At 73.3% G+C, this 56427-nt stretch carries 50 protein-coding genes and 1 riboswitch (1 of these 51 only partly in view); of the genes, 24 read left to right on the top strand and 26 right to left on the bottom strand.

Going from position 1 to position 56427, the window contains the following annotated elements; all coding sequences use genetic code 11:
* From AB0K03_RS32575 to AB0K03_RS32555, 5 genes are all read right to left on the bottom strand, one after another.
* Nucleotides 1-584, bottom strand: the 5' portion of a protein-coding gene (locus tag AB0K03_RS32575) for a DUF72 domain-containing protein (protein ID WP_364692927.1). It extends 292 nt beyond the left edge of the window; the window shows 584 of its 876 coding nt (coding positions 1-584); its start codon is at nucleotides 582-584; its stop codon lies off the left edge, out of view.
* Nucleotides 585-658: 74 nt separating this feature from the next.
* A complete protein-coding gene (locus AB0K03_RS32570; RefSeq protein WP_364692924.1) occupies nucleotides 659-1081 on the bottom strand; it encodes a TraR/DksA C4-type zinc finger protein in 423 nt (140 codons plus the stop codon).
* A gap of 217 nt (nucleotides 1082-1298) precedes the next feature.
* Nucleotides 1299-1931, bottom strand: coding sequence for a uridine kinase (locus tag AB0K03_RS32565; RefSeq protein ID WP_364692921.1), 633 nt, complete (start codon nucleotides 1929-1931; stop codon nucleotides 1299-1301).
* Nucleotides 1932-1991: 60 nt separating this feature from the next.
* Nucleotides 1992-2459, bottom strand: coding sequence for a winged helix-turn-helix domain-containing protein (locus AB0K03_RS32560; RefSeq protein ID WP_364693103.1), 468 nt, complete (start codon nucleotides 2457-2459; stop codon nucleotides 1992-1994).
* Nucleotides 2460-2822: 363 nt separating this feature from the next.
* The gene (locus tag AB0K03_RS32555) at nucleotides 2823-3194 is read right to left on the bottom strand and encodes a signal peptidase I (RefSeq protein ID WP_364692918.1); all 372 of its coding nucleotides are present in this window, start codon (nucleotides 3192-3194) and stop codon (nucleotides 2823-2825) included.
* A 52-nt stretch (nucleotides 3195-3246) separates the two neighbouring features.
* Between AB0K03_RS32555 and AB0K03_RS32550 the strand changes: the two genes are divergently transcribed.
* Together AB0K03_RS32550 and AB0K03_RS32545 are read left to right on the top strand one after the other, a co-directional pair.
* Nucleotides 3247-3639, top strand: coding sequence for an ankyrin repeat domain-containing protein (locus AB0K03_RS32550; protein WP_364692915.1), 393 nt, complete (start codon nucleotides 3247-3249; stop codon nucleotides 3637-3639).
* Nucleotides 3640-3658: 19 nt separating this feature from the next.
* Nucleotides 3659-4555 (top strand): DUF3500 domain-containing protein, encoded by an 897-nt coding sequence (locus AB0K03_RS32545; protein WP_364693100.1) that lies wholly within the window; start codon nucleotides 3659-3661, stop codon nucleotides 4553-4555.
* 74 nt (nucleotides 4556-4629) lie between these two features.
* On the opposite strand, the gene secA2 is transcribed toward AB0K03_RS32545, so the two are convergent.
* Both secA2 and AB0K03_RS32535 read right to left on the bottom strand, forming a co-directional pair.
* The gene (secA2, locus tag AB0K03_RS32540) at nucleotides 4630-6921 is read right to left on the bottom strand and encodes an accessory Sec system translocase SecA2 (protein ID WP_364692912.1); all 2292 of its coding nucleotides are present in this window, start codon (nucleotides 6919-6921) and stop codon (nucleotides 4630-4632) included.
* Between the two features lie 53 nt (nucleotides 6922-6974).
* Entirely contained in the window at nucleotides 6975-8714 is a 1740-nt protein-coding gene (locus AB0K03_RS32535; protein WP_364692909.1) for an ABC transporter ATP-binding protein, read from the bottom strand.
* A 137-nt stretch (nucleotides 8715-8851) separates the two neighbouring features.
* On the opposite strand from AB0K03_RS32535, the gene AB0K03_RS32530 reads away from it, so the two are divergent.
* From AB0K03_RS32530 to AB0K03_RS32515, 4 genes are read left to right on the top strand one after another with little or no spacing between them, the layout of a single operon-like run.
* Entirely contained in the window at nucleotides 8852-9589 is a 738-nt protein-coding gene (locus tag AB0K03_RS32530) for an ATP-binding protein (protein WP_364692906.1), read from the top strand.
* Nucleotides 9586-10605 (top strand): chemotaxis protein CheB, encoded by a 1020-nt coding sequence (locus tag AB0K03_RS32525; protein ID WP_364692903.1) that lies wholly within the window; start codon nucleotides 9586-9588, stop codon nucleotides 10603-10605. The genes AB0K03_RS32530 and AB0K03_RS32525 overlap by 4 nt, the downstream gene beginning before the upstream one ends.
* A 31-nt stretch (nucleotides 10606-10636) precedes the next feature.
* Nucleotides 10637-12478 (top strand): CheR family methyltransferase, encoded by a 1842-nt coding sequence (locus tag AB0K03_RS32520; RefSeq protein ID WP_364692900.1) that lies wholly within the window; start codon nucleotides 10637-10639, stop codon nucleotides 12476-12478.
* A 58-nt stretch (nucleotides 12479-12536) separates the two neighbouring features.
* Nucleotides 12537-13265, top strand: a complete 729-nt coding sequence (locus AB0K03_RS32515) for an ATP-binding protein (protein WP_364692897.1) — start codon at nucleotides 12537-12539, stop codon at nucleotides 13263-13265.
* A gap of 100 nt (nucleotides 13266-13365) precedes the next feature.
* Here the strand turns inward: AB0K03_RS32515 and AB0K03_RS32510 are convergent, their stop codons facing one another.
* The gene (locus AB0K03_RS32510; RefSeq protein ID WP_364692894.1) at nucleotides 13366-14502 is read right to left on the bottom strand and encodes a SigB/SigF/SigG family RNA polymerase sigma factor; all 1137 of its coding nucleotides are present in this window, start codon (nucleotides 14500-14502) and stop codon (nucleotides 13366-13368) included.
* Between the two features lie 207 nt (nucleotides 14503-14709).
* On the bottom strand, nucleotides 14710-17070 hold the full coding sequence (locus AB0K03_RS32505) for a hypothetical protein (protein WP_364692891.1): 2361 nt from the start codon (nucleotides 17068-17070) through the stop codon (nucleotides 14710-14712).
* Between the two features lie 147 nt (nucleotides 17071-17217).
* On the opposite strand from AB0K03_RS32505, the gene AB0K03_RS32500 reads away from it, so the two are divergent.
* A complete protein-coding gene (locus AB0K03_RS32500; RefSeq protein WP_364692888.1) occupies nucleotides 17218-17460 on the top strand; it encodes a CDGSH iron-sulfur domain-containing protein in 243 nt (80 codons plus the stop codon).
* An 80-nt stretch (nucleotides 17461-17540) separates the two neighbouring features.
* On the opposite strand, the gene AB0K03_RS32495 is transcribed toward AB0K03_RS32500, so the two are convergent.
* Nucleotides 17541-18494: an iron-containing redox enzyme family protein gene (locus AB0K03_RS32495; RefSeq protein WP_364692886.1), complete on the bottom strand. Its 954-nt coding sequence runs from the start codon at nucleotides 18492-18494 to the stop codon at nucleotides 17541-17543.
* 163 nt (nucleotides 18495-18657) lie between these two features.
* Between AB0K03_RS32495 and AB0K03_RS32490 the strand changes: the two genes are divergently transcribed.
* On the top strand, nucleotides 18658-19200 hold the full coding sequence (locus AB0K03_RS32490) for a hypothetical protein (RefSeq protein WP_364692883.1): 543 nt from the start codon (nucleotides 18658-18660) through the stop codon (nucleotides 19198-19200).
* A gap of 5 nt (nucleotides 19201-19205) precedes the next feature.
* On the opposite strand, the gene AB0K03_RS32485 is transcribed toward AB0K03_RS32490, so the two are convergent.
* The gene (locus AB0K03_RS32485) at nucleotides 19206-20468 is read right to left on the bottom strand and encodes an SGNH/GDSL hydrolase family protein (protein WP_364692880.1); all 1263 of its coding nucleotides are present in this window, start codon (nucleotides 20466-20468) and stop codon (nucleotides 19206-19208) included.
* Nucleotides 20469-20553: 85 nt separating this feature from the next.
* Here AB0K03_RS32485 and AB0K03_RS32480 point away from each other — a divergent pair, with 85 nt between their 5' ends.
* The 3 genes from AB0K03_RS32480 to AB0K03_RS32470 all read left to right on the top strand — a co-directional run bounded on the left by AB0K03_RS32480 (nucleotide 20554) and on the right by AB0K03_RS32470 (nucleotide 25410).
* Entirely contained in the window at nucleotides 20554-21402 is an 849-nt protein-coding gene (locus AB0K03_RS32480; RefSeq protein ID WP_364692877.1) for an alpha/beta hydrolase, read from the top strand.
* Between the two features lie 104 nt (nucleotides 21403-21506).
* A complete protein-coding gene (locus tag AB0K03_RS32475; RefSeq protein WP_364692874.1) occupies nucleotides 21507-22982 on the top strand; it encodes a glutamate--cysteine ligase in 1476 nt (491 codons plus the stop codon).
* A gap of 70 nt (nucleotides 22983-23052) precedes the next feature.
* Nucleotides 23053-25410, top strand: coding sequence for an excinuclease ABC subunit UvrA (locus AB0K03_RS32470; protein ID WP_364692872.1), 2358 nt, complete (start codon nucleotides 23053-23055; stop codon nucleotides 25408-25410).
* Here the strand turns inward: AB0K03_RS32470 and AB0K03_RS32465 are convergent.
* The 7 genes from AB0K03_RS32465 to AB0K03_RS32435 form a co-directional block, all read right to left on the bottom strand.
* Nucleotides 25376-25849, bottom strand: coding sequence for a cobalamin biosynthesis protein (locus tag AB0K03_RS32465; protein ID WP_364692869.1), 474 nt, complete (start codon nucleotides 25847-25849; stop codon nucleotides 25376-25378). The genes AB0K03_RS32470 and AB0K03_RS32465 overlap by 35 nt on opposite strands.
* Nucleotides 25846-27201, bottom strand: coding sequence for a cobyrinate a,c-diamide synthase (locus tag AB0K03_RS32460; protein ID WP_364692866.1), 1356 nt, complete (start codon nucleotides 27199-27201; stop codon nucleotides 25846-25848). Before AB0K03_RS32460 ends, AB0K03_RS32465 begins: the two co-directional genes overlap by 4 nt.
* Nucleotides 27195-27797, bottom strand: coding sequence for a cob(I)yrinic acid a,c-diamide adenosyltransferase (cobO, locus tag AB0K03_RS32455; protein WP_364692863.1), 603 nt, complete (start codon nucleotides 27795-27797; stop codon nucleotides 27195-27197). Before cobO ends, AB0K03_RS32460 begins: the two co-directional genes overlap by 7 nt.
* On the bottom strand, nucleotides 27797-29791 hold the full coding sequence (locus AB0K03_RS32450) for a VWA domain-containing protein (protein ID WP_364692860.1): 1995 nt from the start codon (nucleotides 29789-29791) through the stop codon (nucleotides 27797-27799). Before AB0K03_RS32450 ends, cobO begins: the two co-directional genes overlap by 1 nt.
* Before the next feature lie 56 nt (nucleotides 29792-29847).
* A riboswitch (cobalamin riboswitch) is annotated at nucleotides 29848-29924 on the bottom strand.
* Between the two features lie 140 nt (nucleotides 29925-30064).
* Nucleotides 30065-31663, bottom strand: coding sequence for a gluconokinase (locus tag AB0K03_RS32445; protein ID WP_364692857.1), 1599 nt, complete (start codon nucleotides 31661-31663; stop codon nucleotides 30065-30067).
* Nucleotides 31664-31742: 79 nt separating this feature from the next.
* The gene (locus tag AB0K03_RS32440; RefSeq protein ID WP_364692854.1) at nucleotides 31743-32258 is read right to left on the bottom strand and encodes an SRPBCC family protein; all 516 of its coding nucleotides are present in this window, start codon (nucleotides 32256-32258) and stop codon (nucleotides 31743-31745) included.
* Entirely contained in the window at nucleotides 32255-32560 is a 306-nt protein-coding gene (locus AB0K03_RS32435; RefSeq protein ID WP_364692851.1) for a metalloregulator ArsR/SmtB family transcription factor, read from the bottom strand. Before AB0K03_RS32435 ends, AB0K03_RS32440 begins: the two co-directional genes overlap by 4 nt.
* A 65-nt stretch (nucleotides 32561-32625) precedes the next feature.
* Between AB0K03_RS32435 and AB0K03_RS32430 the strand changes: the two genes are divergently transcribed.
* Complete coding sequence (locus AB0K03_RS32430) at nucleotides 32626-33855, top strand: glycosyltransferase (protein ID WP_364692848.1); 1230 nt, start codon at nucleotides 32626-32628, stop codon at nucleotides 33853-33855.
* A gap of 52 nt (nucleotides 33856-33907) precedes the next feature.
* Here the strand turns inward: AB0K03_RS32430 and AB0K03_RS32425 are convergent, their stop codons facing one another.
* Nucleotides 33908-35191: a citrate synthase gene (locus AB0K03_RS32425; protein WP_364692845.1), complete on the bottom strand. Its 1284-nt coding sequence runs from the start codon at nucleotides 35189-35191 to the stop codon at nucleotides 33908-33910.
* A gap of 195 nt (nucleotides 35192-35386) precedes the next feature.
* On the opposite strand from AB0K03_RS32425, the gene AB0K03_RS32420 reads away from it, so the two are divergent.
* The 7 genes from AB0K03_RS32420 (at nucleotide 35387) to AB0K03_RS32390 (ending at nucleotide 43052) form a co-directional block, all read left to right on the top strand.
* Nucleotides 35387-36247: a universal stress protein gene (locus AB0K03_RS32420; RefSeq protein ID WP_364692842.1), complete on the top strand. Its 861-nt coding sequence runs from the start codon at nucleotides 35387-35389 to the stop codon at nucleotides 36245-36247.
* Nucleotides 36248-36270: 23 nt separating this feature from the next.
* Entirely contained in the window at nucleotides 36271-38562 is a 2292-nt protein-coding gene (locus tag AB0K03_RS32415; protein ID WP_364692839.1) for an EAL domain-containing protein, read from the top strand.
* A gap of 139 nt (nucleotides 38563-38701) precedes the next feature.
* Nucleotides 38702-38875 carry a hypothetical protein gene (locus AB0K03_RS32410; protein WP_364692836.1) on the top strand — a complete coding sequence of 58 codons (174 nt, stop codon included), beginning with the start codon at nucleotides 38702-38704 and terminating at the stop codon, nucleotides 38873-38875.
* Nucleotides 38876-38911: 36 nt separating this feature from the next.
* On the top strand, nucleotides 38912-39721 hold the full coding sequence (locus tag AB0K03_RS32405) for an exodeoxyribonuclease III (RefSeq protein ID WP_364692833.1): 810 nt from the start codon (nucleotides 38912-38914) through the stop codon (nucleotides 39719-39721).
* 53 nt (nucleotides 39722-39774) lie between these two features.
* The gene (locus tag AB0K03_RS32400; protein WP_364692830.1) at nucleotides 39775-41487 is read left to right on the top strand and encodes a SpoIIE family protein phosphatase; all 1713 of its coding nucleotides are present in this window, start codon (nucleotides 39775-39777) and stop codon (nucleotides 41485-41487) included.
* Nucleotides 41487-42530 carry a cobalamin-dependent protein gene (locus tag AB0K03_RS32395; protein ID WP_364692827.1) on the top strand — a complete coding sequence of 348 codons (1044 nt, stop codon included), beginning with the start codon at nucleotides 41487-41489 and terminating at the stop codon, nucleotides 42528-42530. Before AB0K03_RS32400 ends, AB0K03_RS32395 begins: the two co-directional genes overlap by 1 nt.
* 282 nt (nucleotides 42531-42812) lie before the next feature.
* Nucleotides 42813-43052 carry a hypothetical protein gene (locus AB0K03_RS32390; protein WP_364692824.1) on the top strand — a complete coding sequence of 80 codons (240 nt, stop codon included), beginning with the start codon at nucleotides 42813-42815 and terminating at the stop codon, nucleotides 43050-43052.
* Nucleotides 43053-43188: 136 nt separating this feature from the next.
* Here AB0K03_RS32390 and AB0K03_RS32385 read toward each other — a convergent pair whose 3' ends face one another.
* The 4 genes from AB0K03_RS32385 to AB0K03_RS32370 all read right to left on the bottom strand — a co-directional run bounded on the left by AB0K03_RS32385 (nucleotide 43189) and on the right by AB0K03_RS32370 (nucleotide 49372).
* The gene (locus AB0K03_RS32385; RefSeq protein WP_364692821.1) at nucleotides 43189-44001 is read right to left on the bottom strand and encodes a LamG-like jellyroll fold domain-containing protein; all 813 of its coding nucleotides are present in this window, start codon (nucleotides 43999-44001) and stop codon (nucleotides 43189-43191) included.
* Nucleotides 44002-44066: 65 nt separating this feature from the next.
* The gene (locus tag AB0K03_RS32380; protein ID WP_364692818.1) at nucleotides 44067-44450 is read right to left on the bottom strand and encodes a DUF6401 family natural product biosynthesis protein; all 384 of its coding nucleotides are present in this window, start codon (nucleotides 44448-44450) and stop codon (nucleotides 44067-44069) included.
* A gap of 109 nt (nucleotides 44451-44559) precedes the next feature.
* On the bottom strand, nucleotides 44560-48537 hold the full coding sequence (gene hrpA, locus AB0K03_RS32375; protein WP_364692815.1) for an ATP-dependent RNA helicase HrpA: 3978 nt from the start codon (nucleotides 48535-48537) through the stop codon (nucleotides 44560-44562).
* A gap of 55 nt (nucleotides 48538-48592) precedes the next feature.
* Nucleotides 48593-49372 carry an aldo/keto reductase gene (locus AB0K03_RS32370; RefSeq protein WP_364692812.1) on the bottom strand — a complete coding sequence of 260 codons (780 nt, stop codon included), beginning with the start codon at nucleotides 49370-49372 and terminating at the stop codon, nucleotides 48593-48595.
* A gap of 101 nt (nucleotides 49373-49473) precedes the next feature.
* Between AB0K03_RS32370 and AB0K03_RS32365 the strand changes: the two genes are divergently transcribed.
* Nucleotides 49474-49839 (top strand): response regulator, encoded by a 366-nt coding sequence (locus AB0K03_RS32365; protein ID WP_364692809.1) that lies wholly within the window; start codon nucleotides 49474-49476, stop codon nucleotides 49837-49839.
* Here AB0K03_RS32365 and AB0K03_RS32360 read toward each other — a convergent pair.
* Together AB0K03_RS32360 and gsmA are read right to left on the bottom strand one after the other, a co-directional pair.
* Entirely contained in the window at nucleotides 49772-52192 is a 2421-nt protein-coding gene (locus tag AB0K03_RS32360; RefSeq protein WP_364692806.1) for an ATP-binding protein, read from the bottom strand. The two genes, AB0K03_RS32365 and AB0K03_RS32360, sit on opposite strands and share 68 nt — an antisense overlap.
* Before the next feature lie 69 nt (nucleotides 52193-52261).
* Nucleotides 52262-53401: a sporangiospore maturation cell wall hydrolase GsmA gene (gsmA, locus tag AB0K03_RS32355; RefSeq protein ID WP_364692803.1), complete on the bottom strand. Its 1140-nt coding sequence runs from the start codon at nucleotides 53399-53401 to the stop codon at nucleotides 52262-52264.
* Nucleotides 53402-53614: 213 nt separating this feature from the next.
* Between gsmA and AB0K03_RS32350 the strand changes: the two genes are divergently transcribed.
* The 4 genes from AB0K03_RS32350 to AB0K03_RS32335 all read left to right on the top strand — a co-directional run bounded on the left by AB0K03_RS32350 (nucleotide 53615) and on the right by AB0K03_RS32335 (nucleotide 56060).
* Nucleotides 53615-54565, top strand: a complete 951-nt coding sequence (locus tag AB0K03_RS32350; protein ID WP_364692800.1) for a phosphatase PAP2 family protein — start codon at nucleotides 53615-53617, stop codon at nucleotides 54563-54565.
* 25 nt (nucleotides 54566-54590) lie between these two features.
* Nucleotides 54591-55163 carry a general stress protein gene (locus tag AB0K03_RS32345; RefSeq protein ID WP_364692797.1) on the top strand — a complete coding sequence of 191 codons (573 nt, stop codon included), beginning with the start codon at nucleotides 54591-54593 and terminating at the stop codon, nucleotides 55161-55163.
* An 88-nt stretch (nucleotides 55164-55251) separates the two neighbouring features.
* The gene (locus tag AB0K03_RS32340; RefSeq protein ID WP_364692794.1) at nucleotides 55252-55677 is read left to right on the top strand and encodes a hypothetical protein; all 426 of its coding nucleotides are present in this window, start codon (nucleotides 55252-55254) and stop codon (nucleotides 55675-55677) included.
* Nucleotides 55674-56060, top strand: a complete 387-nt coding sequence (locus AB0K03_RS32335; RefSeq protein ID WP_364692791.1) for a DUF5615 family PIN-like protein — start codon at nucleotides 55674-55676, stop codon at nucleotides 56058-56060. Before AB0K03_RS32340 ends, AB0K03_RS32335 begins: the two co-directional genes overlap by 4 nt.
* A 185-nt stretch (nucleotides 56061-56245) precedes the next feature.
* On the opposite strand, the gene AB0K03_RS32330 is transcribed toward AB0K03_RS32335, so the two are convergent.
* A partial coding sequence (locus AB0K03_RS32330) for a sigma-70 family RNA polymerase sigma factor (protein WP_364692788.1) occupies nucleotides 56246-56427 on the bottom strand: 182 nt, incomplete at its 5' end.

Here is a 56427-nt window from a genome sequence, read left to right as displayed (position 1 = left end):
ACCAGCGGCAGCTCGTGCCTGCGCAGGAACTGCAGCGTCTCCTCGGCGTTGTCGCCGTCGAACCAGGACGCGTTGCGGAACTCGAAGACCGGGCGCAGCGGCTTGCAGCGGGCCGCGACCTCGCGCAGATAGTCCTTGTTCGACCGGCGGATTCCCCACCACGGCGGGAACTGGAACAGCAGCGCCCCGAGCTTGCCGGCCTCGACCAGCGGGTCCAGCGCAGCGAGGAAGCGGGTCCAGACCTCCTCGTACGCCTGCGGCGGCAGGTCCTGCGGGTAGACGTTCTTCTTGTCCGTCTCTGGGCGCAGGTCCTTGTAGATCGCCGAGACCTTGGTGGGGTGGCCGGTCAGCATGCTGAAGGCCTTGATGTTGAAGGTGAAGCCGTCCGGGGTGCGCTGCGCCCACAGCTTCGTGGTCTGCTCGTTCGGCGGCCCGTAGTACGTCGAGTCGACCTCGACCACGGGGAACTGCTTCGCGTAGTAGGCGAGGCGCTTCTCCGCGGTGTCGGCGGACTTCGGGTACCACCCCGATTCGAGCAGCGTCTTGTCGGTCCACGAGGCCGTGCCGACCTGGATCTCACCCATGAGCTCAAGCTAGCGCCGATACGAGCGGTCCGCCGCCTTCGCGAGGAGGGCGGCGGACCGGATCGGCGTCGTGGTCAGCCCGCGCGACGCTCGCGGTTGGCCTTGCAGTGCACGCACGTGGTGGCCGACGGGAACACCTCGAGCCGCTCGACCGGGATCGGGTTGTGGCAGCTCTCGCAGTTGCCGTACGTGCCCTCGTCGAGGCGCTGCATGGCGATCTCCGCCTGCGTGCGCCGGTCGAGCAGAGTGCGCAGCAGCGACGTCGCCGCGTCGCGCTCGGCGGTCTTGGACCCGCTGTCGGCCTGGTCGTCGCCGGCCGCGTCACCGATCTCGACGAGCCGCAGCCGCTGGTTCTCGGCGACGGCTTCCTCGTACTCGGTGTTGAGATCGTCGTACCGGGCCTTCAGCAGCTCCCGGATCTGCGAGATCTCCTGCGGCGAGCGCCCCTTGGCGGTGTCGGCACCTTTACCCGTGATGACCGCGCTGTTGACGAGCATGTGCTCCCCCTGCCCTTCCCTCTGCCCCTGCCGGTGGACTCCCCCGCGCCGGCCCGTGGTGTTGCCACCGTCGGGGTCGGCTGATACCCACCGCCGAAGATCCGAAACTCGGATCCCCGCAAAAAAGTAACCGCAGCATAACTGTCAGTGGTCTCCTTCGCTACGGACTGCGCCAACATGCTGACGCGTCGCAGCTCACAAGCGGGTTGAGGCGGATTCACTCACGCTCGATGACCACCGCGGGACGCCGCGGATCATTGAGGCGGACCACGACGTCGGCGAATGCGGCCGGGTCCACCTCGGTGCCGTAGCGGGCGTACGCGGGCAGCGTCCAGAGCTCGGCGGGATCGGTCCGGCGGCGCAGGGCACCGGCCGACAGTTCGAGATGGACGGTGACGTCGAAGGGCAGGCCGGCGCCGAGCAGCAGCGGACCGTTCACGATCACCACGGCGTTCGGGGGCAGCTCCCGGTACGGCTCGCGGGCCGCCCGGTCGACGCGGGCGTCCCAGAGGCGGGTGACGATCCGCCCGTCGCCGCCCGGGCCGGCCGGGTCGAGCACCTCGCGGCGCAACCCGGCCTCGTCCAGCCAGCCGGTGTAGAACGACTCCGGGTTGGTGCGGCCGAACTCCAGCCGCACGGAGGCGGGGCGCAGGAAGTCAGCGGCGTCGATGCGCACCGCCGGGCGGCTGCGCACCCGCAACGGGTCGACGAGGGCGTCCGCGAGGGCCCCTGGGGCCGCCGCCCCGGCCCCGTCGATCGCCACCCGCAGCCGGGCACCGGGCGCCTCGGCGGCGAGGCGGTCGGCGAGCTCCTCGACCAGGACCTCGGTCGAGACGGGACGCACGCGCACCCGACGAGTGTAGGCGCGCCCGCGCCGGCACGGCCGCCGCGGGCAGCGCCCCGGCCGCCCCTACTCGTGCGGGAGGACGATGATGCGGGCCTCGTCGGACAGGCGGTAGCCGACGCCGTACACGGTCGTGATCAGCGGCAGGTGCGAGCCCATCTTCACGCGCAGCCGGCGGACGTGGACGTCCACCGTGCGCTCGCCGGTGTGCTCGTAGCCCCAGACCGCGTTGAGCAGCTGGGTGCGGCTGAAGACGCGGCGCGGGTGGTCGGCGAGGAACAGCAGCAGATCGAACTCGAGCCGGGTCAGCGGGAGCAGCTTGCCGTCGAGCATCACCTGGCGTGAGGCCGTCAGCAGGCGCACCTCGACGCCGCCCTCGGCGGGCTCGGCCACGGGCGGCAGTGCCGGCTCGGGCTCCGGCTGCTCCAGGGCCACCGAGCCCTGGCCGGCCTCGACGAGCTCGCGGACCGCCTCGATCAGGCGGTGCGCCTGCGGCGGCAGCGTGTCGCCGGTGAGGGGAATGTTCAGGGTCACGGTGAGGGCCGTGGGCGGGGCGGATGCGGCCGCCGGACGCCGGATGGCGGCCACCCGGCCCGACCCCGTCGCGTGTCGTCCCGTACGCCCCGGCAGGGCGGTGACCGGCATGAAGCCTCCCGCGTCAAAGAATGGAAACACCGCACAGTACAACGGCGATCGAATTAATGCACGCTTAAACCGCGGTCGATATTTCCGGGATGGCGGCCGACGGGTCAAGGCGGCAACCACACTGTGGGATACTTGTTCCATAACCGTTGGATGCATCGTGTTTTTCAGCACAGGGAATGCGATTACCACACCCCGCGGTTAACGGCGGGCGTCCGTTTCTTGCAGATGTGAATAAACGACGGTTCGCCGAGGTTACGGCGGGGGCAGCCGCCAGCCGGGCACCGAGGGCCAGCGTACGGTCAGCACGACGGTCTCCACGTCCCCGGCCTGCCAGGAATGGTCTTGGCCCGGCCCCCAGACCACGTAGTCCCCCGGCTCGCTCAACACCACTGTGCGATCGCGCAACTCGATGTGGAACACGCCACGGATCAGCACCAGCAACGCGGTACGGATCTCCTGGGTCGCCCACGCCGCCCGGCGCTCACCCGGCGGGTGGACCCCCCACTTCACCTCCACCGCGTCGCTGTGCAGCAGCTCGCCCTTGGGCATGAAATGGCCCAGCAGCCAGCCCTGGTTCCGCACGCCGTCCTCGCCGGCGCGACCGGCGTAGACGCCGTCGGTCACCCGCTCACCCCCTCGCAAATGCGGGCGACATTAGCACCCGTACGCTGGCGGTATGGCCGAGGAATTGGACGCCGAAACGATCGCGTTCGCGCACCGGATGTTCGACCTGGCGCGCACCGGCGGGGCGGAACAGCTCGCGGGCCAGCTCGGCCACGGCCTGCCCGCCGACCTGACCAACGACAAGGGCGACACGCTGCTGATCCTGGCGGCGTACCACAACCACCCGGACGCCGTCGCGACGCTGCTGCGGCACGGCGCCGACCCGGGTCGCGTCAACGATCGCGGGCAGACCGCGCTGGCCGCCGCGGTGTTCCGCAAGAACGCCGAGACCGTGCGGATGCTCCTGGACGCGGGCGCCGACCCCGACGGCGGTGCGCCCAGCGCGCGGGAGACCGCCGCGTTCTTCGACCTGCCGGAGATGACGGCGCTGCTGAACGGTGAGTGAGATGAGCCTCGCCGGCGACATGGCCGGAGCCGCCCGCGACCTGCTGGCCGGGCATCCGGCGGCGGGCGTCGCGTTCGGTGACCGGCACCGGCGCTGGATCGAGTACCGGCCGCAGCCGCGTCCCGGCGCCTCCCTCGGCGAGCTGACGCCCGGCCCGCGCAAGGCCGCTCACCGGCTGCTCGCCACCGGGCTGAGCCCTGCCGCGTTCGCACAGGCGATGGCGGTGATCGCGCTGGAGGAGGTGCTGGACCGCCGCGAGGGCGGGCGGCGCGGCCGGCACAGCGAGGACTACCGGGTGATCGTCTTCGGCGTGCCCGGCGACGACGCCTGGGCGTGGCGCTTCGAAGGTCACCACCTGTCCGTCAGCATGACCGTCGCCGGCGGGCGGGTCTCCCCCGCGCCGGTGTTCCTCGGCGCCGATCCGGCCCGTGTGGACGCGCTGGGGCGGCCCGTGCTGCGGCCGCTGGGCGTCGAGGAGGACCTCGGGCGCGAGCTGCTGCTCTCGCTGTCGGCGCAGGCACGCCGTGTTGCGGTTGTGGGGGACGTCGCGCCGTACGACATCCGCACGGCGACCCATCCCCGCAGCGCGCCCATCGCACCCGCGGGCGTGGCCCGCGCGGATCTGCGGCCCGGCGAGCGTGCGCTGCTCGACCAGCTGGTGGCCCTCTACCTGGGCCGGCTTCCCGACGAGCTGGCGGCGGCGCTGGACCCGGCGGGCGGGCCGGTGCACTTCGCGTGGGAGGGCGCGGCGCAGCCGGGCACGCGGCACTACTACCGGATCCAGGCCGACGACCTGGTCATCGAGTTCGACAACACGACCGACGACGGCAACCACGCGCACACGGTGCTGCGGCGGCCGCTCGGCGAGTTCGGCGGCGACATCCTGGCGGAACACCTTTCGGCGGGTCTTCATTAGGTTTTCCGCCGCGGGTGGGATCAGCGCCGTCACACCGCGGCTGAGCGGCACCGGGCCGCCCAGCCGCGGACGGTTCAGCTGCCGCCGGAGGTGAGGCGGCGGCCGACGGCCGCGATGAGCCGGTCCAGTTCGGAGCCGAACGGGTTGTCGTGCACGAGGTATGTCCACGTGGCGCTCGGGCGGACCATCTCCGCGCGGTCCGGCTGCCAGCCGTCGGAGAGGTCGACCTCCTCGAACGTCTCGATGGTGCGGCGCTCGATCTCGGTGAACACCTTCTGGAAGGCCGGCACGGCGAAGCGGTGGAACTCGTCGAGCGGGTCCAGCTTGCCCAGCGCCCGCAGGTGGACACCCTCGCGGACCTCGGAGAGCTCGGCCAGGTGCTCGGCCCAGAGCCGGTCGAGGTGATACAGCGCGATCGAACGGGCCGCGTCGGAGAGCACGTCCTCGTCGATCGACTTGGCCTTCTCCGGCGACCTCTCCAGCAGCATGATCGCGGCGACCTCGCTGGTCAGCAGCCGCTCGCGCCGCTCGGCGAGGGCCAGGCGCTGCTGCTCGATGACCACGCTGTAGCGCCAGGTGTTGCGGTGGATCTCGTGGTTGACGCCCTCGGCGACGCGCTGGGCGTGCTCGACGGCGTACTCGACCTGGTCGTCGTGCACGACGCCGTCCATGTCCATCCGCGGCGACGACGGCAGGATGTCGCCGGCGTGCCGGGTGACCAGGTCGTCCTCGAGGCTGACGAAGAACACCGAGCCGCCGGGGTCGCCCTGCCGGCCGGCGCGGCCGCGCAGCTGGTCGTCGACGCGGCGGCTGTCGTGCCGGCCGCTGCCGATGACGTAGAGGCCGCCCAGCTCGACGACGCGGTCGCGGTCCTTCTCGTCGCTGCCGCCGAGGCGGATGTCGACGCCGCGGCCGGCCATCTGGGTGGAGACGGTGACCGCGCCGAGCGCGCCCGCCTCCGCGATGATCGCGGCCTCCTCGTCGTCATTCTTGGCGTTGAGCACGTTGCTCGGCACGCCCGCCGCCGCGAGCTGCTTGGCCAGCAGCTCGGAGGCCTTGACGTCGAGGGTGCCGATCAGCACCGGCCGGCCCTTCTCGTGGGCGATCTTGATCTCCTCGACCAGCGCCTCGTCGCGCATGTCGTGCGCGGAGTAGATGCGGTCCGGCTCGTCCTCGCGGATGTTCGGCGTGTTGGACGGGATGACCGCGACCTCGAGCTTGAAGTACTCGCGCAGCTGCTCGCCGACGTGCACGGCGGTGGCCGTCATGCCGCACACGGTCTTGTAGAGCGCGATGTACGCCTGCACGGTGATCGTGTCGAGCACCTCGCCCTCGGCGGTGGCGTGCAGGCCCTCCTTGGCCTCGACAGCCGCCTGGAGGCCGTCTGGCCAGCGGCGGCGCTGGGCGACGCGGCCGCGCATCTCGTCGATCAGCTCGACCGTGCCGTCGCGGACGATGTAGTCGACGTCGCGGCGCAGCAGGGCGCGGGCGTGCAGCGCGACGTTCACCGCCGAGAGCTGGGCGACGTGCTCGTCGGCGTACAGGTCGATGCCCATCTTCTCCTCGAGGGCCTTGAGGCCCGCGTCGGTGAAGGCGACGCTGCGGCCGTCGTCGGCCACCTCGTAGTGCTTGCCCGCGCGCAGATCGCGAACCAGCTCGGCGGCCTCGTGCACCGGGTCGCTCTCGCTGGTGACGCTGCCGGCCAGGACCATGGGTACGCGCGCCTCGTCGATGAGGATCGAGTCGGCCTCGTCCACGATCGCGGTGGCCAGCTCGCGCTGCACCCGGTCCTCGACGTCGGTCACCAGCTGGTCGCGCAGGTAGTCGAAGCCGCCCTCGCTGACCGAGACGTACGTGACGTCGGCGGCGTACGCCTCGCGGCGCTCCTGCGGCGTGGACGCCTCGGTGACCCAGCCGACGCTCAGGCCGAGCAGCTTGTAGACGGGCTCCATCCAGGTGGCGTCGCGGCGGGCGAGGTAGTCGTTGACCGTGAGGACGTGCACCGGCCCGTTGCCGAGGCGGACGTGGCCGTACGCGGCGACCGTGGCGGTCAGCGTCTTACCCTCACCGGTGGCCATCTCCGCCACCTTGCCGGAGAGCAGCGCCATCGCACCGAGCAGCTGCACGTCGTACGGCCGCTGCTCCAGCGCCCGCCGCGCGGCCTCGCGGCCGATGGCACAGATCTCCTCGTAGGTGTCCGCTTCCTGGGCCGCGGCGGTCAGCGCCTCGTCGTCGAGCTCACGCAGCGCCTCCTCACGGGCCTCGATGTCCGGCAACCTCTTCCGCAACGGCGCGAGGTCGACCGTGGTGCCCGGACGCTGCAGGAACTTGCGGAACCGGCTCTTCAGCCGCTGAGACACACCCATGGCGGGTTACGGTACTTCACTTTCCTGCGAGCGGGATGCCGACTCCCGCGCGTTCACGGATCCGGGACGAGCAATTGATGGGTCGCCAGCTCCCGGTAGAGCGGGCTGCCGGCGAGCAACTCCTCGTGGGTTCCGGTGGCGACGACGCGGCCCGCTTCGAGCACGACGATCAGGTCGCTGTCGACGACCGTGGAGAGCCGGTGCGCCACCACGATCAGCGTCCGCCGGATCGCCGCGGCGGCGATGGCCTCGCGCAGGGCGGCCTCGTTGCGGGCGTCGAGGTTGCTGGTGGGCTCGTCGAGCAGCAGGATCGGCGATTCCGCGAGCAGGCTGCGGGCGATCGCGAGGCGCTGCCGTTCGCCGCCGGAGAGCATGACGCCGCCCTCGCCCACCTGCACGTCCAGGCCTTCGGGCGTACGGGTGGCGAGCGCCTGCAGGTTGACCTCTTCGAGCGCGCGCCGCAGTCGTGCCTCCCCGGCGTCCGGCGCGGTCAGCAGCAGGTTGTCACGCAGCGTCCCGGCCAGCACCGGCGCCTCCTGCTCGACGTAGCCCAGCCGCCGGCGCAGCGCGTCCCGGGGCAGGGCACGCACGTCCGTGCCGTCGACCAGGAGCGCGCCGCCGGTCACCTCGTAGAACCGCTCGATGAGCGCCAGCAGCGTCGACTTGCCCGCCCCGGACGGGCCGACGAGCGCGACCCGTGAGCCGCGCGGGACGGAGAAGCTGACGCCGTGCAGGACCGGGCTGCCGCCCGGGTACGCGAACGTGACGTCCCGGAAGGTGACCGCGTCGGCGTCCGCACGGCTGACGCCCGGGCCGGCCGGCGCGTCGGCCGCCGTCTCCGCCGGCAGGCCCAGCACCTCCTCGATGCGCTGCAGGGCGCCGAGGCCGGTCTGCAGCCGGGTGTACGCGTTCAGCGCCTGGCCCAGCGGCACCACGAGGAAGAACAGGAAGAGGATGAACGCCACCAGGTCACCGACCGTGATGGCGCCCGCCGCGACCCGGGCCCCGCCGACGCCCAGGACGAGCAGGAACGCGCCCTGGGTGGCCGCCGCCGCGACCGGGCCGATCACGGTCTCCAGGCGGGCCACCCGCATGCCGGCCGCGTACGCCTCCTCGGCGCTGCGCGTCACGGCCCGGGTCTCCCGCTCCTCCGCGCCGCTCGCCCGGATGGTGCGTACCGCCGAGATGGCCCGCTCCACCGCCGAGGTCATCTCGCCGAGCCGCGCCTGCGCCTGCTCGGAGACGCCCCGTACGCGGCGGGAGACGACGAGCGCGACGGCCAGCCCCACGGCGAGGCCACCGGCGGCCACGGCCAGCAGCACCGGATCCAGCAGCGCCATCGCGATCGTCGCGCCGGCGACCATGACGACGCCGGTGACGAGCTCGAGCAGGCCGGAGGTGACGACGGCGCGCAGCAGCGTCGTGTCGGCGCCGACGCGGGACAACAGGTCACCGGTGCGGCGCCGGTCGTACTCGGCGATCGGCAGGCGCAGCAGGTGCCGGGCGAGCCGGCGCCGCGTGGTGAGCACGAGCCCCTCGGCGGTGCGCTGCAACAGGTAGTCGCGGGCCCCGCCGAGCGCGGCGCCGGTGAGCAGCAGGGTGACCAGGAGGGCGACCGCCGGGCCGGTCGGGCGCCCCGCCGAGACGGCGTCGAGCAGGTCGCGCACGAGCACCGGCTGTGCGAGCGAGGCGACCGCCGCCACCAGCGACAGGACGGCGACGATCAGGAGTGTCCCGCGGTGCCGGCGCAGGTACGGAAGCAGCGCGGCAGGACCCACCTTCCCGGCGACCATGCCCCGAAGCGTATCCATCACCCGCACGCGGCCGTTGCAGGTAGACACGGCGGCCGGGTTTGGGCGCCCGTACGGATGGGCACAGGGTGCGGACGACGCGACGGCCACGACGCGGCGCGGTACGCGGAGGGAGGCGGATGTCGAGCCAGCTGGTCTGCCGGCCCGAGCAGGAGCTCCCGGTCGCGATCCTGCGGGTCAGCGGGGTGCTCGACACGGTCACCGGCGACGCGCTCGAACAGGCCGTCTCCCGCTGCCTGTCGGCGCAACCGGAGGCGCTCCTCGTGGACGTGGCCGCCCTGGACGTCGCCGACCCGCTCGCCCTGGACGTGCTGAGCGCCGTGGTGTGCCGTACGGCCGAGTGGCCCGCCGCGCCGGTCATCCTGTGCGGCGCGGGGCCCGGCACCGCCCGCGCCATCGCGCAGTGGCCGGGCTGCGACGCCGTCGAGGTCGCCGACGACTGCGCCAAGGCCCTGGCCGGGCTGCACGACGAGCCGGAACCGCGGCGGATCCGGGTCCGGATGCGCCCGGTCCCCGACGCCTGCCGGCAGGTGCGCCAGCTCGTCGCGCAGACCTGCGCCGCGTGGCACCGCAAGGAGCTCGCCGCCACGGTCGGGCTGATCGCGACCGAGCTGGTGGCCAACGTGGTCCGGCACGCGCACACCACGATGGAGTTCACGCTGGGCCTGCGCGACGGGCGGGTCTGGCTGACCGTACGCGACGGCAGCCGGCTGCTGCCCCGGCCCAAGGAGCCCGGCGTCTCGGAGGCCGGCGGCCGCGGGCTGCAACTCGTCCGGGAGCTCACCGACGCCTGGGGGGTGCTGCCGGTGCCCGACGGCAAGGTGGTCTGGACACGGTTGACGGCGGGAGCGGCGTGACGAGCGAACACCGTGACGTGGTGGCTGTCGGCGCCTCCGCCGGCGGTGTGGAGGCCCTGCGCGCTCTCGTCGCCGGTCTGCCCTCCGACTACCCGGGCTCCCTGCTGGTCGTGCTCCACGTCCCGCGTGACGCGCCCAGCGCCCTGGCCGCGATCCTGTCGCGCTCCGGACCGCTCCCGGCGGCCCCCGCGGTCGACGGCGAGGAGCTGCGGTACGGCCGTATCTACGTCGCTCCGAACGATCATCACCTGCTGGTGCTCGAGGGCCGGATCCGGCTCACCCGCGGGCCGGCCGAGAACGGGCACCGGCCCGCGGTCGACCCGCTCTTCCGGTCCGTCGCGCGCGCCTTCGGTTCGCGGGCGATCGGGGTGGTCCTCTCCGGCTCCCGCGACGACGGCGCGGCGGGCCTGGCGAGCATCGCGGCGCACGGCGGGACGGCCGTCGTGCAGGATCCGGACGACGCGCTCTACCCCTGGATGCCGCGGGCGGCGATGACGCACGCGACGCCCGACCACATCGTGCCGGCCGCCGAGCTCGGCGGCCTGATCGCGGGGATCACCGCCATGGACCTACCCGAGCACCGCGCCGACCCCGCTCCCGACGACCTGCTCGACGCGGAGGTCGCCATCTCCGAGCTGGGACCGTCGACCACCGAGCGGCTCGACGCAACCCCGGCCGGCTTCGGCTGCCCCAGCTGTGGCGGCAGCCTGTTTCAGATCGGCGGACCGGTGCCGCGCTATCGCTGCCGGGTGGGTCATGCCTGGTCCGCCGAGAGCCTGCTCGACGAGCAGGCCATCGCCCTCGAAGGGGCGCTGTGGATGGCGTTGCGTGCCCTGGAGGAGAAGTCGGCCCTCAGCCGTCGCATGGCGGCGCGCTCCGGTCAGGACATGGCGGCCGCGCGTGACCGCTTTTCCGACATGGCCCACGACGCCGACGAGGCGGGCGCGGCGATCCGCCGGTTGATCGCCCGGATCGGCTCGGCCACGGCCCGTGGCGACACCACACCGGCGTCCTGAGCGGCCCTCGCCGCTGCGATACGGTCTGCTCGTGAGCCCGATCGACCCCGACTTCGAAGCGCTTCTCCTCTACCTCAAGGAGGCGCGCGGCTTCGACTTCACCGGGTACAAGCGGTCCAGCCTGATGCGCCGCGTCAACCGCCGCATGACTCAGGTGGAGGCGACCGGCTATCCGGACTACCTCGACTACCTCCAGGTGCATCCGGACGAGTTCACGGCACTGTTCAACACAATCCTGATCAACGTCACCGGCTTCTTCCGGGACGCCGAAGCGTGGGACTTCCTCAGCTCGGACGTCATCGAGCCGCTCGTGTCGACCCGGGCCGCCGACTCCCCCATCCGGGTGTGGTCCGCCGGCTGCGCCTCGGGCGAGGAGGCGTACACGCTGGCGATGGCGCTGTCGGAGGTCATGGGCGTCGAGGCCTTCCGCGACCGGGTCAAGATCTACGCCACTGATGTGGACGAGGAGCAGCTCGCGGAGGCCCGGCAGGCGACGTACGGCGAGCGGGAGATGCAGGCGGTGCCGCCGCAGCTCGTGGCGAAGTATTTCGAGGCCGCGGGCAACCGCTCCACATTCCGCAAAGACCTGCGGCGTTCGATCATCTTCGGCCGCAACGACCTGGTCCAGGACGCGCCCATCTCCCGGATAGACCTGCTGGCCTGCCGCAACACGCTGATGTACTTCAACGCCGAGACGCAGGCCAAGATCCTCTCCCGGTTCCACTTCGCCCTCAACGACGGCGGAATGCTGTTCCTCGGCAAGGCCGAGATGTTGCTCAGCCATGGCAACCTCTTCACGCCCATAGACCTCAAGCGCCGGGTCTTCCGCCGGGTGCCCCGGGTGATGCCCATCGCCGGCGCGGTTTTCGCCGAGCCCGTGCCCCCGCCCAGCGGCACCGTCCTGGGCCTGGACGCCCTGCGCAACGAGGCGTTCGCCGCCAGCCCGCTGGCCCAGCTGGGGCTGACCTCCGACGGCCTGGTCGCGCTGACCAACCGGGAGCTGGAGAAGCTGTTCGGGGTGTCCTCGCGGGACATCGGCCGGCCGTTCCGCGACCTCGAGCTCTCCTACCGGCCGGTGGAGCTGCGCCGCTACATCGAGCAGGCCCAGCTGGAGCGCCGCACGCTGCGGGTCCCCGACGTCGAGTACGGCCGCAACGGCGACGTCACCCACCTCGAGGTGCAGGTCACCCCGCTCACCGGCGGCGACGGCAGCCTGCTCGGCGTCAACCTGATCTTCCACGACGTGACCGCGGCACGGCGGCTGCGCGACGATCTCGAGCATGCCAACCAACAGCTGGAGGCGGCGTACGAGGAACTGCAGTCCACGAACGAGGAGCTCGAGACCACCAACGAGGAGCTCCAGTCGACGGTCGAGGAGCTGGAGACCACCAACGAGGAGCTCCAGTCGACCAACGAGGAACTGGAGACGATGAACGAGGAGCTCCAGTCCACCAACGACGAGCTGCAGAGCATCAACGACCAGCTCCGGGTCAGCACGACGCAACTCGACGAGGCGAACTCCTTCCTCGAGACCGTCCTGACCAGCCTCCGCGCCGGCGTCGCCGTGGTCGACCCGGACCTGCGGATCCGGATGTGGAACCGGCGGGCCGAGGATCTCTGGGGTCTGCGCTCCGAGGAAGTGGTCGGTGAGCACTTCCTCAACCTGGACATGGGGCTACCGTTCGAGCAGCTCCGGCCGCTGTTGCGCGGTGCGCTCAATGAGGACGGCACGGCCGGCGAGATCTCGGTGGACGCAATCAACCGGCGCGGGCGGTCCGTCGTGGTCCGCGTCGCCTGCGCCCCTCTGCGCGGTCAGGATGCGTCCCGCGGACCCGAGGGTGCCATCATCGTCATGGAGGCGGACGACGTCTGACGTTTCGTCCGGCAACTGCGGGGTATCCTGCGTCGTCGGTGGGCAGAAGGAGACGACGGTGGGCGTCGAAACGCTGGTGCAGGCGGACGTCGCGCGCCTGATCGCCCGAGTCTCCGGGGTTCTCGACCTGACGGACACCGCTCCGCTGCGCAACCGGCTCCTGAAATGCCTCGCCGAGCAGCCCGAAGCGCTGCTCGTCGACCTGGCTCAGCTGACCCTGCGCGAGCCGCTGGCCCTCGCGGTCTTCTCCGCGGTCGCCCGGCAGGCCGCACGCTGGCCCGCCATTCCGGTCGCGCTCTGCGCCCCGAGGCCGGAGATACGCAGATCCCTGGGCCTGGCGGCGTACCGGAATCTCCCCGTCTACGCCTCCGTGCAGGCGGCGCGGGACGGGCTGCCCGACCACCGCGAGACGCTGCGGGTGCTCACCGACGAGCTGCTGCCGATCACCGGAGCCGCACGCCAGGCGCGCAACGTGGCGACCGAGGCCTGCCTGCTGTGGGACCTGCCCGACCTGGTGGCGCCGGCCAGCCTGATCGCCAGCGAACTGGTCAGCAACGTGATCGACCACGCCGGCACGATGATGACGCTGCGGATGACGCTGCGCCGCCGCTACCTGCAGATCTCGGTCAGCGACGGCTCCAGCGAGGTGCCGGCCCTGCAGATCGCCGCGCCCGCGCACGCCTCCAACGGACGCGGGCTGATGCTCGTGGACGCGACCGCCCACGCCTGGGGCTGGCTGCCCTGCAACGGCGGCAAGGTGGTCTGGGCGTCGCTCCGCACCGCCTGACCACCTCCGGCCCGTTGTCTGCACCGGCCGGGAGCTCCGGCCGCCGGGCCGTCGCGGCCGCCGGTGGCGTTCTGAGCGGTCGCGGTCCGGCGGGCCGTTGTCAGCGCCGGCGGTCGCGCATGAGGTTCTGCAGGCCCGAGACGCCCAAGATCCGGGCCACGTACGGCTGCGCGCCCGCCAGCGTCAGCTCCGCCTCGGCCACGGACGCCGCGGAGGCGGCATCCACCAGGACTGCCACCCCGGCGGCGTCCACCAGCGGCACCGCGGTGAGATCGATGACCAGCTGCCGGCCCGCCAGTTGCGTGATGGCGTGCCGTACGGCCGCACGCAGCCGGTCGGCGGTGTCCCGGTCGACCTCGCCTCGCACCCGTACGGTCAGCACGGCGTCGTCGTGCTGCACGAAGACCTGCATGCCGTGCGGGTCCGCCGGGCCGTTCGCACCCTCCCAGCGCGGCAGGGTGTCGCTGAGCATCGCCTCGCGCAGCCACGCCAGCGACCGGCTGAGCAGCCGTGACACGTGCATCTGCGAGATGCCGAGCTCATCGGCGATCTGGGCCTGCGTACGGTTGCCGTAGAAACGCATGGCGAGCATCCGCCGCTCCCGGGCCGGCAGCCGCAGCAGCAGACCGGCGACGGTCAGCTTGTCGTCGACCATCTCCAGGTCGGTGTCCGTGTCGCCCAGCAGGTCACCGAACTCCGCCGCGCCGTCGCCACCCGCGGGCGCGTTCAGCGACGACGGCGAATACCCGGCGGCGGACTCCAGCGCCTCCAGCACGGCGGGCAGCGGCACGTCCAGGCGCGCGGCGATCTCCGCCGGGGTCGGCGTGCGCGACAGCTCGGTGGTCAGCACCATCGAGGCGTGCCCGACCTCCAGGCTCAGGTCCTGCACCCGCCGCGGCACGTGAACCCCCCACGTCCGGTCGCGGAAGTGCCGCTTGATCTCACCGGAGATCGTGATGACCGCGTACGCCGTGAAGGAACCGCGGGCGGGGTCGTACCGGTCGATCGCCTTCACCAGGCCCAGCCGGGCGACCTGCTCGAGGTCCTCCATGTTCTCGCCGCGCCCCCGGTAGCGGCGCGCCATACGACCGGCGAAGGGCAGGCAGATCCGCGTCAGATCGTCACGCAACGCCGCGCGGACCGAGTCGGAGGCGCCGGCGATGCGTGTGGCGTAATCCACGGCCGCGGCGTCGAGGTCCTCGAGGACGCGCGTCGATGAGTCGTCCCGTGCAGGCATGCTGCTCCCTCCGCCAGGGCGGCGCGCTCATGACCGCGGCGAAGCGGCCGGCTGCTCCAGCGATAGCGTCGTGCGGCCCGACCGTCGGCGACCTGCGTGCCGTCGGCGAGCCCCACGTCCGGCGAACCTCCTTGCCCCGGGGGCACCGGCCCAAACAACACATCGACCGGATCAGTGACGTTCAGTCTACGACCGCCGGTATGCCCCTCACTGCTGCGTTCGCGGAGGAAGTCCGCTCGGCGTGTCGTCGGCAGCGGGCTCCCCCACCTTCGGCTCGGCGATACGCGCCGGCGGCTCGGCGACACGGGCTGGCGGCTCGGCGACACGGGCCGGCGGCTCGGCGGCACGCGCCGGAGCAGAGCGGCCGGGCAGCCCGGACGGCGCTCCCTGCTCCGCCGCGCCCGGCTGCAGCGGGCGGTTCAGCTGGCCCATCTGCGGCGGCTCCAGCGGCGGCCGGTTCGGCCGCGACGCCGGCTGCCGGTGGGGATCCCCGGCCGGACCGGAACCGGAGGCGGGGCGGCCCAGACCCGACGGGGCCTCCGAACCCGGCGTCCGCCCTCCGAACCCGGACGGGGCCTGCGACCCGGAAGGGTTCTGCGGGCCGGGACCGGTCTGCGAGCCGGGACCGGTCTGCGAGCCCGGTGTGGCCTGCGAGCCCGGTGTGGCCTGCGAGCCGGGCGCGGCCTGCGAGCCCGGTGTGGCCTGCGAGCCCGGTGTGGCCTGCGAGCCCGGCGCGGCGTTGCCGAGGCCCGAGGGGGCTGCTGCCGGGCGGCCGAGGCCCGACGGGGCCGATGCCGAGTCGCCGGGGCCTGACGGGCCGGGCCCGGGGCTGCCGAGGCCCGGCGCGGTCCCTGCCGGGCGGCCGAGGCCCGACGGGGCGGCCGGCGGCTGGGCGGCCGGCGGCTGGGCGGCCGGCCGGCGCAGGAAGGCGGCGGAGACGTCGGGGCCTGCTTCGGGGCGGGGCGCCCCGGGACTTTGCTGGTCCTGACCGGCCGCGGGCTGAGGGCGGTCGGTCGGGACCGTCTGCGGCGGTTCGAGCGGCGGCCGGGCGGCGCTGGGCGCGGGCGCGGCGGCTGGGGCTTGGCCGGGGACCTCGGTGCGCTCCTGGGGAGCGGCCCACGTAGGTGCCGGCCAGTCCGAGTCAGCCGAACCGGATGCGGCCGAACCAGGCGCGGCCGCCGGCGCACCGGGCGCGGGCGCACCAGGCGCGGGCGCACCAGGCGCGGGCGCACCAGGCGCAAGCGCACCCGGCACAGGCGCACCAGGCGCAGACATCGCCTGATCGGAAGCGGGCGAGCCGACCCCGGGCGCGGCCGACGCCGAGCCCGCGCCGGCCGGCGCGGAATTGGCCGCGCCGGTGCTGCCCGCGGAGGGCGTGCGGGCGGGACCCGGTCCGGGCGCTGCCCCGGCAGCCGGCTCCGGCGGCCGGGCCGAGGGGGTGAACCGCGGCGCGTCCAGGGGACGGTTCTGCCGGGTGAACACCGGCGGGCCGAGCAGCAGCGGGTCCATGTCGGCGACGTCGCGGGCCGCGGGCGGGGACGACGGGCGCGCTGACCCGGCCGGTGGCATGCGGGGCTCGGCCGGGGCGGGCGTACGGAATTCCGCAGGCGCGGGACCGCCGATGCCAGGTCCTGCGCCGGCCGGGGCGGGCGGCCACCCGCCGGATGCGCCCGGAGGCTGGACGGCCGGAGACTGGGCGGCCGGAGACTGCGCGGCCGGAGACTGGACGGCCGGAGACTGGACGGCCGGAGACTGGGCGGCCGGAGGCTGGAAAGCCGGGCCGGGAACCCCGCCGGGCACTGCGGCCTGACCCGGCGCGTGCAGCGCCGCATCCGCCGGACGGCTCGCGGCATCCGGGACGTCCGGCACACGGGACTCGGTGGCCGGGACGTCCAAGCGGTGGGACTCGGTGGCCGGGACGTCCAAGGGGCGGGATGCCGAGTTTTCCGGGCCGGAGTGCACGTCCGTGGGCGACGGGGCAATCGGTCCCTGTGCCGGCGGTCCCGACGCCGGCGCGGTGAAGGACAGCCCGGTGGGCCGGTCCTCGCCGGGCCGCCCGGCCTGCGCCGAGAACGGGACGAAGCCCTCGGGGGCCGGGGCGGGGTCCGGGGTGGTCAGCCAGGCCGGCGCCGGCAGCGGCTCGGCGGGCGGGGTGAACGACGGTACGTCGTCGCCGGCCGGGGTCGGCGGCGGAAAGGCCGGTGCCGACGCCGCCGGGGTGAAGGCGGAGGCCACGGGCGGGGTCGACGGCGTCGCGACCGGGAGGCCCGATCCGGCGTCCAGCGGCACCGTCGACTGCTGGGTGCCGGACGCGGCGAGACCGAGCGGGGAGGCTCCCGGGCCGCCGCGGGCCGCCGCGACCAGGCCGGACGACTCGGCGAGGCCGGCCGCCTCGACGACCTCGGCCGCGGCCCGGCCGGCCGCGCAGGGCAGGGGTTCGCCGCAGACCGGGCAGACCGTCAGGCCGTCGTGCGGCCCGCGGCCGCCCGCGTGGGCCTGGACCATCTCCCAGGCCGTACGCGCGAGCACGCTCTGCGGGTTGATGTACTGCGTACCGATCCTGCCCATGCCGTTGCACCCCCGTAGCTCGCCTGTGACAGGCGCTCACGGTCCAGTTCACCGTGATCCGGGCGGCTCCGCGCCGCTTTCGCGCAATCGGTAGACGTACGGGTCGGTGCGGGTTTCCGTACGGGGTCGGCAGGGCAACCGCTGCGCATGAGTGTTGCGGCTGACGACCACGGGGCGACGATCATTCCGTACGAGGACGGTCCGTACCTGCTGCGCGGGGATTTCACGCTGCGCACCCCGGACGGCGAGGTCATCGAGCCGGGCCGCGGCACGGTCGCCCTGTGCCGCTGCGGCAAGTCCGCGATCAAGCCGTTCTGCGACGGCACGCACAAGGCCATCGGCTTCCGGGCCGGCACCCGGCGCGACTCCCCCGCTCCCCGCGACGCCTGACCGGCGGCCGGCCCAGGCCCACGGCCCGGCGGAGCGGCCCGGGGAAGGCCCCTCGGCCCGCGGAAGCAGAAGGGCCGCGATCACGTACGCAGGGACGACTCACCCGCCTCCCAGCGGGACAGGACGTACTCGGCCCAGCGGTCCTCCAGCGTCAGCACGCACCGGGCACCGAACAGCACGTCCGCGGCGAGTTCCGGTTCGGCCGCGCAGAACGAGCCACACATGTCGAAGGCGGCGATCTGCTCGTGCACCGCGTCCGCCTCGACGTGCTCGTCGTAGAAGCGGGTGGCCGCGGCGTCCCCGCCGAGGCGGCGCAGGGCGTTGCCGTACGAGCGGTTGGGGCCGGTCGAGGTCATCTCGTACGCGGCCAGGTGCCCCAGCAGCGCCCCGCGCAGCCGCCGGTGCAGCCCGAACAGCGACATGAGGTTGTTGTTCGCGAGGGTCTGCCAGGGCACCACGTCGACGTACGCGCCGTACGTGCTGTCGAGGCCGAGCGCCGTCATCGTGTCCTTGAACATCTCCTGGTGCATGCGGTGGGTGACGCCCCCGCCGTACTCGTCGATCTGGACCTCGATGAGGGCGGCCTTGGCCGGCCCGGCGAGCCGGGGGATCGCGAAGGTGTGCGGGTCCGCCTCGCGCAGGTGGTAGACGGAGCGGTGGGTGGCGAACTCCCGGAACTGTTCCCGCGTGGCACGCCCCCGCAGGTAGCCGGACAGCGACGGCCCGCCGGTCTCGCGGGTCATCTCGATGAGCGCGTGCGGCACGTCGTCGGTGGCCTCGGGCACGGGCAGCTCGCGCAGTATCGCCTCGAAGCGCGCCTCGAGCCGGGCCCGGAGGCCGAGCAGTGCCGGATGCCACTCCCAGGTGTCGTCGACCCCGTCCCAGCCGCGGTAGTGCAGCTCGTACAGGACGAACAGGGTCAGGTGCAGGTCGTCGTCGGAGTCGGGATCCCCGGCGGAGAAGTCGTGCGGCGCCTGGACGAGGGCGGCGATGACCGCGTCGGAGACGGGTCCACGAGGCGAAGGCAGCTTCATGCAGCACTTCCTACGAGAGGAGGACGGACCGGGTGAATGCCCGGTGCCACCCCCGCCAAACGATCACGATCCCGCCCGGCACGGGTACATGAACCGCAAATTCACTCACTGTGTCGGAAACGTCGCTCTCCGTACCATGAAGTCACCCCAGGAGGTGATTTCCATGGATGACACCGAGCTGTACCGCGAGCAGATCCTCCGGCATGCCGCTCCGGTCATCACCGGGCGGTTCCTCGGCTTCCGGGCCTCGTACACCCGCGAGGTCAAGGTCGGGCAGCCGCTGCTCATCGCGGTGTTCGTGACCGCCACCATCGCCCAGCTGCTCGGCACGGTGCTGGTCGCCCTGCTGCGCACCGGCGGGACCGGCGGGGCGCGGCGCAAGTTCAAGGAGCTGAAGAAGGGGCCGGAGTACCTCGTCACCCCGGTCCGGCTGCGTGACGACCTCGGGCAGACGTACGAGGTGGAGATGCACGGCCAGCTCCCCCAGTCCGCGCTGCACCGCGGCGACCTGGTGCAGGTGCGTACGGTCCTGCAGAAGGACCCGGACCTGCCGGCGAAGCTGCAGCAGGTCCTGAACCTGGAGACGCTGCAGCCCTACACGCCGCGGATCCCGACGATGTGGTCCCACCTGGGGCCGGGCCTGCTGATCCAGGCCGTGCTCGGGCTGTCGGTCGCGACAGCCGTGGCAGCGGCCTGGATCGCCTGAGCCCGTTACAGCTTCTTCAGCGGCACCACCGCGGCCATGGCGGCGTCCCCGGCGTCGTTGGGGTGCAGGTGGTCGCCGCTGTCGTACGCGGGCAGCAGCCGCTGCGGGTCCGCCGGGTCCCGGGTGACCGCGTCGAAGTCGGCGACCGCGTCCAGGGCCCCGTCCCCGCCCGCGCGGATCCACGCGTTGACCGCGACCCGGACCTGCTCGAGCTCGGGCGTCCACGAGTTCCAGCCGCGCCACGCCATGATGGTCGCGCCGACGACCCGCAGCCCGCGCGCCTTGGCCTGCGCGGAGATCTGCGCGAGCCCGGCGATGATCTCCTGCGGATCCGTCTGGTGCGGGGTCTGCTGGATGTCGTTGACGCCCTCGAAGACGATGACCGTCCGCGCTCCGGCCCGTTCGAGCACGTCCCAGTCGAGCCGGGCCAACGCGCTGGGCCCGAAGGTGTCGTAGATCGTGTAGTCCGGCGCGTTGCTGTCCAGCAGCACACGGTTGCCGCTGATGCCGGAGTTGGCGACGCCGTAGTCGGGCGCCGGGTCCGCGGCGAGCCGGGCGGCCAGGTAGTCGGTCCAGCGCCGGTTGGCGCCCCGGGTCGAGGTGACGCCGTCGGTGATGGAGTCGCCGAGCGCCACGACCGTGCCGGGCCCGCCGGAGACGTCGACGCCGTTGACGTAGTGCCAGACGCGCGTGGTCTCGCCGAACGCCGCGGCCGCCTCGTCGCCGGCGTGGTCGGCGGGCCCGCGGCTGAAGAACGAGTCCTGCATCGCGGCCGGGTGGTACGTCACCGTGCCGGAGGGCCGCGGCGTCCAGGTGCTGACGAGAAGATCGTGGTCGGCCGGTACGCGCAGCCGCACCGGGTCGCTCACCACCTCGGCCCACGCCGGGACCGTGATCGAGGCGCGCCCGTTGAACAGCACCTCGCGCAGCGTGCCGGGCCGGGCGGCACCGTCGCTCCGGTCGATCGTGCCGTCGCGGCGGCCGCCGGCGTGGGCGGAGACCGCCACGGTGACGTGCCCCATGAGCACCGGCTGGGTGCCGAAGCGGTTGGACAGGTGGATCCGTACGCTCGCGCCGCCGGCCGTGGTGTGCACGACGTTGCGGATGGTGTAGCCGGCGTATCCCTGTTCGACGCCGGACACCGCGGCGGCGGGCGCGGTGGCCCAGGCGGTGGTCCAGTCCGGACCGCGCCGCCCGGCGTCCGCGGGCGCCGCGAGGGTCACCGTGAGCAGGGCGGACGCCGCCAGGAGCCGGGAGAATCTGCGCATCGCGTACCTCCGGAGTCGATGTCAAGACAACGATCAGTGTCGATGGATGGCATGGGGCTGTAAAGGCCGGGGTACGGCAGCGGGCATGTTCGAGGGGTTCACGCTGGAGCACGTCGACGTCGGCGGGGTGACGCTGCGGGTCCGCCACGGTGGCAGCGGCCCGCCGGTCGTCCTGCTGCACGGACACCCGCGTACGCACGTCACCTGGGAGCACGTCGCGCCGGCGCTGGCGGACTCGTACACCGTCGTCTGCCCGGACCTGCGCGGGTACGGCCGTTCGTCCAAACCCCCGGCCGGCGACGACTTTTCCGGGTACTCCAAACGGGCCATGGCCGGCGATGTGGTGGCCCTGATGCGGCACCTCGGGCACGAGCGGTTCGCGGTCGCCGGGCACGACCGCGGGTGCTACGTGGCGATGCGGGTGGCACTGGACTTTCCGGACGCCGTGACGCATCTCGCCGTGCTGGACGGCGTACCCATCGGCGAAGCCCTTTCCCGGGCCGACGTCCGTTTCGCCGAGCTGTGGTGGCACTGGTTCTTCCTCGGGCAGACGGCGAAGCCGGCGGAACGGGTCATCAGCGCCGACCCGGCGGCCTGGTACCGGCTGCCGGACCACGTCCCGGCGGAGGAGCGCGAGGCGATCCTCGATCCCGCGACCGTGCACGCGATGTGTTGCGACTACCGCGCCGGGCTGCGCGCGGACCGGGCGGCGGACGACGCGGACCAGGCCGCCGGGCGCCGGATCGCCTGCCCGGTGCTGTTCGCCTGGTCGACCCGCGACGACATGGAGCTGCTCTACGGCGACCCACTGGCCATCTGGAAGCGGTGGGCCGGCGACGTCGAGGGGGTGCCGATCGGCAGCGGGCACCACATGGCCGAGGAGAACCCCGCCGCCCTGACGGCCGCGCTGCGGAGCCTGCTTCGACGTCGTTGATTGCGCCGGCCCGGAACCGGGCAGGTATGCGGGCACACACGGGTGGTGCGCAACGCGGCGAACTGCCAGATCATAGGGACAAGCTCGGCGAAGGGCGGTGCGCGGTGGGCGAAGAGGTCGAACGCAAGGACTTCACCCGCGAGGACCGGACACGGTACCGGCAGAAGATCCGGCGCAGCCTCGACGTGTTCGCCTCGATGCTGCGCGAGTCACGGTTCGACTTCGAGCGGCCGCTGACCGGCATGGAGATCGAGCTGAACCTGGTCGACGGCGACGCCGACCCGGCGATGCGCAACGCGCAGGTGCTGGGCTCGCTCGCCGACCCGGACTTCCAGACCGAGCTGGGCCAGTTCAACGTCGAGATCAACGTGGCGCCCCGGCGGCTCACCGCGGACGGCAGCGCCGACCTCGAGCGGGAGCTGCGGGCCAGCCTCAACAACGCCGAGGAGCACGCCCGCAGCAACGGCGCGCACATGGTGATGATCGGCATCCTGCCGACGCTGCGCAAGGAGCACCTGACCGCGGACGCGCTGTCGGCCAATCCCCGGTACGCGCTGCTCAACGAGCAGATCTTCGCGGCCCGCGGCGAGGACCTCGACATCCGCATCGACGGCATCGACCGGCTCGCGGTCACCACCGACACGATCGCGCCCGAGGCCGCCTGCACCAGCACCCAGTTCCACCTGCAGGTCAGCCCGGAGCAGTTCGCCGCGTACTGGAACGCCGCCCAGGTGATCGCCGGCGTGCAGGTGGCGCTAGGGGCCAACTCGCCGCTGCTGTTCGGCCGCGAGTTGTGGCGCGAGACCCGCATCCCGCTGTTCGAGCAGGCCACCGACACCCGGTCGGAGGAGATCCGGGCCCAGGGCGTACGGCCCCGGGTGTGGTTCGGCGAGCGCTGGATCACCTCGGTCTTCGACCTGTTCGAGGAGAACGTACGCTACTTCCCCGCCCTGCTGCCGATCTGCGACGAGGACGACCCGGAGCAGATCCTGGAGAGCGGCGACACCCCGGAGCTGAGCGAGCTGCGGCTGCACAACGGCACGGTGTACCGCTGGAACCGCCCGATCTACGCGGTGGTGAAGGGCCGGCCGCACCTGCGCGTGGAGAACAGGGTGCTGCCGGCCGGCCCGACCGTGGTGGACACCGTCGCCAACGGCGCCTTCTACTACGGGCTGGTCCGCATGCTGGCCGAGGCCGAGCGTCCGGTGTGGACGCAGATGTCGTTCAGCGCCGCCGAGGAGAACTTCCACTCCTGCGCGCGGCACGGCATCGCGGCCTCGGTGTTCTGGCCCGGGCTCGGCTACGTGCCGGTGTCGGAGCTGGTGCTGCGCCGCCTGCTGCCGCTGGCCCGCGAAGGGCTGGACAAGTGGGGCGTCTCCCCCGCCGAACGCGACCGGCTGCTGGGCATCATCGAGCAGCGCTGCCTCACCGGGCGCAACGGCGCGACGTGGCAGGTGGAGACGCTGCACGCGCTGGAGGGCGAGGGCATGGACCGGCAGGACGCGCTGCACGAGATGCTGCGCCGCTACCTCCCGCCGATGCACGAGAACGTCCCGGTGCACGAATGGCCGCTGCATTGATCATGAATGGAGAAGCTTTCGCCCCGTCTCCCGGTTAGCGTGACTGCACTGCCGAGGAGACGGAGACGACATGAGCACGGCCCACATCGCCGACAGCCACGACCTGATCCGGGTGACCGGCGCGCGGGAGAACAACCTCAAGGACGTGAGCGTCGAGATCCCGAAGCGCCGGCTCACCGTGTTCACCGGCGTCTCGGGCTCGGGCAAGAGCTCGCTGGTGTTCGGCACGATCGCCGCCGAGTCCCAGCGCATGATCAATGAGACGTACAGCGCGTTCGTGCAGGGCTTCATGCCGACGCTGGCCCGGCCCGACGTGGACGTGCTCGAGGGGCTGACCACCGCGATCATCGTCGACCAGGAGCGGATGGGCGCCAACCCGCGCTCCACCGTCGGCACGGCCACCGACGCCAACGCCATGCTGCGCATCCTGTTCAGCCGGCTCGGCAAGCCGCACATCGGCTCGCCGCAGGCGTTCTCCTTCAACGTCGCCTCGATCAGCGGCGCCGGCGCGGTGACCGTGGAGAAGGGCGGCCGGACGGTCAAGGAGCGCCGCACGTTCAGCCTCACCGGCGGCATGTGCCCGCGCTGCGAGGGCATGGGCAAGGTCTCCGACATCGACCTGGCCCAGCTGTACGACGACAGCAAGTCGCTCAACGAGAGCGCGATCACGATCCCCGGCTACAGCATGGAGGGCTGGTACGGCCGCATCTTCCGCGGCTGCGGCTTCTTCGACCCGGACAAGCCCATCGCCAAGTTCACCAAGCGCGAGCTGAACGACCTGCTCTACAAGGAGCCGACGAAGATCAAGGTCGACGGCATCAACCTCACGTACGCCGGCCTCATCCCGTCCATCCAGAAGTCCTTCCTCTCCAAGGACGTCGACGCGCTGCAGCCGCACATCCGCGCCTTCGTCGACCGCGTGGTCACCTTCGCCGTGTGCCCCGAGTGCGACGGCACCCGGCTCAGCGCGGCGGCCCGGTCGTCGAAGATCGCGGGCGTCTCCATCGCCGACGCGTGCGCCCTGCAGATCAGCGATCTGGCCCAGTGGGTCGCCGGCCTGGACGAGCCGTCCGTCGCGCCGCTGCTGGGCAAGCTGCGGCACACGCTCGACTCGTTCGTCGGCATCGGCCTGGGCTATCTCAGCCTCGACCGGGCGGCCGGGACGCTCTCCGGCGGCGAGGCGCAGCGCACCAAGATGATCCGCCACCTCGGGTCCTCGCTGACCGACGTCACGTACGTCTTCGACGAGCCCACCATCGGGCTGCACCCGCACGACATCCAGCGGATGAACGAGCTGCTGCTGCAGCTGCGCGACAAGGGCAACACCGTGCTGGTGGTCGAGCACAAGCCGGAGGCCATCGCGATCGCCGACCACGTGGTCGACCTCGGGCCGGGCGCGGGCACGGCCGGCGGCGAGGTGGTGTACGAAGGCACCGTGGACGGGCTACGCGGCAGCGGCACGCTCACCGGCCGGCACCTCGACGACCGGGCCTCGCTCAAGCCGGCCGTCCGCGAGCCCTCCGGCGCGCTGGAGATCCGCGGCGCCGCCACCCACAACCTGCGCGACGTCGACGTGGACATCCCACTCGGCGTGCTCGTGGTGGTCACCGGGGTGGCCGGCTCCGGCAAGAGCTCCCTGATCCACGGCTCGGTGGCCGGGCGCGACGGCGTGGTCGCGGTCGACCAGGCCCCGATCCGCGGGTCACGGCGCAGCAACCCGGCGACGTACACCGGGCTGCTCGAGCCGATCCGCAAGGCGTTCGCGAAGACCAACGGGGTGAAGCCGGCCCTGTTCAGCGCGAACTCCGAGGGCGCCTGCCCCACCTGCAACGGCGCCGGCGTCATCTACACCGACCTGGGCATCATGGCGGGCGTCGCCACCGTCTGCGAGGAGTGCGAGGGCAAGCGGTTCCAGGCCTCGGTGCTGGAGTACAAGCTCGGCGGCCGCGACATCAGCGAAGTGCTCGCCATGCCGGTCACCGAGGCCGAGGAGTTCCTCGGCACCGGGGAGGCACGCACCCCCGCCGCACACGCGATCCTGCAGCGCCTCACCGACGTCGGGCTCGGCTACCTCAGCCTCGGCCAGCCGCTCACCACGCTGTCCGGCGGCGAACGGCAGCGGCTCAAGCTCGCCACGCACATGGGCGACAAGGGCGGGATCTACGTCCTCGACGAGCCGACCACGGGCCTGCACCTCGCGGACGTCGAGCAGCTGCTGGCCCTGCTCGACCGGCTCGTCGACGCGGGCAAGTCGGTCATCGTGATCGAGCACCACCAGGCCGTCATGGCGCACGCCGACTGGATCATCGACCTCGGGCCGGGCGCCGGGCACGACGGCGGCCGGGTGGTCTTCGAGGGCACCCCGGCCCGTCTCGTCGCCGGCCGCTCCACGCTCACGGGTGAGCATCTGGCGGCGTACGTGCGCTGACGGCCACCGTCACGCCGCCCACGACCGTCTTGCCCAGCAGCAGCGCCGCTGCGGCCCCGGCCGCCCGTAAGGCCGCGGCCTCCGCGACACTCGGGACGCCGGCCCGGGCGGCCACCACGGCGGAGGGGTTCGGCGTCGCGACGACGGCCAGCTCGTCCGGGGTGAACGTCACCAGCGGCCAGCCATGCCGGGCGGCCCAGGGCCCGACGACCGCGGCGCGCCGGTCGAGCGTGGCGACCGCGCCGACGACCGCGGCGCGCCGGTCGAGCGTGGCGACCGCGCCGACGTGCGCCGGGGTCAGCCCGATCGTCGCGAGGGCGGCGGCAACCGCCCGGTCCAGGTCCTCGGCGCCGGCCCGGGAGTGCGCGCCGAGCCCCAGGACCACGGTCACGCGGCGCCGGCCCCGGGAGTGCGCGCCGAGGCCCGGGACCACGGTCACGCGGTGGCGGCTGCCACGACGCGGCGGGCGATGGCCGGGTCGGCGGCCCAGTGCAGGTGCAGGTACGACGCGTGCAGGCGGGGCGCCGCGAAACCCTCCGGATCGGCGCCGCGCCATGCCCAGGCCGCTCCCCCGGCGGGCTCCAGCAGCAGCCCGGAGCGCGGATGCACGCTCGTGCGGTGGAATTCGTGGCCGGTGATCCGCGACCCGGCCGGCAGCAGCGGGCTGTCCGACAGCGCGACCGCGTCGCGGTATCCCAGCGTGAGCGACGGCGTCATCGCGGCGTCGGCGTCCAGCACCCCGCACATCGGCGCGCCGTCGAGGGTGCGGCACAGCCACAGCAGGCCGGCGCACTCGGCGGTGATCGGCAGGCCCGCCGCGGCTCCGGCCGCCACCGCCGCGCGCAGCGGCTCGTTCGCCGACAGCTCGGCCGCGTACACCTCGGGGAAGCCGCCGCCCACGACCAGCGCGCGGGTGCCCTCCGGCAGGGCCTCGTCGCGCAGCGGGTCCACCACCACGACCTCGGCGCCGGCCCCGGCGAGCAGCTCGGCCGTCTCGGCGTACGCGAAGGTGAAGGCCGGCCCGCCGGCGAGCGCGACCACCGGACGGCTTGCGACCGGTTCCGCGGCCTCGGGCGACCAGGGCTCCGCGTGCAGCGCCGGCGCCGAGCGGGCCAGCGCGAGCACCGCGTCCAGGTCCACAGCGGACTCCACGAGCGACGCCAGCGCGGCCACCGACGCGAGCGCCTCGGCCCGGCGCTCGGCCGCCGGCACGAGCCCGAGGTGCCGCGACGGGGCCTCGACCGCGGCGGCCCGCCGCATCGCGCCCAGCACGGGGGTGCCGACCTCCTCGCACGCCTCCCGCAGCAGCGCCTCGTGCCGGTCCGAGCCCACCTGGTTGAGGATCACGCCGCCGATGCGCACCGAGCCGAAGCTGCGGAAGCCGTGCACGAGCGCGGCCACGGACCGGCCCTGTGCCGCCGCATTGACCACCAGCACGACCGGCGCGTTCAGCAGCCCGGCGACCTGCGCGGTCGAACCCGTGTCCCCGGCGCCGACCCGCCCGTCGTAGAGACCCATCACCCCCTCGACGACGGCGATGTCGGTGCCGGCGGAGCCGTGCGCGAACAGCGGCCCGATCCGGTCCTCGCCCACCAGCACCGGGTCCAGGTTGCGCCCCGGCCGGCCGGCGGCGAGCGCGTGGTAGCCCGGATCGATGTAGTCCGGCCCCACCTTGAACGGCGCGACCGACAAACCCCGTTTCGCGTACGCGGCCAGCAGGCCCGTCGCGACGGTGGTCTTGCCGTGCCCGGAGGCGGGTGCCGCGATGACGATCCGGGGGACGCTCACCACTCGATGCCCCGCTGGCCCTTGCGGCCGGCGTCCATCGGGTGCTTCACCTTCGTCATCTCGGTGACCAGGTCGGCGGCGGCCAGCAGGTCCGGGTGCGCGTCCCGGCCGGTGATGACCACGTGCTGCGTGCCGGGCCGCTCCCGTAGGGTCTCCACCACGTCCGCGACGTCGACCCAGCCCCACTTCATCGGGTACGTGAACTCGTCCAGCACGTAGAAGGAGTGCGTCTCGGCGGCGAGGTCCCGTTTGATCTGGGCCCAGCCCTCGGCGGCCTCGGCGGCGTGATCACGCTCGGCGCCGGCGCGCTGGATCCAGGACCAGCCCTCGCCCATCTTGTGCCACGCGACGCTCGCACCGCCGGGGACCCGGCCGAGGGCCTTGAGCGCCGCCTCCTCGCCGACCCGCCACTTCTCGGACTTCACGAACTGGAACACGCCGATCGACCAGCCGGCGTTCCAGGCCCGCAACGCCATCCCGAAGGCGGCGGTGGACTTGCCCTTGCCGTGTCCGGTGTGGACGGCCAGCAATGCCTGGCGGCGGCGCTGCCGGGTGGTGAGCCCGTCGTCGGGCACGGTGGTGACCTGACCCTGGGGCATCAGGCGGCCCTCCCCGTTGCGCCGGTCGCCGAGAGCGCGTCCAGCGGCATGACGTCCGCCTGCAGCGCGGCGGCGAGCCGCCGGGCGAGGCCGAGCCGGACCGGTCCCGACTCGCAGTCGACGACGACGGTGGCCACACCCGCGAGAGCGGGGGCGAGCGTCACCGGGTCGGGCCCGCTGGTGGCGCGCCCGTCGGTCACCACGATCAGCAGCGGCCGCCGGCGCGGGTCCCGCCGCCGCTCGGCGGCGATGGTCGTCGCCGCGGTCCGCAGGCCGGCGGCGAGCGGGGTGCGGCCACCGGTGCGCAGCGCGGCCAGCCGCAGCACCCCGACCTCGTGACTCGAGGTGGGCGGCAGCACCTGCTCCGCCGACGAGCCGCGGAACGTGATCATGCCGATCCGGTCCCGCCGCTGGTACGCGTCCCGCAGCAGCGACAGCACGGCGGTCTTCACGACGGTCATCCGCTTGCGCGCCGCCATCGACCCGGACGCGTCCACGACGAACAGCACCAGGTTGGCCTCGCGGCCGACGTGCACCGCCTCGCGCAGGTCCGAGGGGAGCACGAGCCGGTCCGCGCCCCGGTGGATCGCGGCCCGCAGCGTCGCGGGCAGGTGGGGTGCCCCGCGCAGTCTGCCCCGCGGCACCCGGGAGCCGACGACGCGGCCGCGGCGGGCGAACGCGGGTGAGCGCCGGCCCGTGTGGCCGCCCTCGCCGCGCGCGCTGATCCGCAGGGCGCGGGGACGGTAGGCCTGGCCGGGCGATGCCGGCGCGGGTGCGGGGCGTTTGTCCGGCGCGTCGTCGCTCGTCGGCGCGTCACCGGCCCGCGGCCCGTCGTCACTCCGGGGCGTGTCGGCGGCCTGAGGCGCGTCGCCGCCGTCCCTCGGACCGTCGCTGTTCCTCTGCCCGTCGCCGGGGCCTTCGTCACGCGGCCCGTCGCCGCCCGGAGGCGGGGGCGGTGGTGGCGGATCGTCGTCGGGATCCTCCGCCGCGGCCTGGTCGAGGGCCTCCTCCAGGCGCTGCTCGTCCGTACCCGGCGGATCGAGGGGGTCCTTGCGGCGGCGGTGCGGCAGCGCGAGGCGGGCGGCGTCGCGGACGTCCTCCGCGGTGACCCGGTCGCGGCCGTGCCAGGCGGCGAGCGCCACCGCGCAGCGGGCCACCACGATGTCGGCGCGCATGCCGTCCACCCCGTACGCGAGACACACCCGGGCGATCCGGTCGAGCTCGGCGTCCGGGAGCCGGACCGAGGGAACGGCTGTGCGGGCGGCCCGGATGCGGGCGGCGAGGGCCTGCTCCTCGCCGGCGAAGCGGGCGGCGAACGCGCCGGGACCGGCCTCGTACGCCAGCCGCCGCCGCACCACCTCGGCGCGCTGCCCGGCGTCGCGGGGCGCCGCGACGGTCACGACCAGCCCGAACCGGTCGACGAGCTGCGGGCGGGGCTCGCCCTCCTCCGGGTTCATGGTGCCGACCAGCAGGAACCGGGCGGCGTGCTTGACCGACACACCGTCGCGCTCGACGTGCGCGCGGCCCATCGCGGCGGCGTCCAGCAGCAGGTCGACGAGGTGGTCCGGGAGCAGGTTGACCTCGTCGACGTAGAGCGCGCCCCGGTGCGCGGCGGCGAGCAGGCCCGGCTCGTACGCCTTCACGCCGTCGGACAGCGCGCGCTGGATGTCGAGGGTGCCGACCACGCGGTCCTCGGTGGCGCCGACGGGCAGCTCGACGAGGGTGGCGGGCCGGTGCCCGTGCGGGGCGCCGGGCTCGTGCGGCCCGTCGGGGCACTGCGGATCGGGGGCGGCCGGATCGCAGGCGAAGCGGCAGCCCCGGACCACGTCGACCTCGGGGAGCAGGGCGGCGAGCGCGCGTACGACGGTGCTCTTGGCGGTGCCCTTCTCGCCGCGGACGAGCACGCCGCCGACGGCGGGTGAGACCGCGGTCAGCAGCAGGGCCAGGCGCAGATCGTCGAGGCCGACGACGGCGGAGAACGGGTACGGCGTCACGGCCACGGTCCTTTCGGCGGGTGTCCACGCCCGCGTGTGGGAGGAACGAGCGGCCGGAGTCTCCTGACTCCCGGGCGCACGGCGGCGTCCGGTCACAGTGGCGGGACCGTCCCGGACTCGCACCGGGTTCCTCCGCTACCGCTCGCCGGTCACTCTGTCGCACCGCCGCCCACGCCGTCAACGCGCCGAGCGCGTGGCCGTTCTCACCCGGCGCCGGGCCGCGGTGCCGACCGGCCCGGCCGCCGGGCCGGCGACCGGGCCGGCCCGCCGGAATCAACCACCTTGGGCCCGTACTCCGCCGGCCTTGTCGCCGGTGACCGCCTTCTCGGTGCCGGGCAGCGGCGACGGGGCGATCCGGTCCAGCTCGGTGAGCACGTCCGTGACCGCCAGCGCCGACTTCTCCACCAGCGGGCGCAGCCGCCGGTAGAGGGCCGCGGACTCCGGGTCGGGCCGGGTGTGCGCGGTGATGTCCACCAGCTCCGCGGCCCGGTCGAGGTCGGGCAGGTCACCGATCGCGTGCAGGCCGAGCAGGCAGGCGCCCAGCGCGGTGCCCTCGGGCGTGTCCGCGATCGCCACGGGCAGGTCCAGCGCCGCCGCCAGCACGCCGACCCACAGCTCCGAGGCGACCGCGCCGCCGGTGGCGCGGACCTCCGTCATCGGCACGCCCTCGGCCTCGAACGTGTCGCGGACCAGGGCGAGCTGCTGGCAGACGCCTTCCACGGCCGCCCGCACCATGTGCGCGCGCCCGTGCTCGCGCCGCAGGCCCAGGTACGCCCCGCGCATGCCGCCCCGCCACCAGGGCGCCCGCTCCCCCAGCAGGTACGGCAGGCAGAGCAGCCCGTCGCTGCCGGGCCGTACGCCGGCCGCCTCGGTGAGCAGCGCGGCGTCGCGGACGTCGGCGTCCTCGCCCTCCGCGGCGGGACGGTCGACACCCTCGGCCATCGTCTGGCCGGCCCAGCGCACGACCGAGCCGGCGTTGTTGATCGCGCCGCCGAGCACCCAGCGGTCCTCGGTGAGCGCGTAGCAGAAGAGCCGGCCGGCCTTGTCCGCGGTGGGGGCGTCGACGACCGTCCGCAGCGCCCCGCTGGTGCCGAGCGACACCGCGGCCACACCGGCCGGGATGGCGCCGACGCCGAGGTTGGCCAGCGGCCCGTCGGCGGCGCCGATGACCAGCGGGGTGTCCGGCGGCAGGCCGGCCGCCCCGGCGATCTCGGCGTCCAGCGTGAGCGTGGTGGTGGTCGGGACGACCTCGGCGAGCCGGTCGGCGGTGATCCCGGCGATGTCGAGCGCCTCGGGGTCCCAGCGCCGCTCGTGGATGTCGTACAGCCCGGTGCCGGAGGCGATCGAGAGGTCGACGACGAACCCCTCCCGGGTCAGGGCGCCGAGCACGAGTTCCTTGACGCCGCCCCAGCGCGGCGTGTCGCGCAGGGTGTCCGGGTCGGTGGCCCGCCACCAGGCGAGCTTGGCCAGCGGCGCCATCGGGTGCACGGGCGTGCCGGTGCGTGCCTGCAACGGTTTCGCGCGCCCGGCCTCGGCGATGGCGTCGCTCTGCGCGGCCGAGCGGTTGTCGGCCCAGGTGATCAGCGGCCCGCGCGGGGTGCCGTCGGCGTTCATCGGGGCCAGGCCGTGCAGGAAGGCGCTCAGGCTGACGGCGAGGACCCGGTCGCCGCGCTCCCGGCACTTCCGGGCCACGGTGACGAGGGCTTCGACGGCGGCGTCGCGCAGATGGGCCGGGTCCAGCTCGGCCCGGCCGGGCCCGGGCACGGAGAGCGGGTAGTGCACGCTCGTCACCGCGCGTACCTCACCGTCCATCCCGGCCGCGATGCCCTTCGTGGCGGTGGTTCCGGTGTCGATCCCGATGACGACGTCCATGCATCCTCCCCGATCGTCGCGCCCGGCGACCTGCGTGCCCACCGAACATGCCCGATGCGGCGCCGCGTCATGCCGGCCTTCAGAAGCTCTTCTCGTACGCGGCGCGCAGGTCGTCCCACCCGTACGCCATGGCGTCCCGCCCGCGGATGACACCGACCGGATCGCCGTCGAGCAACCGTACGAGCACAGCGACGCACAGGTGCCATCCGGCCGCGTACATCGGGGCACCCTCGCGCTCGGCGACGGTGTGCCGCAGCGTGAGCCGGGTGCCGCCGGCGGTGTCCTCGAGCTCCCACCGCAGCAGGTCCTCACCCCACGAATACTCCAGCAGGGCGGGCGCGTCGGCACGCCGTACGGTCGCCGGGGTGTCCATCCGCTCCGGACCGTCGACCACGGTGAGCGTGACGTCGCCGGGCTGCGAGAGGTCCCGCCCGGCGGCGAAGGGAGCCCACCGGTCGAGCCGCTGCGGGTCGGTGAGCGCCGACCAGACCTTCTCCCGCGGGTACGGCAGGTCGCGGATGAACACGAGTGTCCACCGCCCGTCCGCGGGCACCACGGTGGCGCCTCCGGCGGGTCCGGGATCGAACGACGTCATGACTCCTCCAGGTGGCGTTCGAGCGCGTCGAGGTGCCGGTCCCACATCCGCCGGTACGGCGCCAGCCACGCGTCCAGCGCGCGGAACGGCGCCGGCTCGAGGCGGTAGATGCGGTGCTGGGCGGCCGTACGGCTGGACACGAACCCGGCCTCGCGCAGCACCTTGAGGTGCTTGGAGACGGCGGGCTGGCTTATGGCGAGCGTGGCGACGAGGTCTCCGACGCTGCGCTCGGCGAGGCGCAGCTCGTCGAGGATGCGGCGGCGGGTCGGCTCGGCCAGCACGGCGATGGCGTCCACGGGCACGAGCCGACTATTCCACCACGGTTATATAACCGTCAAGGCATAGAGTTGGGTGCGATGATGGCGGGGTGCGGGTGCTGATCGTGACCTCCGGCTCGACCGGAGACGTGGCGCCGTACACGGGTCTCGGCGAGCGGCTGCGCGCCGCCGGCCACGACGTCACCCTCGCCACTCACGAGCCGTTCCGCGCGTCGGTGACGCTGCCGTTCGTGCCGATCCCGGGCGACCTGCGTGAGATCCTGCCGCAGGCCCACGGTCAGGACGGTACGGGTTCCGGCACCGGGCCGCGGGCTCTGCTGCAGCTGCTACGCATCGCCCGGCCGCTCGTGGCGGAGATGGGCGACGGCATCGCCGCGGCCGTCGACCAGACCCGGGCCGAGGCGGTGCTGCTGTCGACCGTGGTGGCGCCGCTGGGCTATCAGGTCGCCGAGGCCGCCGGCATCCCGTGGGCGGGCGTGTTCCTGCAGCCGGTGTTCCCGACCGGGGACTTCGGGCCCGTCCTGGTCGGCGGGCGCTCCGCGGGACGGCTCGGCAACCGGCTCACGGGCCGGCTCACGGAGGCCTCGGCGTGGCCGCTCTACCGCGGCCCGGTCCGCGACCTGCGCGACCGGCTCGGGCTGCCCCGCAAGGGCATCCGGCGCCTGCAGGCCGAGCAGCAGCAGCGCCGGCCGACGTTTCACGGCTTCAGCCCGTCCGTGGTGCCCCGGCCCGCGGACTGGCCGCCGTCGCAGGAGGTCGTCGGCTACTGGTGGCCGGCCCGGCCGGCCGGGTGGACGCCGCCCGCGGAGGTGACGGACTTCCTCGCCGCCGGACCGCCGCCGGTGTTCATCGGCTTCGGCAGCATGGCGCCCGGCCACGGCGGCCGCCTGTCGCGGCCCGTGCTGGCGGCCGTCCGCGCGGCCGGCGTCCGCGCGATCGTGCAGGCGGGATGGTCGGGCCTGCACGCCGGCGACGACCCGGACGTGCTCAACGTGGGCCCGATGCCGCACGACTGGCTGTTCCCGCGCGTGGCGGCCGTCGTGCACCACGCCGGCGCCGGGACGACCGCGGCCGCGCTGCGGGCCGGCGTACCCGCCGTACCGGTGCCGGTCCTGGCGGATCAACCGTTCTGGGCGCGCCGGGTGCACGAGCTGGGCGTCGCCGCACGGCCGGTTCCCCTGCCGCAGCTGACGGCCGATCGGCTCGCGGCGGCGCTGCGCGCGGCGCCCGCGCTGCGCGGGCGCGCGGCGGCGCTGGCCACCCGGATCCGCGCCGAGGACGGCGCCGCCCGCATCATCGACTGGCTCGGCGCCCTCTGAAACGCCGGCGGCCGCCCCGGGCAACCCGGGACGGCCGCGGAAGAGCGGGAACTCAGCGCTCGGTGATGGGCACGAACTGGCGCTCGGCCGCACCCGTGTACAGCTGCCGCGGACGGCCGATCTTCGTGGTCGGGTCGGCCGCCATCTCGCCCCACTGCGCGATCCAGCCGGGGAGCCGGCCGAGGGCGAACAGCACCGTGAACATCTTCGTCGGGAAGCCCATGGCCTTGTAGATCAGGCCGGTGTAGAAGTCCACGTTGGGGTAGAGCTTGCGGGAGACGAAGTAGTCGTCGGCCAGCGCGATCTCCTCGAGCTGGAACGCGATGTCCAGCAGCGGGTCCGGGCGCTCCATCGTGGACACGACCTCCTGGGCCGCCTTCTTCACGATGGCGGCGCGCGGGTCGTAGTTCTTGTAGACCCGGTGGCCGAAGCCCATCAGCTTGACGCCCTTCTCCTTCGCCTTGACGCGGCGGACGAAGGACTGCACGTCGCCACCGTCGGCGCGGATGCCCTCGAGCATCTCGAGCACCGCCGAGTTGGCGCCGCCGTGCAGCGGGCCGGAGAGCGCGTTGATGCCGGCGGCGACCGAGGCGAAGAGGTTGGCCTGGGCGGAGCCGACGAGGCGCACCGTCGACGTGGAGCAGTTCTGCTCGTGATCGGCGTGCAGCACGAACAGCATGTCGAGGATCTTGGCGACCTTCGGATCCACCTCGTAGTGCACGGTGGGCAGACCGAACGTCATACGCAGGAAGTTCTCGACGTAGTCGAGCGAGTTGTCCGGGTACGGCAGCGGGTGGCCGATGGACTTCTTGTACGCGTACGCGGCGATCGTCGGAAGCTTCGCCATCAGCCGGATCCCGGAGATCTCGACCTGCTCGGGGTCGGTCGGGTCCAGCGCGTCCTGGTAGAAGGTCGACAGCGCGGTGACGGCCGACGACAGCACGGCCATCGGGTGCGCGTCACGCGGGAAGCCGGAGAAGAAGGCGCGCATCTCCTCCTGCAGCAGCGTGTGCACGCGGATCTTGTCCGCGAACTCGGCCAGCTGCGCCGGCGTCGGCAGCGCGTCGTGGATCAGCAGGTACGACACCTCGAGGAACGAGGCCTTGCCCGCCAGCTGCTCGATCGGGAAGCCCCGATACCGCAGAATGCCGGCGTCACCGTCGATGTAGGTGATCGCCGACGCGCACGAGGCCGTGTTCACGAACCCCTGGTCGAGCGTGACGTAGCCGGTCTCCTTGAGGAGGGCGCTGATCTCGATCCCGCCCGGGCCCTCGACGGCCTCCCGTACCGGCAGGGACAACTGGCCACCGGGGTGGTCGAGCTTGACATCCGTCATGTATTTCCCTCACTTCACCGGCAGATGTCGCCAATAACCTGCCGTTCACCGTAAACCCTCAAGCTGAACGGGTCATCAGGCGGTCGACCGCTGAGGGATTGATCACCGTCCGCCCTTCCCGGGAACACCATAGATAATGGTCTGTGGACCGCGTCGTCGCGGTGCGGAGTCGGTGGGTGCGGAGGTGGTGAACCGATGCAGATGTACGGACCTGCTCCTGTCGTCGTCGGTGTGCACGGGACCTCGGGCGGGCTCAACGCCGTCCGCCTGGGCGCCCGCGAGGCGGTGGCACGCGGGCAACCACTGAAGATCCTGCACACATTCTCCTGGTCCGGCACCCGTTCCGTAGATGATCCTCCCGATTACGCCGCCGCGCGACACCGGGCCGGCATGATCGTGCAGCGGGCGGTCACCGCCGCCGAGCGCAGCGTCCCCGGCGTACGGGTCAGCGGCCTGCTCGTGGACGGCCAGCCGGTGCGCGAGCTGCTGCGCCAGAGCCGTACCGCGTCCCTGGTGGTGCTCGGCGACGACGATCTGGCGAGCGTCCCGCGCCTGCCCGACGACTCGGTGCTCGTGCAGACCGTCGCCCGCGCCCGCTGCCCGGTGCTGGTCGCGCGGGGTCTGCGCCCCCATGCCGGGCCGCTGATCGTGGCGATCGACGGCTCGTCCTGCTCGCTCGGCGCGCTGCGGCTCGGCGCGCAGGAGGCACAGCGCCGCCGGGTCGCGCTGGAAGTGGTGCATGTGGCCACGAAGCCCGCGGAGGAGGCGGCCGGCCGCCGGCTTCTGGAGGCCGCCGTACGCGACGTCCCCGAGCCCGCCCGCGCCCGGATCCGGCTGCTCACCGGAGAACCTGGCCCAACCCTCGTACGCACCTCCCGGTCGGCGCGCATGATGATCGTGGGGCCGCGCGGCACCGGCAGCACCTCGCTGCTCGGCGCCGTGGCGGGCGAGTTGGTGCGCCGCTGCGCCTGCCCGACGATGGTCGTCCACGGAATCCCTGCCGTGCGGGGCCCGGACAACGGTACGGTGCCCACGGCTGAGGCGCTGATGAGCTGACCGGACGCAGGGGGCGATGCGGAGTGCGATCCACTGCTCCGCCGTCCCGTGCGCACCTGTGGTGGCGGGTGTTCGCCGTGGGTGGCGTGGCCGCGACGGTGCTCTACGTCCTCGACCTGTCCCCGGCAGTCGACGCGGTGTGCTTCGCCGCCATCGCCCTGACCACGATCGTGGCCTGCTTCACGGCCCCGCGCCGGCTCGGCGCGCGCCCGCGCGCCGCCTGGATCGCCATGGGCGCGGCCGCGGCCTGCTTCCTGGCGGGCGTCCTGCTCCGGCCGTACGTGACCGCGCAGCCGCTGATCGCCGACGCCGCGACGGTCCCCGGGTACGCGCTGCTGAGCGTGTACTTCGCGCTGCTGCTGCGGTCCCGGGGCAGCACCGAGCGGCACGCCGTGCTCGACGGTCTCATCGTCTGCCTCGCCGGCGGGCTGGCCAGCGCGTTGCTGCTCGCCGCCCCCACGGCCGCGCTCGCCGGCCGCCCCGCGATCCAGTCGGTGCTCGCCGCGCTGTACCCGCTGTTCGACGTGGTGCTGCTCGCCGCGTGCATCAACCTGACCTTCACCGCGCGGGTATGGCCGCCGTCGCTGGCGGCGCTCGTGTCCGGCACCGCGCTCATCGTGACCGGCGACATGGCGTACGCGGTCATCGGCGTGTCCGGGCAGACGTACGCGTCCCCGCTGCTGGACGTGCCGTTCCTGCTCGCGTACACGATGCTCGGGGTGAGCGCCCTGCACCCGTCGGTGGTGCAGCTGGGCCGCGCCGACCGGCATCCCGTGCAGGCCTGGTCCTGGCAGCGCATGCTGCTGCTGGCGCCCGCCGTGGCCACGCCGTTCGTGCTGCTGGTGACCGTCGGCGGCACCTCGGCGGCGTTCCGGCTGCTGATCGGCGCGTGCGGCCTGGCGATCGTGACGCTGCTGGTCCTGCGCGCGGTCTCGGCCGTCCAGGCGCACGTGGCCGCCCAGCTGCACTCCGAGTACCAGGCGATGCACGACCCGCTGACCGGGCTGCCGAACCGGCGCCGGATCACCGCGGAGGTGGAGCGGCTCGCCGCCGCCACGCCGGCCACCGGGCCCCGGCGGGTCTGGGTGTGCTTCCTCGACCTCGACGGGTTCAAGTGGGTCAACGACTCGTGGGGCCACGACGCGGGCGACCAGCTCGTCATCGAGGTGGCACGCCGGCTGCGCGCCGCGGTGCCACCCGGCGTCATGCTGGCCCGGGTCGGCGGCGACGAGTTCGTGGCGGCCGCCGCCTGCGACGAGCCCGCCGCGCTGCGGCTCGTCGACGCGGTCCAGAGCTGCTTCGCCAAGGCGGTGCCCGTACGCGACACCGAGGTGGTCATCAGCGCCTCGATCGGGCTCTCGCACGCCCCCGGCGGCGGTGACCCGGCGAAGGCCGCCGAGGCCCTGCTGCGCGACGCCGACACGGCCATGTACCGGTCCAAGGCCGAGGGCCCGGGCCGCGCCACGATCTTCGACGCCTCCATGCACGACCGGGTCCGCGAGCGCATCGAGCTCGAGGGCGCCCTGCGGACGGCCCTGGCCGAGGACCAGCTCACGGTCGTCTACCAGCCGATCGTCCGGCTGGACACCGGCCGGCCGTGCGCCGCGGAGGCCCTCGTGCGCTGGCACCACCCGCAGCGCGGACCGATCCCGCCGATGACGTTCATCCCGGTCGCCGAGGACTCCGGCCTGATCGACGCGCTCGGCACGTTCGTCCGCAACGAGGCGCTACGGCAGCTGGCGAGCTGGCGCGCCGACGGCACGGTCGACGCCGGCTTCTACCTGTCCATCAACGTCTCGCCCCGGCAGCTCGCCGATCCGCGGCTGGCCCAGATCGTCGCCGGGGAGCTCACCCGGCACGGCGTGCCCGCGTCGGCGGTGGCGCTGGAGATGACCGAGTCGGTGATGGCCGACGGCGGCGGCGCGGCGGCCCGGGTGCTGTTCGAGCTGCGCGAGCTGGGCGTACGGCTGCTCGTCGACGACTTCGGCACCGGCTTCTCGGCGCTGGGCTACCTGCGGCAGTTCCCGGTCACCGGGGTGAAGATCGATCGGTCGTTCGTCAGCGGGCTGGGTGAGAGCGCCGAGGACGAGGAGATCGTGCGGGCCGTCGTGGCGATGGCGCGGGCGCTGGGCCTGAGCATCGTCGCCGAGGGCGTGGAGACCCGTACGCAACGCGACGCGCTCGCCGCCGTGGGCGTCACCCAGGCCCAGGGCTGGCTCTGGGGGCCCGGCGTTCCCGCCGGTGACTTCGCCCTGCACTGGGCCGCGGACCGGGACGTGCCCGGACCCGCCCCGGTGGTCGTGCGTCACCCGTGAGGGCGTCAGCTTTCCCAGGACGTGACAAAGGTCTCCCCGACCCCTGGCGTACCGCCGTGCGGGTCCGGCATTATTCGCTGCGCCGGGGTCCTCGCATCGGACCTCGCGCTGCCGATCATGGGGACAAGGGAGGCGACACATGGCGACTTTGATCGGATCCGACGGCTCGGTGATCTGGCTCGTGGCCGTCCTGCTCGTCCTGGCCTCCGGCCTCGCCGCCGCGCTGCTCGCCGCCACCCGCGCCGACGCCGCCCCGATGCGCGCGCCGCGCCGGTCGCCGGACCGGCCCGGCCGATTCGCCCCGGAGCGCTGACCGGCGCCGGGCCGCCCGATACGGCAGGCTGGGCGGATGCGCTTCGCCACCTGGAACGTGAACTCGGTCAAGGCCCGCCTGCCCCGCCTGCTGGAGTGGCTCGAGCAGACCCGGCCCGACGTGCTCTGCCTGCAGGAGACCAAGGTCAGCGCCGACGCCTTCCCGGCCACCGAGGTCGCCGGCCTGGGCTACGAGACCGCCGCGTACGGCCAGGGCCGCTGGAACGGTGTGGCGCTGCTGTCGCGCATCGGCCTCGACGACGTCCGGCGCGGCTTCGACGGCGAGCCCGGATACCCCGATCCCGAGGCCCGTGCCATCAGCGCCACCTGCGGCGGCATCCGCTTCACCTCGATCTACGTGCCGAACGGGCGTACGCCGGAGGACCCGCACTACGCGTACAAGCTCTCCTGGCTGGCCGCGCTGCGGTCGGCGCTGGCCGAGCAGAAGGGCCCCGCCGTGCTGGCCGGGGACTTCAACGTCGCCCCCGCCGATGACGACGTCTGGGACCGCCGGGTCTTCGACGGCTCCACGCACGTGACCCCGCCCGAGCGCGACGCCCTCGCCGCCCTGCGTGACCTGGGCTTCTCGGATGTCGTGCCGCGTCCGCTCAAGGGCGACCATCCGTTCACCTACTGGGACTACCGTGCCGGGATGTTCCACCAGAACAAGGGCATGCGCATCGACCTCGTGTACGCGACGGCCGACGTGGCCGCCGCGGTCCGCGACGCGGTCGTGGACCGGGAGGCGCGCAAGGGCAAAGGACCCTCCGATCACGCGCCGATCGTGGTCGACACCGACCCCGGTTCCACCTTCTCCAGCCGCGACGCCCGCCCGGCCTGCGCGTAGGCTGGGTCGGATTGTGCATCTGCAGGCGGGGAGACACGGAAGGGAGGACCGCGGTGACGGCACAGCTGCCCATTCAGCAGAACACCGGCACGATGGCGATCGGTCCGCCGATCCCGGCCCCCGCGCTGCTGCGCGCGGCGCTGGACGCCTCCAGCGAGGCGATCATCCTCTGCGCCGCCGATACCGACACGGTGGTGCTGGTCAACGCGGCGGCCGCCGAGCTGGTGCCCGCGCTGCGACCGGGTGACCACGCGGACGACGGCCCGCTCCCGGCCCTGGCCCGGGCCACCGCGGAGGGCGCCGAGACGTTCACCGCGGAGCATGAGGGCCGCACCCTGTCCGGGCGGCGCCGGCCGCTCGGCGACGACCACTACGGATGGTACCTGCGCGACTGCACCGAGGAGTACCGGCGGTCGCAGGCCTTCGACACCGAACGCGCCCGCACGGCGTTCCTCGCCGAAGCGGGACGGCGGCTGTCCGCGTCGCTGCACCAGCGGCGCTGCCTGCGGACGACCATCGAGCTGGCCACGTCGCACCTCGCCGACGCCGCGATCGTGGTGCTGCCGGCGGCGCGCCGGCAGAGCGAATGGATACGGCTGGTCGGCGGCGGCACGGCCGATGAAGGGACGCTGCGCGAGGAGCTGCTCGGCGAGGTCCCCGGGCTGGAGGAGGCGCTGGCCGGCTTCCCGCCGATCCCGAGTCGCTGGCTCGACGCCCACCAGGTGCCCGCGTGGCTGCTGCCCGAGGACTTCGGCGAGGTGGGCGCGCTGCTCGTCACCCCGCTGCCCGGTAACGCGGAGCCCGCCGGCGCACTGATCCTGGCCCGCCGCGACCACGGCACGGTCTTCTCACCCGAGGACGAGATGCTGGCCCGCATCTTCGCGGCGCGCGCCGGAGCCGCCATCTCGGCTGCCGCGCTCTACCGCGAGCAGGTCGACACGGCCGCGATCCTGCAGGCCGACCTGCTTCCCCCGGACCTGCCCCAGCCCGAGGGCATCGAGCTGGTCGGCTCGTACCAGGCGGCCCGGGACGCGCTGCGCATCGGCGGCGACTTCTACGACGTCTTCGAGCCCACCGAGCGCAACCCGCGCACCGTCGTCGTGCTCGGCGACGTCTGCGGCAAGGGCCCCGAGGCCGCCGTGCTCACCGGCAAGATCCGCCAGACCCTGCGCGCGCTGTGCCTGGTCGAGGAGGATCCGGCGGTCATGCTCAAGGTGCTCAACCGCGCGCTGCTCGGCTCCAGCCGCCAGCACCGGTTCGTCACGCTGGTGCTGGGTGCGATCAGCCGCGCCGAGCACGGCCGCGTCCGCATCGACCTCGCCACCGGCGGACATCCCGTGCCGCTGGTGCTGCGCACCGACGGCACCGTCGAGCAGGCTCCGGTCAAGGGCACGCTCGTCGGGGTCGTCCCGGAGATCACCGTACGGCCGGCCACGATCGAGCTCGCCCCCAGTGAGATGTGCCTGATGTACAGCGACGGCCTCACCGAGGCGCGCGGCGGCGGCAGCGGCCACGAGCAGTACGGCGAGGCCCGCCTGCGTGACGCCCTCGCCAGCTGCCGGGGCATGCCCGCCGACGCGGCCGTCGAACGGGTCCGCCAGCTCGTCTCCGACTGGGTCCACGGTGGCGTCCGCGACGACATCGCGATGCTGGCCGTCCGGGCGCCGGCGCGCACCAAGCTCAGCCTGATGGACACCGGCACGCCGGCCGGGTCCCCGTTCGCGATCGACGCCCGGCGGGGTGACAGGAGGTACCGCTCCCGCTGATGACCGTCTTCACCTCGAACCCGCCCCGTTCGCTCGACGACCCCGGGATCGGCGACCAGTTCCTCAACCTGGTCGGCGACGGCGACGAGTACGGCGCCGTCGACCTGGTCACCGAGTTGCTCGACAACCACGTACCGGCGCAGCGCATCATGCTCGACCTCATCGCGCCCACCCAGAGCCGCGTCGGCGAGCTCTGGGCGGCCAACGAATGGTCGGTCGCCCGCGAGCACGCCGCGACGGCGATCAGCGAACGGGTCCTGGCGGCCGTGGCGGCCCGCACGACCGTGCGCCCCACCCGCGGGCGCATCACGGTCGCCTGCGTCGACGGCGAATGGCACGCGCTGCCGGTCCGGATCCTCGGCGAGATGCTGCGCCTCGACGGCTGGCGGGTCGACTTCCTCGGCGCCAACGTCCCCGGCCCGCACCTGGTCACCCACCTGCACCAGACCGGCCCGGACGCGGTCGCGCTCAGCTGCATGATCGCGACCCGGCTGCCCCGCGCGCACGCCGCCGTCACCGCGTGCCGGTCGGTGGGCGTGCCGGTCATCGCGGGCGGCCGCGGCTTCGGCCCGGACGGCCGCTGGGCCCAGCGACTCGGCGCCGACGCCTGGGCGGCCGGCGCGGAGGAGGCGGTGGACCGGCTCGCGCACCAGTGGCCGCCGGTCGTCGGGGACCCGTACGAGACGGCGTTCCTCGGCGACGACGAATACACGTACGTCGTGCGCGCCCGTGGCGCCCTCGTCCGTACGGCGCTCGAGAAGCTGGCCGCCACCTATCCGCCGATGGCCGCGTACGACCAGCGCCAGCACGACGCCACGGTGGAGGACCTCGGCCACATCATCGACTTCCTCGCGGCGTCGCTGTACGTCGGCGACCAGAAGGTCTTCACGGACTTCGTGGAGTGGACCGCCGCGGTGCTGGAGGCACGGGCGGTGCCCCCGGTGGCGTTGCAGGTGGGGTTGCGCCTGGTGAAGGACCAGTTGCGCGACTATCCGGCGGCCTGCGCGACGCTCGAGGCCGGCCTGCGCCTGACCGCGCGGTAGACAAGACCGCGGTGGACGAGACCGCGCGGTGGACGAGACCGCGCGGTGGACAAGACCGCGCGGTAAATAGGTCGCGCGGGTGGGTGGCCGCCACTAACGTGACGGCATGATCTCCTGACAGCTACCCCGTTCGCCTCTCCGGATCCCCGGCCGTTCCGCGCGCCGGCCCGGATCGAGGCCCTGCCGCATCCTCCGGCACCGGGTGGTTCCGGCGGCGCAGCCCGCCGTGGGTCCGCCGCAACCGGCTCCCGGGCTCACCTTCCGCTCTTTCAGGAGGCACCCTTGCCTGCTCAGCCCTTCGCCGTCCACGTCGACGCCGACGACCTCGCCCGCCGCGACCTGGCGGCCGCCGTACCCCTGCCGCCCGTGACCGCGGGCGGCGACGATCGCAAGAGCGGCGCCGCGGATCACCACGGCGCCCGTGACAGCCGCCAGGCCGCCCGGGAACGCTCCGGGCGAGCCCGGTCCGGCCGGGCCGCGGGTGCGGCCTCGGGTCGCTCGTACGCGTTCCGCCGCAGCTGATCCCGCCGCGCCGGCCGCGTTCGTCCGACCGGCACGGCAGTGGGCCGGGACCTTCACGGGTCCCGGCCCACTGCCGTATCGGCCCGGCAGCGCGCACACGCCCGCGCGCCACCCGGCCCGGTTCACCTCGGCCGGGTCAGCCGACCCGGGCCCACACGTCGTCGAGCAGGCCGTGGAACATGTCGCTGCGGGTGTGGAAGTTGGGGCCGCCGATGCGCAGCGGCAGGTTGTTGGAGATCGACAGGGTGGCCGGGATCGTGACGTGGCCGCGGGCGGTCCCGTCGATGTAGACCGTCAGGTTCGCGCCGGAACGCTGGCACATGACGTCGTGCCACTTGTTGTCCGCGATGCCGACGGAGGAGCGCACGATGTGGGCGACCGCCTTGTCGGAGCCGGTGCCGATCACGACGCACTGGGCCTTGCCCTGGTTGGCGCCGATCTGCATCTTCCACTGGCTGTCGGTGTCCGCCACGCCCTTCTGCATGACGTTCGACGAGTCGGTGACCTGCGCCTTGGTGAGGCGTACGGTCGCGCCCCAGCGGAACAGCCGGGTGCCCGGGTCGAGGTCCGCGTCGTCGGTGCCCTCCAGCAGGACGCGGGGGCAGGTGCGCGCCGTGGCGGCGCAGGGCGCGGTGAACGCGGCGTACTTGTCGGAGGTCGTGCCGTTGAAGTGCACGCTGCCGCCGTCCGCCCGGCGGACGGTGAGGGCGGAGCCGCGCCCGGAACGATCGGCGATCTTGCCGCCGCCGACGGTTCCGGTGTCGAACGTGTAGCGCGCGACCGTGACGGGGGCGGAGGCCGCAGGGGCCGCAGGGGCCGCAGGGGCCGCAGGGGCCGCGACGGGGCCGGCCGTACGAGCGGGGGCCGCGGACGCCGGCGCGGGCAGAGCTGCGGTGGCGAGGGCGGGCAGGGACAGGATCAGTGCGGTGAGTCTCGAGTGGTGGTGCATGACTAAAACGTACTTTCGGCCCATAAAGGCGCGAAGCACGCGGGCTCCGCGTTTCGGGCAGGGAATCAGAGCAGTCCGGCCGACTCCGCAATCATGCAGACGGCCACAAGTCGCATCAGGTGCCACTCGGCGGCGAGCCAGGCGGAACCCGAGACGTACGCGTGCCCCGGCTGCGGCACCGGCCGGCCCATCCGCTCGGCGGCCGCGGCGATCGACTTGGCGTACGCGGCGAGACCGTCGGCGTCGATCTCCCGGCCGGCCTGCTGCAGGGCGTCGCGGACGGCGGCGGCGTGCTGGTCGACCTGGGCGAGCAGGCCGGCGTCCGCCAGCGCGGCGGCGAGGCCGTCGACACCGACCCGCGCCATCATCTCGTCCAGCAGCGCGCGGGCCGGGTCGACGGCGGGAGCGGCGGCGTGGACCGGGGCGAAGGCGAGGAATTCGTTCGTCATGGGAAGGACGCTAGGGCCTCCGGCGGCTCCGTGACAGGCGGGTAACCGAACGGCACCCGACCGCTTTCCGCAGCGCACCTCCGGCTCCTCGGAAAAGGGCCCTCGAGGGTCAGGCGGGGAGCTGGTCCATGGCCTTGAAGATGCGCTTGTCCGACACCGGGTACGCCGTGCCGAGCGACTGCGCGAAGAAGTTGATCCGCAGCTCCTCGAGCATCCACCGGATCTCGCGCAGCCCCTCGTCGGCCGGCCCGCCCCGCGGGAGCTCGGCGCGCAGCTCACGGTATTCCGCCTCGATCTCGTGCAACTGCCCCATCAGCTGCCGGTCGCGCGCCAGCGTGCCGCCGAGGCGGTCGAGGCGATACGCGATGCCCTTGAGGTAGCGCGGCAGGTGGTGCAGCTGGCGCCAGCCGGTGTCGGTGACGAAGCCCGGGTACACCAGGCTCTTGAGCTGCGCCCGGATGTCCGCGAGCGCGGGCACGAGCGCCGGGTCGCGGGTGGTGCTCAGCCGCTGGCCGATCTCGTACGCGGTCGCCAGGACCGCCTGCACCTGCTTCACCACGGTGGCCGTGGCGTCCACCAGCTCGGCGCGTACCTCCTCGCGCAGGGCGGTGAAGGCCTCCGACGACCAGGCCGGGCCGCCGGCGTCCTGCACGAGCCGGTCGACGGCCGCGCCCGCGCAGTCGTCGAGCAGCTCCGCGATCGAGCGGTACGGGTTACCCCGCGACAGCTCGAGCTTCGCCCGGTTGTCGAGCCGTCCCTGCAGGTAGCGGGCCGCCGGGGGCAGGGTGAGCAGCAGCAGCCGGCGGGTGCCCGCGCGCATCGCCTCGCGCTGCTCCGCCTCGGTCTCGAAGACGCGGATCGCCACGCTGTCGCCCTCGTCGGCGAGCGCCGGGTACACCGTGACCTCGTAGCCGCCCCGGATCTGCTTGACGGTGCGGGGCAGCGTACCGAAATCGTTGGTGCGCAGGCCGCGCCGCTCGATGTCGCCGGCGGCGGCCGAGATGGTCTCCTGCACCTTGGGCGCGAGGCTGGTGCGCAGCACCTCGAGGTCGCGGCCCTCCCCCACCACCTGGCCGTCCTCGCCGACGACCCGGAAGTTCATCCGCAGGTGCTCCGGCACCTGGCCGGGCCGCCACGCGTCGCGGGGCACCACGACGCCGGTCAGGCGGCGCAGTTCGTCGCCGACCGCGTCGCTGAGCGCGCCGCGGCGGGCCGGGATGCGGGCGAGCACGGCGTCGGCCCAGTCCGGTACGGGCACGAAGCTGGTACGCAGCTGCTTGGGCAACGCCCGGATCAGGGCGATGATGATGTCCTTGCGCAGACCCGGCACGTTCCAGCCGAAGTCGTCCACGTCGAGCTTGTTGAGCAGCGGCAGCGGGACCTGCACGGTGACCCCGTCCGCCGCCTTGCCCGGCTCGAACTGGTAGCTCAGCGGCAGCCGGACGCCGCCGGCGAGCCACGCGTCGGGGTAGGCGGCCGGGTCGACCGCGTCGCGCCCGGCGTTGACGAGCTGCTCCCGGGTGAAGGTGAGCAGCTGCGGATCCTCGCGCCGGGCCTTCTTCCACCAGGCGTCGAAGTGCCGCGCCGAGACCACGTCGGCGGGTATGCGGGCGTCGTACAGGGCGTACACGGTTTCGTCGTCGACCATGATGTCGCGCCGGCGGGCCCTGTTCTCGATCTCCTCGATGCGGGCCAGCAGCTTCGCGTTGTCGGCGAGGAACGCGTGGTGGGTGTCCCAGTCGCCCTCGACGAGCGCGTGCCGGATGAACAGCTCGCGGGACAGGGCCGGGTCGACGCGCCCGTAGCCGACCTTGCGCCGGGGCACGATCGGCAGGCCGTACAGGGTGACCTTCTCGTACGCCATGACGGCGCCCTGTTTCTTCTCCCAGTGCGGCTCGCTGTAGCTGCGCTTCACCAGGTGCGGGGCGAGCTTCTCGGCCCACTCGGGCTCGATCCGGGCGTTGACCCGGCCCCACAGCCGGGAGGTCTCCACCAGCTCGGCCGCCATGACCCAGCGGGGTTGCTTCTTGAACAGCGCGGAGCCGGGGAAGATCGCGAACTTCGCGCCGCGGGCGCCGAGGTACTCGCGCTTGTCGGTGTCCTTGAGGCCGATGTGGCTGAGCAGCCCGGCGAGCAGCGCGGTGTGGAACTGCTGGGCGTCGGGGACGCGCTCGTCGTCCTCGGTGATCGTCAGGCCCAGCCCGCGGGCGACCTGCCGCAGCTGTGAGTAGATGTCCTGCCACTCGCGGACCCGCAGGTAGTTGAGGAACTCGGAGCGGCACAGCCGCCGGAACTGGTTGCCCGACAGCTCCCGCTGCTTCTCGCGCAGATAGCGCCACAGGTTGAGGTAGGTGAAGAAGTCGGATTCCTTGTCGGTGAAGCGCCCGTGCTTCTCATCGGCCTGCTGTTGACGGTCCGCCGGCCGCTCCCGCGGATCCTGGATGGACAGCGCGGCCGCGACCACCATCACCTCGGCGACGCAGTCCTGCCTGCCCGCCTCGATGACCATCCGGGCCAGCCGCGGGTCGACGGGCAGCTGGGCGAGCTGGCGGCCCATCGGGGTCAGCTTGCCGCCTTCAGTCCGTTTGTGGGTGGTGGCGGGGTGGTTGGACGAGGGCTTGTCGAGGGCGCCGAGCTCCTCGAGGAGCTTGACGCCGTCGGTCACGTTGCGCCGGTCCGGCGGGTCGATGAACGGGAACGCGGCGAGGTCGCCGAGACCCAGATTGGTCATCTGCAGGATGACCGAGGCCAGATTGGTACGCAGGATCTCCGGCTCGGTGAAGGCGGGGCGCGCCTCGAAGTCCTCTTCGGAGTAGAGCCGGATGCAGATGCCCTCGCTGGTCCGCCCGCACCGGCCCGTGCGCTGGTTGGCGCTGGCCTGCGACACCGGCTCGATCGGCAGCCGCTGCACCTTGAGGCGGTTGCTGTACCGGGAGATCCGGGCGGTGCCGGGGTCGATGACGTACTTGATCCCGGGCACGGTCAGCGAGGTCTCGGCGACGTTGGTGGCGAGCACGACCCGGCGGCCGGTGTGGCGCTCGAAGACGCGGTGCTGCTCGGCGGCGGAGAGGCGGCCGTACAGCGGGACGACCTCGGTGTTGCGCAGGTCCTTCTTGTTCAGCGCGTCCGCGGTGTCGCGGATCTCCCGTTCGCCGCTGAGGAAGACGAGGATGTCCCCGCTGCTCTCCAGGCCCAGCTCGTCGACGGCGGCGGCGATGCCGTCCACCTGGTCGATCGGCTCCTCACGGCCCTCCTCGTCCTCGTCCTCCACCGTCTGCGTGACGAGCGGCCGGTGGCGGACCTCCACCGGGTAGGTGCGGCCGGACACCTCGATGACCGGGGCCGGGCCCTGAGGACCGGCGAAGTGCTCGGCGAACCGCTGCGTCTCGATCGTGGCCGAGGTGATGATCAGCTTGAGGTCGGGGCGCCGGGGCAGCAGTTGGTGCAGGTAGCCGAGGATGAAGTCGATGTTGAGGCTGCGCTCGTGCGCCTCGTCGATGATCAGCGTGTCGTAGCGGCGCAGCATCCGGTCGTGCTGGATCTCGGCGAGCAGGATGCCGTCGGTCATCACCTTGATCATGGTGTCCTCGGACACCTGGTCGGTGAAGCGCACCTTGTAACCCACGGTCGAGCCCAGCGGGGTGTTCAGCTCCTCGGCGATGCGCTCGGCCACCGTGCGGGCGGCGATGCGCCGCGGCTGGGTGTGCCCGATCTGCCCGCGCAGCCCCCGGCCCAGCTCGACGCAGATCTTCGGCAGCTGGGTGGTCTTGCCGGAACCCGTCTCCCCCGCCACGATCACGACCTGGTGGTCGCGGATGGCGGCGAGCAGGTCGTCCCGGCGCTGGCTGACCGGCAGGTCCTCGGGATAGGAGACCGCCGGCACGGACGCCAGGCGTGCCTCGCGCCGCTGCTCGGCGAGGGCGACCTCGTCGGCGAGCTGCGCCAGGACGGTGGCGCGTGCCGCCTCGTCACGGATCTTGCGCGTGCCCTCCAGCCGCCGCTGCAACCGGCGCTCGTCGCGGGGAAGCAGCTCGGACATCCTGCGACGGAGCTCGGCCGGGTTCGGGCTTATGGGGGTTACAGACATAACCGCTCAACAATAGAGACTGGCCGCCCGGAACGCCTGGTGATTATCGCCGCTGTCAGGACAGGGCGGAGAGGCCGTCGATCGCGGCCATCTCCGCGTCGGTGAGCAGGAAGCCGTCGAGACGCGCGTTGCTCGCGATCCGCTCCGGCGTGCCGCTCTTCGGGATGACGACGACGCCGTGCTGCAGGTGCCAGCGCAGCACCACCCGGGCCGGGTCGACGCCGTGCGCGGTGGCGATGCCGGTGAGCACGGGGTCGTGCAGGTTCGTCGTCTTGAACGGCGAGTAGCCCTCCACCACGATGCCGCGCTCGCGGTGCCCGGCGACGAGCTTGGGGTCGTACAGCTTCGGGCCCCAGCGGACCTGGTTGACCGCGGGCGTCACCCCGGTGGCGGCGATCAGCTCGTCGATGTCGTCGACGTCGTAGTTGCTGACCCCGATGGCGTGGGCGTGCCCCCGGTCGCGGGCGGCGACGAACTCCCGCCACACCGCCACCGACCTGCCCCGCCGCGGCGGCCAGTGGATCAGCCAGAGGTCGACGGCGTCCACGCCGAGCGCGCGGCGGCTGGCGTCCAGGGTGGCGCGCTCCTGACCGGCCCGTTCCGGCGGGAGCTTGGTGGTCAGGAAGACCTCGTCGCGGGGTACGCCGCTGTCGGCCAGCGCGCGGCCGACCTCCGCCTCGTTGCCGTACATGGTGGCGGTGTCGATGTGGCGGTAGCCGGCCTCGAGCGCCTCGCGCACCGCCTCGTACGCGGCGTTCCCCCGGATCTGCCAGGTGCCGAAGCCCAACAGCGGCATCGGGAGCGGGCCGCCGAGCGGCGCGGACGGAATCGTCATGGATTCCATCCTGCTACAAAACGCGACCCAGGCCGTTTCCCGTGCCCGCTTCGGTCTTTATGTCTGCCGACAACGTCGTCGGAGAAAGGGGCGCGGTGAACATGATCGTCGTCGCAGAGGACCACGAGGACATCCTGTTCGTGCTGCAGCGCGCCCTCGAACGCGCGGGCCACGAGGTGGTGGCCACCACCGACGGTGCCGCCGCGCTGGAGGCCGTCCGCCGGCACCGCCCGGACGTCGTGGTCACCGACGTCGACATGCCTCGGATGACCGGGCTGGATCTGTGCCGCGCCATCCGCGCCGACGAGCACCTGCGGCACATCCCCGTGGTCCTGGCCAGCGGGTCGCTGCTGCCCGGCGACGAGCGGGCGGCCGAGGTGGGCGCCACTGCGACGCTGCTCAAGCCGTTCCTGCCGGCCCAGCTCCTGGCGTGCGTCGCGGCGTTGCTGCCGCCACAGCAGGCCTGATCACCGGTGGCCCTGCGAGGGGTCCGGCGGCGGCCGGCGTACCGGGCCCGGCCGGTGGGGCCTCGACGCACGGCGGGCGGATCGCGGGCGGCCGGGCCGTCCCCGCCACGGCCGGCTGCGCCACAGCCTCGGCCTCGGCCCGCTCGGCGAGCGCCCGGTCCAGCGCCTCCTCGTCCCCGGCCGGCGCCGCGGTGGCCACGGGCAGGGTGAAGTGGAAGCGCGTACCCCCGCCCGGGTTGTCGGCGACCCCGATCGTGCCACCGTGCCGCTCCACGATGCGACGACAGATCGCCAGGCCGAGGCCGGTGCCCGCGTACCCCTCGGCGGTCCGGGCCCGGTGGAACGACTCGAAGATGGCCGGCTTGTCCTCGGCCGGGATGCCGATGCCACGGTCGGCCACCTCGACGCGGGTCCAGCCCTCGTCGGCCGGCCCGGCGGTGACGTCGATGCGGGCGGCGCGGCCGCGGGGCACGTACTTCAGCGCGTTGCCGATGAGGTTGTCGAGCACGTGCCGCAGCATCGCGGGGTCGGCGCGCACCTCCGGCAGCGGGCCCACGTACACGTCGGGCGGCGGCCCGGCCCCGGGCCGCAGATGCTCGGTGCGCTGCGCGACCACCTCGGCGACCAGCGGGCCCAGCGGCACGGCCCGCAGCTTCAGCGGCGCGTCACGCGACGTCGTGTACGCCAGCAGCGTGTCGATCAGCGCGGCCATCCGGTCGACCGCGCTCATGATCCGGCGCAGCGCGGCGCCCACCTCGGCGGTCTCGCGGCTCTCCGGGGCGTCGGCCAGCTCGTCGGCGGCGGTCTCGCAGTGCCCCCGGATGACCGCCAGCGGCGCCTTGAGGTCGTGCGCCACCACCCCGGCGAAGACGGCGAGGTCGTTCTCGTACCGGCGCAGCGCGGTGATGTCGTGGAAGACCGCGACGGCGCCGTGCTGCCCGGCGCTGGGATCGAGCGGCCTGCCGTCGACGCTGAGCAGGATGCCGTCCGGGCGCTGCTCGTTGCGGATCATCATCTCGACGCCGTCCGACACTTCTCCGCGCAGCCCCCGGACGAGCGGCATTTCCGCCAGCGGGAAGGGCGTGCGGCCGTCCGGACGGTAGATGCCGTAGTGCTCCTGCCACTCGCCGGGGCTGGTGGCGTCGAACGGGACGCCGAGCAACGCCTTGGCCGCCGGGTTGTGCAGCAAGAATGCGCCGTTCTCGTCCACCACGCCGACGCCGTCGCCGAGGCTCGCCATGATCGCGCCGAGCAGCCCCGCCTGCCGCCGGCTCTCCGCCTCGGCCGACCGCAGCTCAGCCGTCGCCACGAGCACCTGCGCGCGGGCCCGGGAACGGCCGGTCGCGAGCACCCAGACGAGGATGGCGAGCATGATCGTGAGCAGGGTGCCGCCGAGCAGGACGGTCGCCGGCGTGCCGTTGCGCGCTCCGGGGAGCCGGTGCGAATCGGCGCCGGTCAGCAGCGTCCACTGCCGGTCGGCCACCGGGAAGGTCGCCTGCCGGACGAGGTCCCGGCGGCCCGGCGCGTCGTACGAGGCCACCTTCAGGCGCCGGCCGCCGCCGTCGATCGCGTACAGCTCGCCGTCCAGCAGGCCCTGGCTGGCGGTACCGAGCACCCCGCCGAGGAAGTCCTGCCCGCGCAGCCCCATGGCGACCCAGCCCTGGAAGCGTGGCAGCTCATCGTCGGCGTCGGGCGCGGCGAACACGGGCGCGACGAAGATGAACGACAGCTGCCGCCGGACCAGCGGCACGGTCCGGTCACGCAGCAGCACGTACGCGTCCGACACGGTGGGCCGGCCGGTCCGGCGGGCCTCCAGCAGCGCGGCCGCCCCCTCGGGCGCGGCCGCCACGTCCAGGCCGCTGTCGGCGGGCGCGCTGTCGTTCAGCGTGCGCTGGAAGATCGAGAAGAGGTGGACGTCCGGGGTGCCACGCGGCTGCAGGGTGAGCCCGTCCGCGCCGCGGGAGCGCCAGAACCGTTCGGTCTCCTCGATGTCGCCGGTGGGCGTCGCGACGAGGAACGCCACCGACGTGGCGCCGACCAGGCCGGCCGTGTCCAGCGGCGCGGTGGCGGCGGCGAAGTCCCGGGCGGTCAGGTGGGTGTTCGTGCCCAGGCCGGCGGCCACGGCCTGCATGAGGTCCCGGTAGCGGCCGGTCTCGGCGGTCACGGCGGCGCGGGCGACGGCCGTACGCTGGTCCATCACCCGCGCGGCGGCGGCACGCTGGTCCTCGTGCAGCGCCCCGACGGTACGCAGCGTGACGGCGACGCCGACGACCAGCACGGCGACGGCGAGCAGCGGACCAGCGAGGCGCGCTCGCCGCGTCTCGCCGTACGCGATCGTCCCCCTGCTCCCCACCGAACGGAGCATAAAACGCAAATCGCCCCCGTCGGCGACGTTCTGCCGACGGGGGCGAGGATCACTCACTTACTTCCAGGTGTCGTACTGGTAGAGGTTCCAGGTCGCCATGATGCCGGTGACCTTGGTGTAGTAGTTGGGGTCCGTGGCGTAGCCGGCCTTCCAGACCTTCCAGATGAACTTGTTCGCGTCCTTGGAGTATTCGAACGCCGGCGCGTACCGAGGGTTCACGCGCAGGAAGCTGCCGTGGTCGCGGAACGAGTGCGCCTGGGTGGCGTACGTGCGGAAGGCCGCCGAGGTCGAGAAGCAGTTGCCGGCCTTCGTGCACTCGTTCGTCTTGTACACGTGGCAGCCGTTCGCCAGCTTGCCGTACGAGCCGTTCTGGCACTTGATCCCGAAGTAGTTCTTGTCCACCGAGGCGAGGCCGCTGCGGCCCCAGCCGGACTCGAGGATGGCCTGCGCGATCGTCACCGACGGCGGCACGCCGTACTCCCGCCAGCCGCGCTGCGCGCCGCCCACGGAGGCCCGGATGAACTGCTCGGGGGTCAGCGACACCGTGGGCGCGGGGGCGGTCGATCCGGTGCACGTCGGCAACCGGCCGGAATACATGTAGGCGTGCGAGATGTACTTGCCGGTCGACGTCCGGTCCCACTGGGTCGTGGTACGCACGGTGCCGGCGACGTTCTGCCCGGTCACCGCGCAAGCCAGGTTGATCTTGGCGCCGCTGTCGACCGCGGTCAGGACCGACGAGGCGGTCGACGGGGCCGAGCGCAGGTTGACCCGGCCGTCGAAGCTCTTGACCGTGCCGACGACGTACCTCTTGGCCCTGGCCGGCGGCTTCGCCTTGGTCGGCACGGCGGTGGGCGAGCTCGCCGCGCAGCGCGGGGCGGCCTTGGCGGACTTGACGTACGCGTGCGAGACGTACCGTCCGGTGCTCAGCCTGTCCCACGCGGTGGTGGTGCGGACGGCGCCGCGGACCTTCTGACCCGTCACGGTGCACGCGATCGTGACCTTCTGCCCGTTGCGCAGCGAGCCGACGGCCTTGGCGGCCAGCGAGGGCCCGGAGCGGACCTTGAGCGAGCCACTCACCTTGATGGTGGCTCTCACCCCGGCGGCGTTGGCCGCGCCGGGCGCCACGACCATCCCGGCTCCGAGCGCGGCGACCAGAAGCGGCCCCGTCAGCAGTCGTCGGGCGGTGGTGTGCAGCATGTAGGTCCCCTCCACAGCGGCGTCATCAACGTGTTCCGGCTCCGTTAGAAGGTGTCGGCGGGCCGTTGCGGACCCAGGCACCGCCCGGGTGCAGTCGAGTTGCCGCTCGCCGCGGGTGACGCCGCGGGCATCCGCGCCACCCGAGTGCTTGAAATTCACGCGGAATGGGCAATGCGGGACCGCCCCGCTGTGACGTTCAGGAGGAAACCGCCCATGACGGCCCTGGCCTCGCGCCCCGCCCCCACCGCCGACGCCGGCACGCCTCGCGCCCGCCGGGGCGTCAGCCATGTGCTGGCACACGCCTTCGTCGGCGTGCTCGCGGCCGCGGGTGTGGCGCTCGTGTACTACGCGTGCGTGCGTACGCCCCTGGGCCAGACGATCGACACGATGGCCATGCGGGGCGCCGACGTGCACCACCCCCGCGTGGTGCAGGTGCTGGACCGGGCGCTGAACGGCACGACGCTGGTGAGCCTCGTCGCCGTCTGCCTCGCCGCCGCCGCGATCGGCGTGATCCGCCGCCGCGCCGACCTGGCCATCGCCGCGGCGATCCTGGTGCTCGGCGCCAACGCCAGCACGCAACTGCTCAAGACCCACCTCACCCGGCCCGGGCTGGACGGCTTCCCGGCCCCCAACTCGTTCCCGAGCGGGCACACCACCGCGGCGGCCTCGGTCGCGTTCGCGCTGATCCTGGTGCTGCCGTTCGCCGTCCGCGGCACGGTCGCGCTGGTCGGGGCGGCGTACGTCACGATCATCGCCGTGGCCACCGTCTGGGCCGAGTGGCACCGCCCGAGCGACACCGTCGCGGCCCTGCTGGTCGTCCTCGCGTGGAGCGCCCTGGCATCGACGATCGTCCGCGCCCGCCGCGTCCGCATCACCGGCGTGACGGCCCGCCCGAACCGCCTCGCCATGCTGGTGTTCACCGTGATCGGCGCGCTCAGCTCGGTCGCCGCGCTGCTCGGCCTCGGCGCGGTCGCGCTCTCCGAGCGCGTCGTGCCGGACCTCGTCAACGGCCGCTTCGCGTTCGCGGCCGGCACCGCGGCGGTCACGGCCGCGGTCGCGGGCACCTTCGCGATCTGGGTACGCCTCGCCGCGGGCGACCAGCCCTCAACGCCGGACGCCGCCCCGGTCCCCGCCTCGGCGCAGTCCGGACCCCTCACCGACTGACATCTCCTTCAGGAGGAGGCACCCGATGACCACCCCGACCCCCGACCCCGCGATGCCCGGCACGTCCGGCGCCGTCCCGCCCGGCCCGGCCGGCGTCCCGGCCACCCCGGCGGCCGACCCCACGGCCCAGGCCACCATGCCCGGCGCCACCGTCTCGGTGGCGACGTACCCCGACTACGCGCTGGCCCAGCAGGCGGTCGACTACCTGTCGGACAACAAGTTCCCGGTCGAACGGACCAGCATCGTCGGCACCGATCTGCGGCTCGTGGAGAACGTCCTCGGCCGCATGACCACGGCCCGCGCCGCGCTCGCCGGAGCCGCCAGCGGCGCCTGGTTCGGCCTGTTCATCGGCCTCTTCTTCGGCATCTTCAGCGACTCCAACTGGGTCGGCGTCATCCTGCTGGGCCTGATCATCGGCGGCGTCTGGGGCGCCGTCTTCGGGGCGATCGCCCACGCCATGACCAGGGGCCGCCGCGACTTCGCGTCACGCAGCTCGCTGCAGGCCGCCCAGTACGCGGTCATCGTCGACGCGGAGGTCGCGGACGGGGCGCGGCAGCTGCTGACCCGGCTGAACTGGCAGAACAGCGGAGCCGGCTGAGCTCTGCGAGCATCGGCGCGCCGTCCCCGGTCACCCGGGGGCGGCGCATTCGCTTGCCGGCTGTAGCGCATGCACTACGATGTAGTGCATGGCCACCAGACCCGTCTCCATCCGCTTCGACCCGGACGTCCTGGCTCGGCTGCGACACCAGGCCGCAGCGGGCGCCGGCGGCAACGTCTCCACCCTCGCCCACCGCCTCGTCGACGAGGGGTTGCGGATGGCGGAGCACCCCGGGGTGATCTTCAAGCCCGGGCCGTCCGGCCGCCGCGCGGCGCTCGTCAACGGGCCGGACGTCTGGGAAGTGATCAAGTTTCTGCGGGAGATCGACGAGCGGGGCCCGGGCGCCCTCCTCGCCGCGGCAGAGGTGTTCGGCATCGACGTCAGCCGGATATCCGTAGCGGTCGGCTACTACGGCGACCACGGCGAAGAGATCGACCGTGAGATCGACGCTGCCGACGCCGCCTCCGCCCGAGCGGAACACGCCTGGGCCGTCCAACAGAGGCTCATCGCGTGAGCCAGCCGACGGAGCCCGCCATCCGCCTCCTGCTCGACGAGATGTTCTCTCAGACGATCGCCGACGCACTGCGAGCCAAGGGGCACGAGGTGGTCGCCCTTGTGGGGAACACGGAGATGCGGGCCATGCCGGACGAGGACGTCTATGCCTGGGCCGCTGCCAACGGCTACTGGCTGCTGACCGAGAACGTCCGGGATTTCCGCCCCATCATGCTGCAGTGCCGGCAGACCGGCACCGCGACCACAGGCCTGCTGTTCACGAGCAGCCGGACGTTCCCGCGCTCCCGCCAGAACATCGGACCACTGGTCGACGCACTGCACAGCTGGTTGAGTGCCGGACCGCCACCTCCGCCGATCATCGAGGACTGGCTGCAACCCGCCTGAGCCGGATCTGCTGTCATCGCCGCAGTGGCCGGAGGTAGCCGGCGTGCGGGACCGCCCCCGGGATCAGATCCAGTCACGGCTGACATCGTCGAACTACCGGCCTTGGAGCGGGCGCACGGTCAGCGGTCCCTCTCGAAACGACGGAACGCCGGCCCTGCGGGGGCCGGCGTTCCGTTCGGGTGTACTCAGAGGGTCTCGGCGGCGAGCTGGGTGCGCAGCTTGGTCAGGGCCTTGGTGAGCAGGCGGCTGACGTGCATCTGGGAGATGCCGACCTGCTCGGCGATCTGCGACTGGGTGAGGTTGCCGTAGAAGCGCAGGGTGAGGATCTTCTGTTCGCGCTCGTCGAGGCCGGCCAGGGCGGGGCCGA

The sequence above is a fragment of the Actinoplanes sp. NPDC049316 genome (assembly GCF_040677315.1).
GTDB lineage: Bacteria > Actinomycetota > Actinomycetes > Mycobacteriales > Micromonosporaceae > Actinoplanes.
The sequence above is the reverse complement of the archived record's forward strand: the minus strand, read 5'-3'. Positions and strand labels throughout refer to the sequence as shown.

Excerpts from the sequence above, each read along its gene's own strand:
- AB0K03_RS32570 (WP_364692924.1), bottom strand. The coding sequence starts at position 1,081 with ATGCTCGTCAACAGCGCGGTCATCACGGGTAAAGGTGCCGACACCGCC.
- AB0K03_RS32550 (WP_364692915.1), top strand. The coding sequence starts at position 3,247 with ATGGCCGAGGAATTGGACGCCGAAACGATCGCGTTCGCGCACCGGATG.
- AB0K03_RS32545 (WP_364693100.1), top strand. The coding sequence starts at position 3,659 with ATGGCCGGAGCCGCCCGCGACCTGCTGGCCGGGCATCCGGCGGCGGGC.
- secA2 (WP_364692912.1), bottom strand. The coding sequence starts at position 6,921 with ATGGGTGTGTCTCAGCGGCTGAAGAGCCGGTTCCGCAAGTTCCTGCAG.
- AB0K03_RS32535 (WP_364692909.1), bottom strand. The coding sequence starts at position 8,714 with ATGGTCGCCGGGAAGGTGGGTCCTGCCGCGCTGCTTCCGTACCTGCGC.
- AB0K03_RS32530 (WP_364692906.1), top strand. The coding sequence starts at position 8,852 with ATGTCGAGCCAGCTGGTCTGCCGGCCCGAGCAGGAGCTCCCGGTCGCG.
- AB0K03_RS32510 (WP_364692894.1), bottom strand. The coding sequence starts at position 14,502 with ATGCCTGCACGGGACGACTCATCGACGCGCGTCCTCGAGGACCTCGAC.
- AB0K03_RS32505 (WP_364692891.1), bottom strand. The coding sequence starts at position 17,070 with ATGGGCAGGATCGGTACGCAGTACATCAACCCGCAGAGCGTGCTCGCG.
- AB0K03_RS32500 (WP_364692888.1), top strand. The coding sequence starts at position 17,218 with ATGAGTGTTGCGGCTGACGACCACGGGGCGACGATCATTCCGTACGAG.
- AB0K03_RS32495 (WP_364692886.1), bottom strand. The coding sequence starts at position 18,494 with ATGAAGCTGCCTTCGCCTCGTGGACCCGTCTCCGACGCGGTCATCGCC.
- AB0K03_RS32490 (WP_364692883.1), top strand. The coding sequence starts at position 18,658 with ATGGATGACACCGAGCTGTACCGCGAGCAGATCCTCCGGCATGCCGCT.
- AB0K03_RS32485 (WP_364692880.1), bottom strand. The coding sequence starts at position 20,468 with ATGCGCAGATTCTCCCGGCTCCTGGCGGCGTCCGCCCTGCTCACGGTG.
- AB0K03_RS32480 (WP_364692877.1), top strand. The coding sequence starts at position 20,554 with ATGTTCGAGGGGTTCACGCTGGAGCACGTCGACGTCGGCGGGGTGACG.
- AB0K03_RS32470 (WP_364692872.1), top strand. The coding sequence starts at position 23,053 with ATGAGCACGGCCCACATCGCCGACAGCCACGACCTGATCCGGGTGACC.
- cobO (WP_364692863.1), bottom strand. The coding sequence starts at position 27,797 with ATGCCCCAGGGTCAGGTCACCACCGTGCCCGACGACGGGCTCACCACC.
- AB0K03_RS32445 (WP_364692857.1), bottom strand. The coding sequence starts at position 31,663 with ATGGACGTCGTCATCGGGATCGACACCGGAACCACCGCCACGAAGGGC.
- AB0K03_RS32440 (WP_364692854.1), bottom strand. The coding sequence starts at position 32,258 with ATGACGTCGTTCGATCCCGGACCCGCCGGAGGCGCCACCGTGGTGCCC.
- AB0K03_RS32425 (WP_364692845.1), bottom strand. The coding sequence starts at position 35,191 with ATGACGGATGTCAAGCTCGACCACCCCGGTGGCCAGTTGTCCCTGCCG.
- AB0K03_RS32420 (WP_364692842.1), top strand. The coding sequence starts at position 35,387 with ATGCAGATGTACGGACCTGCTCCTGTCGTCGTCGGTGTGCACGGGACC.
- AB0K03_RS32410 (WP_364692836.1), top strand. The coding sequence starts at position 38,702 with ATGGCGACTTTGATCGGATCCGACGGCTCGGTGATCTGGCTCGTGGCC.
- AB0K03_RS32405 (WP_364692833.1), top strand. The coding sequence starts at position 38,912 with ATGCGCTTCGCCACCTGGAACGTGAACTCGGTCAAGGCCCGCCTGCCC.
- AB0K03_RS32395 (WP_364692827.1), top strand. The coding sequence starts at position 41,487 with ATGACCGTCTTCACCTCGAACCCGCCCCGTTCGCTCGACGACCCCGGG.
- AB0K03_RS32385 (WP_364692821.1), bottom strand. The coding sequence starts at position 44,001 with ATGCACCACCACTCGAGACTCACCGCACTGATCCTGTCCCTGCCCGCC.
- AB0K03_RS32380 (WP_364692818.1), bottom strand. The coding sequence starts at position 44,450 with ATGACGAACGAATTCCTCGCCTTCGCCCCGGTCCACGCCGCCGCTCCC.
- hrpA (WP_364692815.1), bottom strand. The coding sequence starts at position 48,537 with ATGTCTGTAACCCCCATAAGCCCGAACCCGGCCGAGCTCCGTCGCAGG.
- AB0K03_RS32370 (WP_364692812.1), bottom strand. The coding sequence starts at position 49,372 with ATGACGATTCCGTCCGCGCCGCTCGGCGGCCCGCTCCCGATGCCGCTG.
- AB0K03_RS32365 (WP_364692809.1), top strand. The coding sequence starts at position 49,474 with ATGATCGTCGTCGCAGAGGACCACGAGGACATCCTGTTCGTGCTGCAG.
- gsmA (WP_364692803.1), bottom strand. The coding sequence starts at position 53,401 with ATGCTGCACACCACCGCCCGACGACTGCTGACGGGGCCGCTTCTGGTC.
- AB0K03_RS32350 (WP_364692800.1), top strand. The coding sequence starts at position 53,615 with ATGACGGCCCTGGCCTCGCGCCCCGCCCCCACCGCCGACGCCGGCACG.
- AB0K03_RS32345 (WP_364692797.1), top strand. The coding sequence starts at position 54,591 with ATGACCACCCCGACCCCCGACCCCGCGATGCCCGGCACGTCCGGCGCC.
- AB0K03_RS32340 (WP_364692794.1), top strand. The coding sequence starts at position 55,252 with ATGGCCACCAGACCCGTCTCCATCCGCTTCGACCCGGACGTCCTGGCT.